A 56,958-nucleotide genomic window follows, 5' to 3' on the forward strand; every position below is an offset into this window, starting at 1 on the left:
GGTTTTGCGATAACGACATGCGTAAAAACAAAGACCTAAAGCGCAAGGAGCGAATCTGAAAGATTGCGACACGCTTTAGGCATGGAGGTTTATGTGGACTGCTTGTACGGCTCGTCAAGACGTCCTGGCCGGCAATGCGAGAAACAGCATATTGCCGGTTGAAATTCGATGTGCAAAAGCTGGAATGCCGTCTTCGCAACGGCTCCTGCATAATTCCTTGAATCGGAATCGATTTATGGACAAAATTATGCAGCAATTCAAAGTGTTGCAGCGTCTTTTGCCGCTCTCGAAAGACGCGCGGCGCTGTAAGAAGGGGTGTCGAATGGATTTGCTGAGTGCCACGGATTGGCTGCGTCACAGGCCGGGTTATACATATCCGCTGGCCATTGCCTTCGTTGGCCTGACGTTTCTTCTGAGGCTTGCCGCCAGCGACACTCTCTCCGGGTTTCCCTTCCTGAGCTTCCTTCCGGCGATATTGCTCGCCAGTTTCATAGGCGGCGCCGGGCCGGGCTTTGTCGCGACCTTGCTCGCCGGTTTCATTGTCCAGCAGTTTTTCGTCGAGCCGCACAATGTTTTCTGGCCGGCCAGCGCCGGCCAATGGGTCGGCCTTTCCACCTATCTCATCAATGCCGTGATTATCGTCGGCCTGATGGAGATGATCATCATCGCCCATGGCAGGCAGAGCCGCCTTCGCAGCGAGCTCAACAGCTTCAACACGCGCCTCGAACAAACAGTTGTCCAGCGCACTGCCGAGCTCAGGCACGAGATGGAAGAGAACGCCGCTGCTCAGGCCCAGGTCCGCCAGTTGCAAAAGATGGAGACGATCGGCCAGCTGACCGGCGGCGTCGCCCATGATTTCAACAATATGCTGGCAATCATCATCGGCAATCTCGATCTCGCCCAGCGGCGCCTGACCGGCAGCGAGGATCCCCGTCTGCTATATTCCATCCAGAACGCCAGAGATGGTGCGCAGAGAGCGGCGGTGCTGACCGCGCGTCTTCTTGCCTTCTCGCGCCAGCAGCCGCTCGCCCCGGAGGTGATCGACCTCAACAAGCTGGTCGGCGGCATGTCGGAGCTGCTACGGCGCACGCTCGGCGAGCACATCCGGATCGAGACTGTGCTTGCCGGCGGCCTCTGGCCGAGCTTTGCCGATTTGAGCCAGCTCGAGAACGCCATCCTGAACCTTGCCGTCAATGCCCGCGATGCCATGCCGGGCGGCGGAAATCTGACGATCGAGACCGCCAATACCGAACTCGACGAGCGATATTCGCGCATGCATTCTGAGGTCGAGGCAGGCCAATATGTGATGATCAGTATCACCGACACCGGCACCGGCATGTCGCCGGAGGTAATCGAACGCGCCTTCGACCCGTTCTATACGACCAAGGGACCCGGCAAAGGCACCGGTCTCGGCCTCAGCCAAGTCTACGGCTACATCAAGCAGAGCGGCGGTCACATCAAGATCTATTCAGAGATCGACAGGGGCACGACGTTGAAGATCTATCTTCCCCGTCATGTCGGCGCGACGGACGCCCGGTTGAACGTCGCCGGCGCCCAGCCGCTTCCTCAAGGCAGCGTCAAAGATACGATCCTGGTGGTGGAGGACGATGAGAACGTCCGCACGATGACCGCCGAAAGCCTGCATGAACTCGGTTACACCGTGTTGCAGGCGGCTAGCGGCATGGAGGCGCTTATGCTTCTGGAGCAGAATGCAGCAGTCGACCTGATCTTTACCGATATCGTCATGCCGCAGATGAGCGGACGCCAGCTTGCCGATATCGTCCAGGAAAAATGGCCGGCGATCCGTATCCTCTATACGACGGGCTACACCCGCAACGCCATCGTCCATAATGGTGTGCTCGATCACGGCGTTTCCCTGCTCGCCAAGCCCTTTAGCCTGGAGCAGCTCGCCCACAAGATCCGCGAACTTCTGAACGTATCGGCCAGGATGGAAGATGAGAGGACGTGAAGCCGAAATACGGCCGCACGTCCATAGTTCAAGATCGGGTTATTCCAGGACCTGGATTATGCGATGCGTCTTCGGCTCGACGATCACGCGTCGCTCATTGACGACGGTATAGCCGTAGCCGTCGATATCAGGCACGGTGTGCACTTCGACGGTATCGGGCAGCGTTGCGCCGACCGCGATATCGCCGTCATAGACGACGGAAGGTGTGTTTTGCTCTATCACATAGGTACGCACCTCTCCGGGCAATACGACGGAGCCGGTCGGTGCGGGATCGGTGACGATGACGGTGCTCTGCGCGAAGGCGGCGGAGCTGATGGTCAGCGTGGCGGCCGCAGCCAGCACGGTCTTGCGCATGGGATTTCTCCTTTTCCTACCTGAGACATCAAGGCAACGCTGGCCATGCGGCATAGTTCCCCGTGGGCTTTCGCCACAGCAGAAGACAGGCGCAATGAGAGCAATTAAGTTGTTACTAAATTAATTTCTGCATCATACGGTTGAGCTCTCCGAATAACGTTCAGCGCGAGTTCGCCCGGTGACATCAGGGGCCGGTTCTTTACTCTTCGTTAACCATACTGGCGGTTTATGTCAGACAAACGGCCAGCTGGTCGTTGATTCGAAGGTCCGTCGCGTTTCGGTTTGCGAATGGATATCTGAAAAGACGATTGCGGCGGCTCGAAATATGCGCTTGCGGAAGACTATATCGCTGATGGCAGCAGTCGGCACGATGGCCGGCTGCACGTCGACAGGCGGTGTGCGCCAGCCTTCCGGGCCGGAAACCGTGGCGCCCGAAAAGGCGCTGGTCTTGCCGCCGCCCGGCGGCCCGTCGGTCGTCAGCGTTGTCGAGCGCAAACGTGGTAACGGCGTCGAACAGACGATCTCTCTGTTTACTTCGTCCTCCGTGCCCGGTCAGAATTTCCTGAAGGTCCAGTTCTTCGGCGCTTCCGGGGCCAATCCCGGCACCGGCAACGTGGGCTTCAGCATGATCAACCAGAGCGGCATTGCCCGCGAAGTGGCCCGTTCGGCCCCCGGCGTGCTGATGGCGACGTCGGCGACCTTTCTGCAGAATGCCTATGGCCCCTTCGGTTATGCCTCTGGCCGCAGCCGTGCAGGCGACACCTGCGTCTATGCCTGGCAACAGATCCGCTCGAGCACTGCTGCCAATACCCAGGCGCGCAATTTCGGCATGATCCAGCTGCGCCTGCGCCTTTGCGATGCGGGTGCAAGCGAGCGCCAGCTGCTCGGCATCGTCTATGGCTATACCGTCACCGGCACCTTCGACGGCGAGGTCTGGAACCCTTACGGCAATCCGCCGCCCGCCGATGGCGCGCTCGGGCGCACCGGCGCACCGATCTATCCCGACGAGGGCGGTTATCGCGCCAGCCCGATGCCGATTGGCTACGAGCCGGCGCCTGCCATTGTCAGCCGGCCGCGGGCCGCTGCCGTTCGCAGCGCCTCAACCGCGCAACCAGCTCAAGATGTGGCATCGGTGCCGGCGCCTATCGGCCCGCGCGTGCCGCTGCCGGGTGAGGCGCCCCAGACGAGCGCAAGGCCGGCTGCGGCCGCTGCGCCAATCGAACAATCGGTAAGGGCGATCGGCGTCACAGTGCCTTCGCCGGACTGCATAGGCGACGCGGCCATGACGGCCGCCTGCCGGAGATAGAGCATGATGCCGAAAAGTGTGAGCGGTTTTCGGACGACGTCATGCTCTAACTCTTTAATTTAGAACAGGATGATTTTACGCCGACCCGGCCTAAAATCATCCTGTTCTAGTGGGCATGCCCGCGGGCGCCAGATGGTGCCCCGGTTAGGCAATTTCGAAGGAACGTCGATGCGCAAAGCCCGCAGTGTCGTCATATGGGCCGTGGTTTCGCTCTGCATGATCGTGCTGATCACGCTGCCGGTCAACCTGCAGACCCAGCTCATCACCAGCATCACCGTCGTGACAGTCATGGCGCTGATCAAGGTGCTGAAGGGCGAGGGGACGTGGCGCCTAGTGGCGCTCGCCTTTGGCACGTCGATCGTGCTGCGCTATGTTTACTGGCGCACCACCAATACGCTGCCGCCTCTGAATCAGCTGGGAAATTTCATTCCCGGCCTGCTGCTCTATCTTGCCGAAATGTATAGCGTCGCGATGCTGGCGCTCAGCCTGTTCATCGTTGCCACACCTTTGCCGTCGCGCCCCTCGCGTGCCGCCAAGAATGAGCGTTTCCCTCATGTCGACGTCTTCGTACCATCCTATAACGAGGATGCCGGACTGTTGGGAAACACGCTGGCCGCCGCCAAGGCCATGGATTATCCGGCTGAGAAGTTGCATGTCTGGCTGCTCGACGACGGCGGCACCCTGCAAAAGCGCAATTCCGGCAAGCTGCTCGAAGCCCAGGCCGCCGCCGCCCGCCATATCGAGCTGAAGCAGCTCTGCGAGGATCTCGACGTCAGCTACCTCACGCGCGACCGCAACGAGCACGCCAAAGCCGGCAATCTCAACAACGGCATGAAACATTCGACCGGCGAACTCATCGCCGTCTTCGATGCGGACCACGCGCCGGCCCGCGATTTCCTGCTGGAGACCGTCGGTTACTTCGAAGACGATCCGAAGCTCTTCCTCGTCCAGACTCCGCACTTCTTCATCAATCCCGATCCGCTGGAGCGCAACCTGCGCACCTTCGACAAGATGCCGAGCGAGAACGAGATGTTCTACGGCATCATCCAGCGCGGCCTCGATAAATGGAACGCCGCGTTCTTCTGCGGCTCGGCCGCGGTTCTGAGCCGCAGGGCGCTCGAATCCCAGAACGGCTTTTCCGGCATCAGCATCACCGAGGATTGCGAGACGGCGCTGGCGCTGCATGGCAGCGGCTGGAACAGCATCTATGTCGACAAGCCGCTGATCGCCGGCCTGCAGCCAGCCACCTTCGCAAGCTTCATCGGTCAGCGCAGCCGCTGGGCCCAGGGCATGATGCAGATCCTGCGCTTTCGCTTTCCGCTTCTGAAGCGCGGCCTGACGATCCCGCAGCGCTTCTGCTACATGTCCTCCACGCTTTTCTGGCTTTTCCCATTCCCGCGCACGATCTTCCTGTTTGCGCCGCTCTTCTACCTGTTCTTCGATCTGGAAATCTTCACCGCTTCGGGCGGCGAGTTCCTTGCCTATACGCTGGCCTATATGCTGGTGAATCTGATGATGCAGAACTACCTCTACGGGTCGTTCCGCTGGCCCTGGATTTCCGAGCTCTACGAATATGTCCAGACTGTGCATCTGCTGCCGGCCGTCGTCTCCGTCATGCTCAATCCGAGGAAGCCGACCTTCAAGGTCACTGCCAAGGACGAATCGATCGCCGTCAGCCGTCTGTCGGAAATCAGCCGTCCGTTCTTCGTCATCTTTGCGGTGCAGATCGTCGCGCTCGTCATCACCATCTACAAGATCTATGCAGAGCCCTATAAGGCCGACGTCACGCTCGTCGTCGGCGGTTGGAATGTCATCAACCTGATCATGGCCGGCTGCGCGCTTGGCGTCGTGTCGGAGCGCGGCGAGCGAGCCTCGTCCCGTCGCGTCCGGGTCAACCGGCGCTGCGAATTCGGCGCCAACGGCAAGTGGTACACGGCTTCGATCGAGGACGTCTCCGTCCACGGCGCAAGGCTTCACATCTTCAACAAGCAGCTCGACGAGATGCTGGTCGGCGCCGTCGGCGAAATCCGCTTCCGGCCATATAGCGGCGCGGATCTGGAAACCCTGCCGCTCATCGTCCGCAATATCGAGCCGTCGGGCGACATCAGCAATGTCGGCTGTCAGTACGCGCCGAAAAGCGCGCTTGACCATCGCCTGATCGCAGACCTGATGTTTGCGAATTCCGACCAGTGGACCCAGTTTCAGGCCTCGCGCCGCCGCAATCCGGGCCTGATCCGCGGCACCATCTGGTTTCTCGGCATGTCGTTCTACCAGACGAGCCGCGGCCTCGTTTACTTCTTCCGCAGCATGCGGCCGGAGCGGGAGGCCCAGCAGCAGGCGGCAAAGGTCAACGCCGGATGAAAAGGATCGTCGCCGCCTCGCTTCTCCTGCTGAATGCCTCCGCCTTCGCCCAGGCGCAGACGGCCCCCTTCGACATGTCCGGCGAGCGGCCGCCCGGTGCGTCCGTTACCCCGAGATTGACGTCGCCCACGCCACCCGCAGCAGCCACTGCGCCGGTTCCCGTCACGCCTCCGGTTTCCGTCATACCCGCACCTGCAAGCCCGGCTGCTCCTGCACCTGCTCCCGTTCCTCCGCCGATCGCCGCCCAGCCACCGCAGTCGCCGCCGCCCGCGCCCCAGCCTGCCGCCACGGCAAATAGCGTTGCGCCGCTGCGTGCCGGCGACGTCCGTCGCTTCGTCGTGCCCTTTTCGAAACTCGGCCTCGGCGGTGAATACGACCGTCGGTCATGGTCGGTCTATCTGACGCCGGAGCAGGCGGCGGCCAAGGCAAGCTTCACCTTCGCCTACCAGAATTCGATCGTCGTCGCGCCCGAGGCCTCCGCGCTGACCGTCTATCTCAACAACCGCCCGATCGGTCAGCAGCGCGTCGGCTCGCCGGATGGCTCTTCGGCCGTCACCTTCGAGGTTCCGCCCGGTCTGCTGCAGCCGGGCGCCAACCTCGTCACCTTCGAAGCCAATCAGCGCCACCGCACCGATTGCAGCATCCAGTCCACTTATGAACTCTGGTCGAACATCGATCCGGCCGGAACCTATCTGAGCTTTGCCGGCAGGGATGCCGCCCAGCTACCGAGCGCCGATGCGATCCGCGCCATCGGCGTCGACGGCGCCGGCAAGACGGAGTTCGACATCGTCGTCCCGGCGCTGGAGCAGCCGGGAACCACCAAGCCGCTGCTGCGGCTGGCGCAGGGCCTGTCGGTGCTGAGCAGCATGCCGAACCAGATCTTTGCCTTCAACACCGCTTCGCTTCCGGTCGGCGGGCCTGGCAAGCTCAGCGTGCTCGTCGGCACCGCGGCGGAGCTGCGGCCGCTCTTTCCCGACCTGCCGCCTGGCGCCGAAAGTGCAGCACTCGCCGCTTTTGTCACCGATCCGCGCAGCGGCTCGCCGGTGCTTCTGATCAGCGGCCCCTCCTGGCAGGCGGTCTCGTCGGCGATCGATACCATCGTCTCGCCGACAGACAGGTCCTCGGAGGTTCGTCGCGACGTGCTGACCACTGAGCGCTGGAGCGCGCCGAACGCGCCGCTGGTGTTTTCCGACACGAATATCGCCCTGTCTCAGCTCGGTGTGAAGACCACCGAATTCTCCGGCCGGCGGTTGCGGACCAGCTTCAATATCGCCGTGCCGGCCGATTTTTATGCCAATGCCTATGGCGAGGCGAAGGTGCTGCTCGACGCCGCCTATACCGATAACGTGATGCCCGGCAGCCACATCGATATCTACGTCAACGACAACATCGCCTCCACCGTGCCGATCACCACGACATCAGGCGGCATTCTCCGTCATCTGCCGATCCGCGTGACGATGCGGCACTTCAAGCCAGGTCTCAATTCGGTGGCGATCGAGGCGATCCTGATGACCAAGGACGATGCGGCTTGCGCGCCGGGCTCGACCGCCGGCGCCACCCCGCGCTTTGCCCTGTTCGATACCTCCGAGCTGCAGATTCCGGATTTCGCCCGCGTCGGTCAGCGTCCGAATCTGGCCGCAATGGCTGGCACCGCCTATCCCTATGGCCGGGCCACGGAGCCGACGCCGCTCTTCATCGATCGCATCGATGCCGATACGCTTTCGGCCGCCGCCACGCTGCTTGGCCAGATGGCGATCACCGCCGGCCATCCGATCGCCGTCGAAACCGTCGCCTCGCCGAATACGATCGGCGATCGTGACGCAATCTTCATCGGCTCCATCTCGCAGATGCCGGCAACCGCGCTGACGCAGACCAATATCTCTGCGGCGAGCCAGGCCTCATGGCGTCCCGTGCCGGATACGCAGGCGGGTGTCGTCGATACCGGTACGGCTTTCGAGGAGTGGAATTCCAAGGTCAGCGGCGGTGTCTTGCGCAGCCGGATCACTGCCTTCCGTGAGTGGCTTTCGCGCAATTTCGATATCTCCCGCAGCTCGCTGCAATTCATCCCCGGCGCCGAGCAGATTTTCACGCCGGCCAACGCCGACACGCTCCTGGTCGCCCAAGGCTCCAGCCCCGCGGGAGCCGGCGCCTGGACCGTGGTGGCGGCGCCATCGGCAAAGGACCTGCGCGAAGGGCTCGAGGTTCTGACCGCGCAACTGAACTGGCCGCAGATATCGGGCCACATCACCACCTATTCGAGCAAGACAGGCAAGATCGAAACCGTGCCCGTCACCCGTTTCGATTTCGTGCCGTCCACCCCCTGGTCGATCGCCAATTACCGGCTGATCGCCGCCAACTGGCTGTCGACCAATATCCTCTCCTATGCCTTCCTGCTGGTCGTCTTCGTGCTGCTGATCGGGATCACCACCTCGAGCATGCTCAAAAAGCTGGGCCGGTCGAAATGAGGCGGTGGCGCGCAATCCTGCTTGCGGCAACGGTCGCGCTCGCCGCGGCGAGCCCGCCCGCCGTCGCCCAGCAGGCGATGATCAATGCCGGTGCATGGTCGGCCTACAAGGCGAAGTTTCTCGATGCGACCGGCCGCATCATCGATAACGGCAACGGCAATATCAGCCACAGCGAAGGGCAGGGTTATGGCATGCTGCTCGCCTATCTCGCAGCCAGCCCTGCGGATTTCGAACAGATCTGGTATTTTACCCGCACCGAGCTGCTGCTGCGCGACGATGGCCTTGCCGTCTGGAAATGGGATCCGAGCGTCAAGCCGCACGTCACCGACACCAACAACGCCTCGGATGGCGACATGCTGATCGCCTATGCGCTGGCGCTAGCCGGCACGGCGTGGAAACGTAACGACTATATCTTCGCCGCCTCCCGCATGGCGCAGGCGCTGCTTGCCGAAACCGTCGTGCACGCGTCCGGGCACACACTCCTGTTGCCAGGGAGTGAGGGTTTTGCCGCCACCGACCGCGAGGACGGTCCCGTCGTCAACCCGTCCTACTGGATTTACGAGGCGATCCCGGTGATGGCGGCGCTCGCGCCGTCGGATGCCTGGCAAAAACTGTCGGACGATGGCCTAACGCTGTTGAAGACGATGCAGTTCGGCCCGCGCAAGCTTCCCGCCGAATGGGTGAGTCTCAGCGGCCAGCCGCAGCCGGCGCAGGGTTTCGACGCCGAGTTTGCCTATAACGCCATCCGCATCCCGCTCTATCTCGCTCGTGGCGGCGTGACCGACAAGGCGCTGCTGACCCGCTTGCAACAAGGGATGTTGCAAGACGGCGTTCCCGCTACCATCGATCTGACCACCGGCCGACCGAAGGCTGTGTTGTCGGATCCCGGTTATCGAATTGTTAACGATGTTGTGGCCTGTGTAGTCGATGGGACCAAGTTGCCGGTCTCGGCCCTGCAATTCGCGCCCGCACTCTATTATCCGTCCACGCTTCAGCTGTTGGGGCTGGCCTATATTGGGGAGAAGCATCCGGAGTGTCTGTGAAGTCTTCTCTCGTGGCGGTTTCAGCGGCAGTCGTGGTGGCAACCCTCGTCACCGGGCTGAAAGATCGTGCCGCTCTGCAGGAAAAGTTCGGCCTCGGCTCTGCCGGCAAGCCGGCACCGGAGCTGATGATGATGGGCCGCATCAAGCCGGAGGTTCCTGCCGGCAATTCCGAATTCAATGTGCAGCTTGTCGCCGACAAGATCGAGGCGATTACTTCCCCGTCGCCGTCAGCCCCGGACACGTCGGATCCGGATGCCGTTGCACCGCAGCCGGCAGCATCGCAGCCTGCGGCACCTCAGACGGCTGCTCCGCCGGCTCAGACGGTCGCCCAGCCGGCACCAGTGACACCCCCAATCGTTTCCGCGCCGCCGGCTCCGCAACAGGCGGCCGCGCCGCCGCCGCCTGCCGTCGATGAAAGTGCGCTTCGTTATTTCGCCAGCCGCGGCGACAAGGTGCGTCTGCAGGCCGAGATCTCCCGCCTTCAGGCGCTCTACCCGAACTGGGTTCCTCCGGCCGATCCTCTCGCCGTGCCGCAGAATGGCGACAAGCAGCTCGAGGCCATGTGGCAGCTCTATTCCGATGGGCGCTATGCGGAGTTGCGCAAGGCCGTCGCCGACCGCCAGGCAGCCGATGCCGGATGGCAGCCGCCGGCCGATCTGCTCGACCGGCTTGATGTCGCCGAGGGCCGTGCCCGCCTCGTCAATGCGTCGGACCTCAAGCAATATGCGACTGTGGTCGATATCGCTGCTGCAACACCGAGCCTGCTCACCTGCAGCGAGGTCGATGTCCTCTGGCGCCTCGCCGAAGCCTTCATCCAGACGGAGAGGGCGCAGCGCGGCCAGGACGCCTACGCTTATATCCTGAAGAACTGCACCAATCCGGCCGAGCGTCAGGCGACGGTCGAGAAGGCCTCGACGCTGCTTGCCTACCAGCCGATGCAGGCGCTGCTCGCGCTGGAGAGGCCTGCTGCCGACGGGAGCAAGGAATTCGACGCGATCCGCGACAACCTCGCCCGACGCTTCATGGCCGAGGGCGATGACGATCCAAATCTCGCCATCGCGCCCGATTATATCGCCCGCCTCGAAAAGCTCGCCGAGACGGAGGGGCTTGCCTCAGATGCGCTGCTGCTCGGCTGGTACCAGCTTCGCCGCAACAATGATGCGGATGCCGAGAAATGGTTCCGTGCCGCTCGAGCCGAGCAAGATTCGCCGGCCGCTTCGCAGGGGCTGGCGCTGGCGCTGATCGCCCGCAAGGCGCCTGAGGAAGCCGAGGACGTGATGTTCCGCTGGCGCGCCGATTCCGATGATGCGACCGCTACCTATCTCGCCGCCACCGCCAACCTGATGGCGTTGCAGCCGCCGGCCGATCTGGCCGAAGATGTGCTGCACCGCATCGCTGCCGAGGTCATCGCCCGGAAATATGTGCCGACGGCGCAGCAGTTCGGCTGGTATGCCCGCTCCCTAAATCAGTTCCAGACCGCCACGCGCTGGTTCGAGACGGCGCTTGCCTGGAAACCCGATGACGAACCGTCCGCCTATGGCCTTGTCATCACTCGCGAGCAACTGAGCGACCGCAAGGGCGTGCTCGACCTCCAGCGCGCCTGGGCCGGCCGGTCGAGCCGGATCACCAATCTCGAAGACACGTCCTCCCTGACGCCGAACGCCGTCACGCCGCCGCCGGCCAAGGGCGCGCTTGCCGCACAGCAACCGGCTCAACCGACGCAGCGTCCCCAGACCGAGCCGCTTCCGGCCGAGCGCCGCGTCATCCTGCAGCCGGGGTCGGAAGTGGTCGTTCGCGCGGCGAGGCCGGCGATGGAGACGGCGCCCGTCCCGCGCGGCCCGCGCCAGACGCGCGGCTGCTCGACGACAATCGATGCCGGGCAGCTTAAGCCGGCCGACGCGCTGTCGCGCGGCTGGTGCCTGATGGATGTCAACCGGCCGATGGAGGCGATCTCGGCCTTCGAGGCGGCATTGCAGAGCCCGGCCCGCAAGGTCCGTGAAGATGCAGCCTATGGCCAGAGCCTTGCTTATCTCCGCGCCGGCCTTTCCGGCAATGCGGCTGTCGCGGCCACCAAGGCGCCGCAGAACCGCCAGCGCGCCGCCGAGCTTCAGGTGGCGATCCTCGCCGACCGTGCGCTTGCAGCCTTCGACGCCGGGCGTTACCGCGAAACCCTCATCTATCTCGATCAGCGTGCCCAGCTGCAGCAAGAACGCATCGACCTGATGGTTCTGCGCGGCTACTGCTACCTCAATCTCAAAATGTACGGCGATGCGACCCGTATCTTCGAAGCCGCTGCCGCGACCGGCAGCCGCGACGCCGCCCGCGGTCTGGCCGACGTCCGTAACGTCACCCACCCAGACACCAACAACTGACGTTGACGCCGTTTCCGCTCTCCGCTAGTCGCTTGCGTAGCTTCTAAATACCACAGCGTCCCTGTGCGCGTCTTTAAACACGCGCGGCGCTGTGACACGCAAGGAAACGCCCCGTGCCCGCTCTCCATGACCTCCTCGACAGATCCTATGACGCCTTCCTTTTCGACATGGACGGAACGCTGCTGAATTCCATTGCGGTCGTCGAACGCGTCTGGAGTGAATGGGCAAGACGCCACGGCTTCGAGCCGGAGGTCTTCTTGAAGACGATCCACGGCATCCGCGCCTCCGATGTGATCCGCGGGCTCGGCCTGCCCGGCGTCGATCCTGCCCATGAGGCGGATCTGCTGCTCGCCGAGGAAATGGAGGATGTCTCCGGCATCGTTGAGATCCCCGGCGCCGTCCGCTTCCTCTCCGCCATCGCTGAGGGCCGATGGGCAATCGTCACTTCGGCGCCGATCGAGCTCGCAAGGCGCCGCATGGAAGCCGCCGGCATCCCGATGCCGAAGGTCATCGTCAGCGGTCAGGAGGTCAAATCCGGCAAGCCCAGCCCCGAAGGTTATCTGCTCGGCGCAAGCCGCCTCGGCGTCGAGCCGAAAAAATGCCTGGTCTTCGAAGATGCCGTCGCCGGCATTCTCGCCGGCGAAGCCGCCGGCGCCGACGTTACCGTCATCACCGAAACCCACGCCACACCCTTCGAAACACCGCATTTTTCGATCGCCAACTACCTGACATGGCAGCCCCGCCAGACCGCCGAAGGCCGGCTGAAGCTCGCGGCGATCTGACCATTCGCGCAAACCGCTCCCTTTTTGTTGGAGGCAAGGTTTTTCCGCTTGCATTGCACGCGCTGAAAAACTAAACGAAGCAAGCCGTTTCGGCAGGTCGGGGCGTAGCGCAGCCCGGTAGCGCACTTGACTGGGGGTCAAGGGGTCGCTGGTTCGAGTCCAGTCGCCCCGACCATTTATCCCCTTGAAATCTCAGTCAGCATGTCACCTTCTTCGTCCCGTTGGCGGCGGAAAACGGAACGACGCATCGGTGGCAATGCTGAAACGGCAGCCGAACGTCCCGAAAGAAAATGTCATTGGTAGGCCTTCGACCGCCTTCAGTGCGGTTTCTGAGCGATCGCGATCATCGATTTCGCCAGGAGCGGAATCCTCCCGACATATTCGAAGTCGACATCTTCGAAGCCTGTTTCGACGAGCAGCGTGCTGAGCGTTTCGGGAGACCAGAATTTGATATGACCATGGTCCTTCAGAGGCATAAAATGGTCGTCCATCTTTCCGCTCACGGCTAGGGCCAGATTTTTCCAGTAGCCGTGGAAGGGCGTCGATACGACCGCAATGCCACCAGGCTTCACCAGGTCGTAAATGGTCGTTGAGAAGGCCTTGGGATCATAGACATGTTCCACCACTTCAAGACTTATCACCGCATCGAAGGTCCCATACCGGCTGGAAAGATCCTCGTAACCGGAGCCGATTTCCAGCGGAAGATCGGGGTGGGCCGTTCTCGCTTTCGCGATGCCGTCCTTCGAGGGATCGACACCGACAACGTCATAGCCTTTTTCCGCAAGCACGGCTGCAGCACCGCCGGTGCCGCAACCGAGGTCGAAGACTGCCGTTTCGTTTGCCTCCTGGAAACTGTTCTTGAGAACATCGACAACGGCCGGCAAAATATAGGAATGGGCGGTCGCCGGCTTGGCGTGTACATAGGTAGTCGCGTCCAGTTCGATAGACATTTTACCTCCTGAAAATCTGAAGATGTGAGCCGCCACTGCAATGGTAGGGCGGACTTTGACGGGAGTGTGGTGTCGCTGTGGTATTAAGGTGATTAACGCCGAAGGCGTTTGCGGCCGCTAAGGTTTTAACGGCGGCTAAGGGAGCGCCCGCCGTTTGGCTGTACCGACTGCGCGCGACATCCTCCAGCCCGCCCGACGCTCGCCCCATTGCAGATCCCGAAGTTGATTGACAGGGTGCCCTGAAGATGTTGAAAACGGGCCGCGTTCAGGTTTGCCGCATTCTCGTGGTTCAAAGGGCCGCTGCATCGGCTCCAGCCGTTTCGACCATTTAAACTAAATAACGCGATGAAATACCCTTTGAAGGTGTATCGCAAATAAATCTTTTAGTTCTTTTTGGTACTCCCTCAGTTGGGAGAGGTGGTATTTGTTGCATTTTGTTAAGGTTATACCCAGTTTGGAAGTTAACAACCCAATTTTGAATTGAAAAAAACCTGAAGCCTCTTCGCATTCTCGCGAATATGTGTAGATTAACACTGTCCCTGTCACAGATAGCCTAGTCGAGCGCATGACGGATATGAAGCACAATCTAACTTGCAGGCAGAGCCTCGCCAGCGCGTTCCAGTCTCTGTCGGACGAGGCCGTCAAAGCCGGCTGGTCGGAAGGCGATGTCGCCCTTGCGCTTGCTGAACTTGCCGAGGAGCGGGTAATCGAAATTACCGCCAGGGTGATCATGGAGGGCTCCATCCATCCCCAGTTGGTCGCCGCCGGCGGCCGTAGCGGCTAGCGGTCTTACACCAGCAATCCTGCCGTTTTCAATGCCGTGATGAAGGAAGCCTGTGCTGCGCGTGGGCTGCGCAGTCCGTCGAGCGCATCCAGGCAGTGCTGGCGCGCAACGCGATAATCGCGCCCACGCTTGCTCGGCCACCGCTTCAGATATTCGACGGCCTCCCAGACGGTGGAAACGATCAGGCTGCTGTTTGGAGAAACGACTCGGACGGGGGAGGGAAAGCGTTTTTCGCTCACGTCTGCACTCACTGATTCCTGCTACCAAACGCGGCCAAAACGCGGGGGATAAAATTTTGTTCCACAAGAATTTGCGCAGTTGCTAAAGTTCAGGCCCTCGCGCATAATGACTTTATGACGGTTGCGGAGGGCGGCCGGCGATGCAAGCGTGGATGCGTTTGCCCTCGGAGGATTGCGGCATGATGTTACGGTCATCAATTCATCCGCATGATTTGCCGTTATTCTCGGAAGATCTCGATCTGCTTTCGCAAGTGCTCGGCAAGGTCTGCGACGAACGCGGCCTCGTCAAAACGACGCCGGAGGCCGAGCGGATCGGTGCGGTCATCATCCAGCTCTACAGGCAGGGCGTGAAGGACGGCGGCAAACTCGCCGATCTTGCAAAAACCTATCTCTGAAGATCAGTTCTGCTCGATCGAGACGCCGTTCTTGCCGATGCTCATCTCGATGCCTTGCGGCTTGTTTTCCTCGTGGACGATGTAGGCGCCGAGGCCGATAACGGCGACGACAAGAACACCGATGATGACGTAGAGACCATTGCTGCGGTTCAAAAGACTTGCCCCCGATATGTTATGGGACAGCGAAACGCCCGGGCGACCGATTGGTTCCGTCAGTCGTCGTTGGCGGCGTTGAGGTTTTCCGGCCGGATGCCGTCATCGCTGGAGGTGCGTGCCCGCAACCGGATGCCGGGGCCGCCTTCATCCTGATTGCCGCTCGACAGGAAGATAATGCCGTTCGCCTCGAGCGTGCTGCGCACATCGAACAGGGCGTGCGGCTCACCCGCGAATTCACCGTTTTCCAGCGCCGTCACGGTCTCGACCGGCAGGCCGCTGGCGGCGGCGAGCTCTTCGATGCTCATTCCGATCATGGCGCGGGCGCCGCGTATCTGCGTTGCTGTTATCATGGTGGAAAACCTAGCGCATTTCCAGCGCTTCTCAAGTGGCGGCGTTACACGTCGGGCGGTTTCGCTCCCTAAGGCACGCGCTCTTCAAACTTCCCTCAATTTTACACCAAATAGATCGTCATACATGCGCTCGACCGCGATCCCCATTCCTCCCATCAGGGCGGCCCGGTTCCCAAAGCGACTGATCTCGATGCGCGGCGGATAAGGCGTACAACGCGGCAAGAAACCGCGGATGGCGTTTACGAGTTCCGGTCTCGCGCCGATGCTGCCGCCGGTGATCACCAGTTCAGGATCGAGAGCCGCTCCGATTGCAGCAATAGCGACTGCGACGAGCCTTGCCGTCTCTTCGATAGCAGCCGCGGCGCTTGTTTCTCCTGCATTAAATGCGGCGAAGAGATCGGCCACGGTGGAGGCGTTGCGCCCGCCGAAACCGACGTAGCGGCGCAACATCGCGACGCTGCCGACCGCACTCTCAAAGGTTCCAAGCGTAAATCCGCCAGGATCAAAAGCGTCTCCGCCGATCGGAAGATAGGCGATTTCGCCGGCCGCCCCACGCGCACCGCGCAACAGCGTTCCGTTGGCGATGATGCCCATGCCGACGCCGGTTCCGAGAGCAACGAAAGCAAAATTGCTGGTTTCGATACCGTGTCCCCGCCATCTCTCCCCTTGCGCGGCTAGGTTGACGTCATTTTCAACGATCACCGGTATCCCCATTCTGTCGCTGAAGACTTGCCGCAGATTTATGGCATCGATGCCGGGGATGCTTGGCGCTACGTTGATATGTCCAGTGGCCGGATCGAGCACACCGGGACTGCCCAGAACGACGAGGCGGAGTTTGTCGGCAGTCGTCCCCGCCGCAAACGCGAGTTCTACGATAAGATCGCTGAACTGATTGACGAGATGCATTCCGCCGCGCGGGTCGGTGGGTATTTTGGTTTCAGCAACCACGTTCCCTAACAGATCGCAAATAGCCGCAGCAATCTTGGTGCTCCCTAGATCGATAGAGACCGCCAGTCCTGCCCTGGCATTGATTTCATAGGTGATCGCATTCCGGCCCGGGCGACCATCAGTCTGCCCGACTGGTTTCAGCCATCCGTCATCCTCAAGGTCGCGCACGACATCGGAAATCGTCTGCTTCGACAAGCCGGTCAGCTTGGCAATATCGGCGCGAGAGATCGACCCGTTCGCGAACACGGTTCGGATGACGGCATTGGTTGAAATTTTTCGTGCGATCGGAGTCTGTGCGACAGAAGATGTCATTGCCATCCGGCTAGCTCAATTAGTTCGGAGCGCATACTTAATGGGGCGATTTTGAGTTCACAACTACCGCGACTAACTGGAATTCAATACATCGAAGACGGCAGTTTGTCTATGTCCTTGACAAATAGGAGGCCAGCTGTAGGCTTGGGATCAACGTGCGTTAAAAATGCGCGATGAAATAAAGAGGGTCGAGTAGAAGTATGCGCCATACGTATCGTCTGGTTAGCCGTGCGCCCGTCAAGATCGCTCGAAGAAGAATGAGGCTGGGCTTATCTGGCTATTTCCTTTTTCGCGTGCCGCCGACTTCGTAAACCCGGCTTCCGAGGATTTTCTCATGATGAAGCCCTCGACTGATGGACAGCTTTTCGCAGAGCAGCCTGTTTTACCGCCGATAGTATCACGCCTTCAGGCGGACGTTTATCCAGAGGGATACGCTGATCTCGCCAGGTGGGGAGCGGGTAGCTTCGGGCGTGTGAGATTTTCTCCAATCAAGGGTGCTTACACCCATGAGACAGGGCCTTTCCATGGCTCGGAGAAGCCAGGAAATGCTTCAACCCAATCCCTCATCGATCCGCATTGCGAATGCGACGGAGCCATCCTGCTCGAATTCGGAAAAGCCGAGGTGGCGGTAGAAACCCCTGGCGCGTTCGTTGTTTGGGTCGACACCGAGATGCACGGCTCCGACCCCGTGATGTCGAAGCGCCTGAAGCTCCGTGCCGATCATCCTGCGCCCCCAACCGCTGGCCTGGCGTCCGGGAAGGATGTTGATGTGAAGATGCGCCGGGTACTGGTCTTGAAGCCACGCGGTTCCGCTGCGCGGATTTTGAATTCGTTCCATCACGTCGGCGTCGCGCGGATGGGTGGGTGCCCGTCCCGCAATCTGCTGGCGGACGAACGGCCACCAGTTCGCCTGCAAGTCTCTGTCGAACCTGCGGGTGTCCGGTACCCCTACGACATAGCCGACCGGCCGACTGTCCTGAACGAGAACAAAGGCAAAGTCCGTGGCGAATTTGAGGTAGGGTACCGACCAGATGTAGCCGGGCAGATGCGGGTCGCTATAAAGCGCGCTGGCATCCTCACCGCCGTTCGCGGTTTTCAGGCAGATGTCGAAAAAGGCATCGATATCCGCTTCAATCGCGGGGCGGATGAAGCAGCTGGTGTCCATCACTTTGCCACCTCCTGCGTGGCGCTTTGTCATTTTGGGTCGCGAGAGGAGCGGATGCATTGACGATTACCTCAGATTCGCCAGCCAGGCAAAGCTCTGGGGGAAGAAAACGTTCGGCCGCTGCTTGGCGCAAGGCCTGAACGGGGAGTGGAAAATAAACCAGATGAGGTGGAGCAGATGAAAAGAACCGTGAAATCGATCAGCATACTGCCAGCATACGGATTGAGAGCAGCTGTCGCGCTTGCTGGCGCGGCGCTTTTGAGTTTTGGCCTTTCGACAGCCGCGCGCGCTGACGAGCTGGCTGTGTGGGATGACCAAACCTATGAAGGCCAGAGTGCTGTTATAGAGCAGCTCAACAAGGAGTTCGAAGCTGCCCATCCCGGCGTTACGATCAAACGCACCGCCCGCACCTTTGATGACATGAAGTTGACGCTGAAGCTTGCGGTTTCGGCAGGTGATGGCCCTGTCATCACGAAGGTCAACCAAGGTGCCGGTGACATGGGGGCGATGGTCAAGGAAGGATTGCTCCTGCCGGTCGACGACTACATCAAACAATATGGTTGGGATAAGCTCCAGTCGGATTCCGTGCTCGCTCGAGACCGCTGGGAGGATGGAAAATTTGGGGTCGGTAAGACCTACGGCATATCCGGCCTCGGCGAGATCGTTGGCCTATTCTACAATAAAAAGATCCTCGCCGATGCAGGAGTAGCGCTGCCGCAAACCTTCGAGGAGCTTCTCGCCGATCTCGACAAGCTGAAGGAAAAGGGCGTCCCGCCCTTCATGATGGGCTCGGCAAAACAGCATCTGGCCCTGCACATGATCGGCGCCATCGATCAAGCGCATATCGACGCCAGCAATCGTGCCGAGCTTGACGATCTGATTTACGGCCGGGGCGGCTCCTGGAACACCAAGGGGAACATCGAATCCGCCAAACTCGTGCAGCAATGGGCACAGGGCGGTTATTTTTTCCCCGGTTACGAAGGTATCTCGGGTGACGACGCCGTCCAGCTTTTCATTTCCGGGCAGGGCGCGTTCCTTATCTCCGGGACCTGGTATTTCGGTGACATGCAACACAATCCGGATATCGGCTTTATGGCCATTCCCGCCCCGAAGGGTGTTTCCAAACCCATGAGCGTCGGGGGTGTGGATCTTGCCTGGGCGATAACGAGCCTTGCCAAAACCAAGCCGACACAGGACCTGGCCGGCGCATATATCGATTATATGGTCTCGGAAAAGGCTGCTGAAACCTGGGCCAATGCTGGCTATCTTCCGGCAACTTCGCTCGCGGCTGACGCAAAGCCAAAGCTCACGCCGCTCCTCACTTCCGGCATCGAAATGTGGAAGACACTCAACGCCAACGACGCTCTCGGCCATTACCCCGATTGGTCGAGCCCAACGATGCTGAAGACAATAGACGACAACACGCCGCTTCTTCTGTCCGGCAATATCACGCCCGAAGCCTTTGTCGATGCTATGGACAAGGATTATCAGGCGTACCTGAAGGACAAGAAATAAAGACTGCCAGCGCAGGTCACGGCCGTCCCCGGCGGTCGTGGCCTCAGTCTCGTCGATCCAAATAAATGAGCACTGTGATCGGCTTGCTGCGCGATGACCACAGCTTTGGCTTTATGGAGTAATGGATGAAACGCTCCGCACTTGACGGCTCGCAACAGACCAATTTTATCTATTTATTGCCGGGATTGCTGTTCTACGCGGCTTTTGTCTTTGGACCGATCGTTGCGGCTTTGGGTTTGAGTCTGACCAGCTGGGACGGCTTGAGCATGCCCAAGTGGGTTGGTTTGGGCAATTACGCCGATCTCTTTTCTGACAGTCGTTTTTATATTGCCTTGCGTAACAATGCCGAGCTTATGATCTTCTACTGTGTCCTGCCGCTCGTGCTCGGCATAACTCTTGCTGCCTGCGTCTGGAATCTGAAGCAGCGCGAACAACTCGCCCTGCGCACCTTCTTGTTCCTGCCTTATATCATGCCGACCGCCGTGTTGGGCATCATCTGGGCATGGCTCTACAATCCCGCATTTGGCCCGTTCAATCAGTTTCTCAGAGCAGTGGGGCTGGGCGCCCTTGCGCTCCCATGGCTGGGAGATTTCAATTTCGTGCTTCCCGCGGTCGGGATCGTTGCCACTTGGTATTTCTTCGGTTTTTGCATGGTCATCTTCCTGACCGGGATTCAACGCATCGACCCGTCTCTTTTCGACGCTGCCAAGGTCGATGGCGCTTCGGGGCGAAAAACCTTTTTCTGGATAACCCTGCCGCTTCTCTTGCCTGAAATAAGGGTGGTTTTGCTGCTGACGGTCATCGCGTCGATCAAAAGCTTCGACCTGATTTTTACGATGACCAGGGGCGGACCCGCCAACGCGACGCTCGTGCCGAACATCTACATGTATCAGCTCGGCTTCGAGCTTAATCGGTTCGGCGCTGCGGCGGCCATCGCCATTGTCGGCGCGATACTCACATTCGTCATCAACTACGCAATTCACCGGCTGGTGGGCTCGCAGAATAAAGGACGGACTTAATGAGCCGTTGGTCTAATATCCCCGCCGGTACGCTATTCCTTCGCATTGTGCTCTGGCTTCTTGCTTTCGTAACGATCACGCCGTTCCTGCTCCTGCTTCTGACCTCAATAAAGAGCAAGGCTGACGTTCTGCAGGGTGCATTCGCGTTGCCAGCATATCCGCATTTCGAAAATTACGTCGATGCCTGGAATGCCGGACATTTCAATATCTACTTCTGGAATTCGATCATCGTTGTCATACCCGTCGTTGCTGCAAGCGTCTTTTTAGGCCTGCTGACCGGTTTTGCCTTCGCCTACCTGTCTTTTCCGTTCCGGCGCACGCTGTTCGCTATCCTGACGCTCGGCATGATGGTGCCGGCGGAAGCCTTCATCATCCCGCTTTATTATGAAATGCGGTATCTCGGACTGATCAATACCTATGCGGCTCTGATTGTGCCGCAGATCGCGATGTCGATACCATTCTCGACGATCTTCCTCGCCAGCGCGATGCAGCAACTGCCGGAAGAAGTTCTCGAAGCGGCGGTTCTCGATGGCGCCGGACGCTTCTATATCCTGCGCAAGATCGTTATCCCGCTCATGGTGCCGGCAATGTCGACTCTGGCGCTGTTTCTGTTCATATGGACCTGGAACGAGTTTCTCATTCCGTTCATTCTGGTCAATGACGACGCTTATCGGACGCTGCCCCTCGGCATGCTGTTTTTCCAAGGGCGTTATACCGTCAATACGCCGGTTCTGACCGCCGGCGCGGTGATCGTCATTTTCCCGCTCATCGTGACTTATCTGGTTTTCCAGCGGCGGTTCATTGCCGGCCTGACGGCAGGAGCGACGAAATAGACAGCCGATGCGATCGGCGGCAAAGTCTCACGCGGCTCCCCTCACGCCTCGCTCACGCTTGTGGCGCACTTCCAGCGCCGCGCAGCCCCAGACCGTGCCAAGCAGCAGATAGACATGGCGCCAGTGGTCGATATCGATGACGTTGCCGATTGTCGCATGGCCGAGAACCGAGATCCAGGCGATCATCAGGAAGGGCTGCCACGGCCGGTCGAGCAGCAAGTTTCGGAAGCCGAGAGCCAGCGTCCAGACAAGCATGCCGACATAGCTGACGAAGCCGAGCCAGCCATAGGTGGTCAGCGATTTCAGCCAGATATTGTGCTCGTCCTCGGGAAACATCGTGCCGAACACCAGCGGACCGATGCCGAAGGGGCGCTCCATCATCATGGTGAAGCCGATCCGATGGCGCTCGAAACGGCCAAGATGTTCGCCGTCATATTGCTGCACCAGCTGGGCACGCGCCGAAAACAGTTCGGCGACCTTCGGGATCTGCAGTGCCACCAGCAGCGAGGCGATCAACATGATGATCGCCGCCAGCGACAGGACCAGGACTCGCAGGCGAAAGGCGCCGCTGCGCTCCTTTAGCAGCATGATGAAGATCAGCAGCGCCACGCCAAGCGCGAAGAGCCCCCAGGCGGCACGGGAGAAGGAGAGGAAGATGCCGAGCGCAAGCACGAGCAGGGCGGCGGCCTTCAGCGGAGATTTCTTCAGGTCGCCGGCCAGGATGCCGTGGATGAGATAGAGCGATGGCGGCACCAGGAAGGGGCCGAAGACGTTGGGGTCCTGGAAGGCGCCCTTGGCGCGGTCGTAGAGCGTGAAGATTTCCGCGCCTGGAAAGGCGTGGAAATAGCCGAGTATGCCGAGCGCGGAGGTCGCGACGGCGGCGAAGGTCCAGGCGTTGAAGATCAGCGGCAGTCGCTTGTGGCTGTCCTCGATGATCGCGGCGTAGAAGACCGCCGTCAGCGCCAGAAAGGTCGACACCGCGATATACATCGGTCCCGTCGCCAGGTCCTTCATCTGCGTGAGCGACAGCATGCCGCCGATATTGAAGGTAAGCAAAAGGGCGAGCAGCGGCGCCACGCCGCGCGAAATCCGGAGGCCCAGGATGAACCAGAGGCCGATCAGCCCCGCCATCCAGAGTTCATAGGGTGCCGGCTCGTCGATCACGAAACCGGAGAGGAACACACCGAAGGCGACGAAGGCCGAGCCGATCAGGCGCAGCGTCATCCGCTGCGGTTGGGCGACACGGCGATATGTCGCCTCGATCGCGCTCAATAGGCGTTTTCCGTGTTGAGCAGCCGGATCGGCGTCAGGAACAGGATCTTGAGATCGAACCAGAGCGACCAGTTCTCGATGTAATAGAGGTCGTAGGCGGTGCGGAACTTGATCTTCTCGTCATTGTCCACTTCGCCGCGCCAGCCGTTGATCTGCGCCCAGCCGGTGACGCCCGGCTTGACGCGATGGCGGGCGAAATAACCCTCGACGACATCGCCGAAGGCGCGGTCGCGTGCCTGAGCGAGAACGGCGTGCGGACGCGGGCCGACCAGCGAGAGATCGCCCCTCAGCACGTTGAAAAGCTGCGGCAGTTCATCGATCGAGGTCTTGCGGATGAAGCGGCCGACGCGGGTGACACGCGGATCGCCCTTGGTCACCGCTGCCTTGCCGGTGGGGTCGGCCATGTTGGTGTACATCGAGCGGAACTTGAAGACGTTGATGATTTCATTGTTGAAGCCGTGGCGCTTCTGCATGAAGAAGACCGGACCTTCGGAGGTCGCCTTGATGGCGATCGCGGTCGCGACCATGATCGGCCAGAGCAGCGCAAGTGCGACGATCGTGAAGAAGATGTCGAAGCCGCGCTTGGCGACGGAATCCCAGTCGCGGATCGGCTTCTTGAAAATATCGAGCATCGGCACCGAGCCGACATGCGAATAGGCGCGCGGCCGGAAGCGCAGCCGGTTGGCATGCGCGGCAAGGCGGATATCGACCGGCAGAACCCAGAGCTTCTTCAAAAGGTCGTAGATACGGGCCTCGGCTGACAGCGGCAGGGCGATGATCAGCATGTCGATGCGCGTCAGCCGCACGAATTCGACGAGTTCGGCGACGGTGCCGAGCTTCGGATAACCGGCGACCATGATCGGCGAGCGTTTCTCGCCGCGGTCGTCGAAGATACCGCAGATGCGGATGTCGTTATCGGCCTGCTGTTCGAGGACGCGGATCAGATCCTTGGCCGGCTCGCCGCCGCCGACGATGACGGCACGGCGTTCCATGATGCCGTTGCGCGCCCAGTTGCGGATGCCGTAGGCGACGAGGAAGCGCTCGGCCGCGAGGAAGAGAGCGCCCGCAGCGAACCAGACGATATAGGCATCGACCATCGCCGATGTCGTGCCGCGAAGAAGTGCGAACAGGCCGGTGATGAGGACAAACGCGATCGTCCAGGCAACGAGGATGCGCGGTATCAGCCGCACCTTGGAGCGAAGTGCCGGAATTGTGTAAGTATCGGCAAGCTGCAGGCTGATGACGGTCAAGGCCGAGGCAATCGCCGCCATGCCCGCCCGCATCAACGGTGAATCGCCGCCGTCGCCGGGGCTGAAATAATAGGTGATCAGAGCTATCGCAAAGAGCGCCAGGAATTCGAGCAGCCGCAATTGCCCGATGATGATCGTTGGCGAACGGGTTCCGTCACGGAACTGTTCGGCGATCTGCCGGGCATAGGGGTTGATCTCAGTCGGATCGGAAGGTTTCTGCTGACCCGCTTCGCCGCGCACCTCGACGTCGGAAACCTGCTTGCGCAGTGCGTCCACGTCGAATTGATCGCCTTTTTCCAGCTTGTTCATGGGGTTTCATCGCTCGTTGTTACCCAAGCGAAATAGCAGAAAGCCCCTAAGAAACATTTACGAGGCGACGGGCAATACTTGGCCGGCAGCGGGATTGACGAGCTCTTGGTACAATTTCAGGACATCACGCGCCATGACGGCGGAGGAAAACACCGCCTTTACCGCCTCGGGCTTCGGCATCGTCCTGGCGTGCCAGTCGGGTGTGCTCAGCGTTTCTGCCATGACGCGGGCGAGATCGTCGGAATTACCGGGCTCCACCAGTGCTGCGCTTTCGGCGCCGAGCACCTCTGGAATGCCGCCGACACGGCTTGCGATGATCGTCTTGCCGGCGCCGAGCCCCTCGAGCACGATATAGGGCATGGCTTCGGCGCGCGAGGGAACGACGAGGTTCTGAGCCATGGAGAAGGCTTCATGGACCCGCATTGCCGGCAGCATGCCGATGCGTTTGCCAAGGCCGCGTTCGACCATCATCTCACGGTAGCGGTCGCGATCCGGCCCGTCGCCGATCATCAGCGCCGACAGTGGCCTGCCGAGCAGCCGTTCGGTCTTGGCGAAGGCATCGACAAACAGATCGGGACCCTTGAGGTCCCGCAGCATTCCCACATAGATGAAATGCACGGCATCCGAGCGGGTCGGGATCGGTTCGAAATCGCGCTCGCCAATGCCGTTGTAGATCAGTCTCGTCTTCGTCCGCGGCTTACCCACCTTGCGCGCATAGATGTCGCGCTCATATTCGCAGATGAAGACCAGCGCATCGGTGAAATATTCCTGCAGGCGCTCCATCCGGAGGACGAACTGTCCACTGAGCGAGGAGCGCGAATAATGCAGGCTTCCGCCATGCGCGGTATAGAGGCGGGCTACGCGATACCTGTTCACCCGCAACGCTGAGCCGGCAAGTCGCGCGAGCACACCGCCCTTGGCGCCGTGTCCGTGCAGCACATCCGGCCGCAAACTTTTGATTTTCTTGTATGTATCCCACATCGTCGCAATATCGGACGGGCTGATCGAGCGCCGGATCGGCACGCGCGTCAGGCCGAGCGAGAGATAGGGACGGATATCGTCGAACAGGCTGTCCTCGTAATCGCCGCCGGTCGAGCTGTCGCAGAGGATGCCGATTTCATGGCCGGCCTTGCTGTGCTCCTCGACGAGATCACGGACGTGGCGGAAAATTCCACCGATCGGCGACCTGAAGCAATGGAGGATACGGAGCGGTTGCTGTTTTGCCATCGCTCAGAAAAGCCGTTCGCGAACGTAGATCGTGTCACCTGCGATGATCGGCCCTGATATATTGATGCGGCCGGTCAGCACCTGTCCGTTGATCTTGCGGGTGACATCGACCATGCGCTGGTTGGCGCGGCTGGTGAAGCCGCCGGCAATCGCGATGGCATTCTGCACCGTCATGCCGGGAACATAGGCGTACTGGCCGGGCTGGCCGACTTCACCCATGATGAAGACCGAACGGTAGCGATCGACATCGATGGTGACGTCGGGATCGCGAAGATAGCCCTGCTGCAGTTTCTGGGCGATCTGGCCTGAGAGTTGCTGCAGGGTTCGGCCACGGGCGGGGACCTGGCCGATGAGCGGGAAGGCGACATAGCCGGCCTGGTCCACAGTATAGGTGTTGGTCAGGCTCTGCTGGTCGAAAACGGTGATGCGCAGTCGATCGCCGCTGTCCAGCGTATAAGGCTGAATGGTCGCCTCGTTGAAGGCCTTCGGCGCCGGCTTGTACGTCGTGCAGCCGCCCAATGCTGCCGTCATGGCTGCAAGGCTCAGGGCCAAAAGGATCTTGGGCTGGACGACAGACATCCGCTTGTGCTCACAAAAATGAACTCGATGCAGTCGTTATCAATCCGTTAGGGTTAATGCCCGGTAAAGGGCATTGGCAATTTCTGGGTTTCCTTCATCTGTCATCGCTTAATACTCGGCAAGCTCACCATTAACCGTTGAGTTACCATGGTCGTTTACGCTTGCGGCACCTTTGTTGTGGAGTAAGAGCATGTCCGGCGTAGCTCGTGATCAGGATGTGGACATCGACCTCGGCCAGTTGGTCCGTGCGGTCTGGACGCGCCGTCTGCGGATTTTGACAATCACCCTCGTGGGGGCGGGCGTTGCCTTTGCCTGCGCCAAGATCATGTCGCCGCAATATCGCAGCGAAACACGCATCCTCATCGAACCCCGTGCTCCGGCCTTCGCCAGCACACAGCAGATCAATGACGCCAGCGCCGGTCCGCTGATGGACGAACTGAACATCGCCAGCCAGGTGCAGCTTCTGCAATCGGCCGATCTCCTCAAGAAGGTGATCAACGATCTGAAGCTCTATAACCTCCCGGAATTCGACGATGCCGCCAGCGGTTCGGCGATGAGCAGTATTCTGGTGAAGCTGCATCTGAAGAAGAACCCGCTGGAAAATCCGCCGGAAGAGCGCGTCATCGACGCCTTTGTCGAACGCCTGCAGGTCTATCAGGTCCCGGGTTCACGCGTCATCGGCATCAATTTCACTTCCAAGGACCCGAAGCTCGCCGCCGCCATCCCGAACGCCATGGCGAATGTCTATCTTTCGACCCAGAGCGGCGCCAAGCTCGATTCCAACTCCGAGGCGACCCGCTGGCTGGAGCCGGAGATCGAAGGTCTGCGCGGAAAGGTTAGCGAAGCCGAGAAGAAGGTCGCCGAATACCGCACCTCGCACGGGCTGCTGCAGACGAACGGCACGACCACTTTTCCGGCCCAGCAACTGAACGATATCTCCGCCGAGCTGACCCGCGTGCGGGGCGACAAGGCCAATGCCGAAGCGCGGGCGCAGGCGGTGCGCAATGCGCTGTCTTCGGGCGAAGCTTCCGATACGCTGCCTGACATCATGTCCTCCCAGGCGATCCAGCGGCTGAAGGGGACGGAATCCGGCCTGCAGTCGCAGATCTCCGATCTGCAGACCAGCCTTCTCAACAATCATCCGCGGCTGAAAAGCCTGCGCGCCCAGCTCTCCGATATCCGCACCCAGATCCGCCAGGAGACGCAGAAGATCCTGGCGAGCATCGAGAACGAGTCGAAGGTCGCGGATCTCCGCGCGAGCGAACTCGAACGGCAGTCGGAAACGGTGCAGGCCACCAGCGCCCGCGCCGGTGAGGACGAGGTCGGTCTCAACGCGCTGGAGCGTGAGGCAAACGCCCAGCGCCAGCTGCTCGAAACCTATCTTGTGCGCTATCGCGAGGCCGCCTCCCGCGCCGACAGCAATTCGAGCCCAGCCGATGCCCGGATCGTTTCTAGGGCCGTTGAGCCGGTCGATCCCTATTTCCCGAAGGTGGTGCCGATCGTCGTCGTCGCTGCCGTCGCGACGCTGATCATGAGCGCCATCGTCATCATGCTGACCGAACTCTTCAGTGGCCGGGCACTCCGCCCCACAGATGCGGCTTCAGAGACAATCGAGGCAGAAGCAGTCGTTGAGGAGAAACATGTGCCGCAGGCCGCTCCGATCGCCGCTGCCGCCGGAAGGCCCGTTCAGCCGAGCATGCTCGCCGTCGTCGCGGACGAAGAGGATACGATCGAGGACGTGAAGATTGCCGAGGAGGTGCCAAAGGACGAGCCGGAAGATGACAACGAATTCTCCGTCGCCTCAGTTGCAGACTATCTCACCGGCAGCCGCGCGCCGCTGGCAATCGCCATATCTCCGACTGGTGACAATGGCTCGGCGGCGACGGTCTCGCTGACCCGCATGCTCGCCGACGCCGGCCGCCGCGTCATCCTGATCGACATGACCGGTTCCGGCTACCCCACCGAACTGATGGCCGAGGACCAGGCTGCCCTCGGCGTCACCGATCTGCTTTGCGGTGAGGCAGCCTTCGGCGACACGATCCACGGCGACCGCTTTTCCGACGCCCATCTCATCCCTCAAGGCCAGAGTGACGTGCGCCGCGCCATGCGCGGTGTCGACCGGCTGTCGTTGCTGCTCGATGCGCTCGCCGCCGCTTACGACCTCGTGGTGGTCGAATGCGGTTCGGCCGATGTCGCCGGCGTCTCGCGGCTGACGCGCAGCCGGGACGTCGAGATCATCCTCTCGCTGCCTGAGGTCGAGGAGACCATTTTCGTTGCGCTGATGACGGAATTCCAGGCTGCCGGCTATGAGCGCGTCGTGCTGATGTCGGGCGGCGAAGGGGCCGAACAGACACTCGGCCGGGCTGCTTGAACGATTAGCCGATCCGTGCCCGGATGCCTTGGGCGAATTTATAGAGCTTCGGGCGCGCCTTGATGTGCGCCTTGCCGCGGGTGACGATCCGGTGTGCGGCGCCGGCGATCACACCGAACGGCGATACCGGCAGCACCACGTCGTAATGCGCGGTCTCGACCGGCGCCCAGGAACGCTTGTAGGTCTGGTCGCCGAGGCCGAAATCGAACAGCGCGACACCCTTGCCATGCAGTCCCGAAATGGTCTGCCAATAGAGGAATTCGCCGGGGCTCGTATCCGGCGCGAGCTCTTCATCGATCGCGCCGAACTGGCAGATGATGTGGTCGCCCTTGCGCGAAATCCCTGAAATCGCTGCGATCTTACCCTCATGCTCGCCCTTGAGCCGGAGCATATGCATCTGCAACCCGAAATACTGTCTGGTGTCATCCAGCTTGTCGATGAGGCCGTGCAGGAAGGCTTGCGTTTCCCTGTCGGCGAAGACGTCGGGCAGGCCAAGGCTGGCGAAGCGGGCGCTCTTCAGGCAGAAGAAAATATCGAGCAGGCGGTGCTGTTCTTCCGATGTCTCGGGAATGAGGTATTCGAACCCGCCGGCCGCCTCGAGACGTTTCGATTGAACACGGAATTTCTTGCGCCGGTTCTTGGCGTTGAGCTGCTTCAGCGTTTCCTCGAACGTGGGAAGGAACGGCAGCTGATAGGCATGATTCTGGTTCTGCACCATTGGCAGCCCGGCGAGCGGGCTCTCGCGCCCACGCCATTCCAGCGGAATGTTCTGCAGCAGCAGCAGATCGGCGCGGCCCTTTAGCGCCTGCTGGAGCCGGCCGGCGAATTCATGGGGGGCGATGGTCCTGCCGGCTTCGGCAAAGCTCTCTGCGAATAGGCCGGTATTGATATTGCTGTGATCGGCGGCGATGAATTTCGCCGTCTTGAGCCCGCGAGACTTGACGATCTCGACCGGCAGAATGAAGGCGGTCTGACCCGCATGAGTGCCTTTGAGGATCGCAAGCGGTCGCTGGAAGGCGCTCGCCCAAGCGGCGCACCAGTCGTAGCTCTGATGCAGGGACTGGAGATTGTCGCGCTCCAGCGCCCGCCACTCATCCTCCAGCGGCTGCATCGTATCGAAGACTTCGATGTCGATTTCAGCCATGGCGAGTTTCATGCTCAGCTGGCGCAGGCGCGAAATGGCCGTATCGGCCAGCGCCACGTCGTCGGACGGCTGTTCATGGACATCGAGCTTTTGCGTCTGCACGGTTTTCTCCGGTCAAGAATGCTGAACGGGAAGGTAGGTATGCCAGACGTATATTTGGTTTAACCGCACGCGGTGGGGGAGGTTTTCCGCCGATCACGGTTATTCGGCCGTTAATGGCCTAAAGCATGTCGCGCAAAAGTGTGCCGCGGTTTTGCGACAACGACATGCGTAAAAACAAAGACCTAAAGCGCGACAAGCGAACCTGAAAGATCGCGAGGCGCTTTAGCGCAGCGGCGGGCCGGCCATCCATTTGATGATCACCATCGCCGGCAACACCCAAAGCAGGCCGGTGAGCAGGAAATAGAGCAGATGTCCCCACCAGGGCGCGTTGCCAAGCGTCGCCACCGCGATCGTATTGGCCACCAGCGCATAAACGAGCACGAGCACGATGATGAGGATCGTGCCGATGAATTTGCGGAGGCGGACGGGCATCGGCTATCTCTTGCAATGGAGGGGCGAACCGGCGCGACGGCATGCCGCAAAGGTTCGGGGCTTGTTTTGCATGAGCCGGTGGGGCAAATCAACTGCCGGATAGAAGGAGACATCATGGCCGTCGCAAACCTGACCACGGAACAGGCGATCCTGAGCGAAATGCGCAAGCAGAATCGTGACCGCCGCGCCTTGCGCTTCTGGCTCGGTTTCGTGCTTTTGGCGCTCTTCTGTCTCGTCCTCGTCGGCGGCGCCACGCGGCTGACCAATTCCGGCCTGTCGATCACTGAATGGAAGCCGATCCACGGCGTCATCCCGCCGCTGTCGGCTGCCGAATGGGAGGAGGAATTCCGCCTCTACCAGCGCATCCCCGAATTTCAGCAACTGAACAACTCCATGACCGTCGATGAGTTCAAAGGCATCTTCTGGTGGGAATGGGCGCACCGGCTGATCGCCCGCGGCATCGGCGTGATCTTCGCGCTGCCGCTCATCTATTTCTGGCTGACCGGGCGGATCGAGAAGCGTCTGCGCTGGCCGCTTGTCGGCATTCTGGCGCTCGGCGGCCTGCAGGGTTTTATCGGCTGGTGGATGGTGTCCTCCGGCCTTTCCGTCCGCACCGACGTCAGCCAGTACCGGCTGGCGACGCATCTCGTCATGGCTTGCCTGATCTTTGCCGGCTGCATGTGGATCATGCGCGGTCTCTCCAGACATTCCGATGATCCGGCGCCGGCAAGAAGTTCACGCGGTTTTGCTGCTGCGATCGCCATTTTCGCGCTGTTTCAGATCTATCTCGGCGCGCTGGTGGCGGGGCTCGACGCCGGTTTTTCCTACAATACCTGGCCGCTGATGGACGGCGCCGTCATCCCCTCCGATCTGCTGATCCAGCATCCCTTCTGGATCAATGCCTTCGAGAACCCGAAGACGGTGCAGTTCATCCATCGCATCGGCGCCTATACGCTCTTCGCATTAACGCTGGTCAACATGGTGATCGCCCTTCGCGCAGCACCTTGGACCACTCATGCACGCCGCGCCATCGTGCTTTTCGCGCTGGTGACGCTGCAGGCGGCAATCGGCATCGCCACGCTGCTGATGCAGGTGCCGCTTCACTGGGGCCTGCTGCATCAGGCCGGTGCACTGGTTGTTTTCGGCTTCGCCGTCGCCAACTGGCGCGGCTTTTACGGCGAATATCCGCATGGGACGATGATCGCGGAACGCGATTGAGGCGAGTGGCCTTAGCTCGGGATCTACCGCAGTACGCTGTCGAGCAGCGGCATGCCGATGATCGCTGCGGCGGCGATCAGGACGTAGCAGGCGATGCGGAAGGTCCGTTCTTCGGCAAGCCCGAACAGTTTGGAGCCGCCATAGAGCCCGACCGCATAACTCGGCAGAATGACGGCGGTGAGCGCGAAGACGGCAGGCACGAACAGTCCGCCGAAATAATAGCTGATGGCGCTGAAGACGGACGAAATCGAGAAATAGAGCACCACATTCGCCCGGACGCGGGTGAAATTACTCTTGCCGCCGAGCCAATAGGCGACAACCGGCGGCCCGCCGAGCTGCGCAGCGCCGCTGAAAAGCCCGGCAATCAGCCCGACGCCGCTGGTGAGCGGTGCGGACGCCTCCCCGTGATAGCGCCATCCCGATACCAGCAGCGCAAGCAGGCAGATGGCGATGATCGTAATACTCCAGCGTAAGAGCAGCGGATCGAGCAACGTCAGGATCGCCGTACCGGCCGGGATGCCGAGCGCAGCACCTGCCGCCATGACGAAAACCTCGGGTCGGTTGGCGCCGCGCCAGGCCGGCGGGATCATCCCGAGTGACGCAATGCCGTCGATGACGAGCAGAATCGGTGAGATCAGCTTCGGGCCGACGATCGCGCCGCCGAGCGGAACGAAGATCAGCGCGGCGCCAAAGCCAGAAAAGCCGCGGGCAAGCCCGGCGATGAAAGCAAAGGCCATCAGCGCATAGATGCCATGGTCGGGCAGGGCAGCGGTAAACCATGCGTGCACGCCATCGACCAGCGCATCGAGCGTCATGACATCAGGCTCCGTGGTTCGGGAATGGCGGGCAAGGAAGGTCCGCTCTCATAGCCCAATCGTCGCCGATGATCGAGCCGAAAGCGATGCTGCGGCCGCCGAAGGTGGCGGCCGCGAGAAAGATCGTGATGTAGACATCGGCGCAAGGCTCGAGCGGCGTCCACGTCGATGCCGTCGTCTGCGCCTTACGAGGCGAGCATCAGGTCCATATTCTGGACGGCGGCGCCCGACGCGCCCTTGCCGAGATTGTCGAGCAGCGCCACGAGGTTCACCTGCGAAGCGCCTGCGGTGCCGAAGACGAAGAGCTTCATCGTGTCCTTGCCTTCGAGCTCGATGGCATTGACGCGGGGCAGGGCTTTGCTTTCGGCCAGCGGCACGACACTGACGATATCCTGGCCGGCATAATGGGCAACGAGGGCCGCATAGATGCTCTCCATCGTCGTGCCCTCGGCGAGATCGTCGAGATGCAGCGGCACCTGCACGATCATGCCTTGAGCAAACTTGCCGACGGACGGCGAGAAGATCGGCGCGCGATCGAGCAGGCCGTGCACGGTCATTTCGGGCACGTGTTTGTGGGTGAGCGGCAGGCCGTAGAGGAAATGCGGCGCGGTGATCGCATCCGGGTGATCCGGGTTTTCCATCTGCGCAATCATCTGCTTGCCGCCGCCGGTATAGCCGGAGACCGCGTTGACCGTGATCGGATAGCCGTCCGGCAGAATGCCGGCGGCACGCAGCGGCCGGATGAGGCCGATCGCTCCGGTGGGATAGCAGCCGGGATTGGCGACGAAACGGGCGGCCCTGATCCTGTCGGCCTGCGCACCGTCCATTTCGGCAAAACCATAGGCCCAGCCGGGATTGACGCGGAAGGCGGTCGAGGTGTCGATGACGCGCACATTGTTGTTGGCCGAAACCATCTGCACCGCTTCCTTCGACGCATCGTCGGGCAGGCAGAGGATGGCGATATCGGCGCTGTTCAGCATGTCCTCGCGCATGGCGGCGTTGCGCCGCTCGGCTTCGGGTATGGACAGAAGCTCGACATCGCGGCGGCCGGCCATGCGCGTGCGGATCTGCAGACCCGTCGTGCCGTGTTCGCCGTCGATGAAGATTTTCGGTGCCATGTTAAACCTGCGCTTTCAATGGGTTCTGAAGGTTTCCGGATTCAGTTTGAGGATGATAGGTCAGCCTTGTGACACAGCGATGGCGCGTCGCTCGGCATGGAGCCCCAGCATATACATCGCCACCGTTGCCCCCGCAATGGCGGTGATATCGGCATGATCGTAGGGCGGCGATACCTCGACGACGTCGGCGCCGCGAATATCGAGCTGGTGCAGACGCTGCAGCACCGAGAGGATCTTGGCGCTCGACGGTCCGCCTGAAACCGGCGTGCCGGTGCCCGGCGCAAAGGCCGGATCGAGGCAATCGATATCGAAGGTGAGATAGGCTGGTGCCCCGCGCGTATGGGAGATGATCGCCGAGGCGATATCGCTGGCGCTCATCTCCTCGAGCTGATGACCGTAGAGAATATTGACGCCGCAATCCTCAGGCGCATGGGTGCGGATGCCGATCTGAATGGAGCGGTCTGGATCGATGATGCCTTCGCGGGCGGCCCGCGCCACGAAAGAACCGTGGTCGATACGGCGTTCCTCGTCGAACCAGGTATCCTGGTGCGCGTCGAACTGCACGAGCGCGAGAGGACCATGTTTTGCCACATGCGCTTTCAGCAGCGGCCAGGTGACGTAATGATCGCCGCCAAGCGTCAGCAGGAAGGCGCCGCTGTCGAGAATGACATTCGCCTGGCGTTCGATAGCGGCTGGGGTGTCTTGATGATTGCCATAATCGAGCAGGCAATCGCCGTAGTCGATCACCGCCATCTCGGCGAAGAGGTCGCGGTTGAAGGGATATTGCGCATCATTGTCGAAGATCGCCGAGGCGCGCCGGATCGCCTGTGGCCCGAAACGTGTACCCGGCCTGTTCGAGGTCGCGGCATCGAAGGGAATGCCCCAGACGGCGGCGTCGACGCCGGCGAGCTCCTTGGTGAAGCGGCGGCGCATGAAAGATAGTGCGCCGGCGAAGGTCGGATCGCTGGCGGCGGAGGTGAGGCTGGTCGCCGTGAAGGCGTGGTCAATCGATCTGTTCGCCAAGGGGGCTCCTTTGTCAGTCTTGAAAGGTCAAGGCGCCGACAACGGGTAGGCGACCGAGCCGCGAATTACAAGCGATCGAGGATGGAGTGGCGGGCAAAATCACGTCGCGGTGCGGCGCCTTGGCAATGACGTACACGAGCGCAAACAAAAAGGCCGGGTTGCCCCGGCCTTCGTAAATTCCGTCTGTCCGAAGCGATTAACGCTTGGAGAACTGGAACGAGCGGCGGGCCTTTGCCTTGCCGTACTTCTTGCGTTCGACGACGCGGCTGTCGCGGGTCAGGAAGCCGCCCTTCTTCAACACCGCACGCAGGCCCGGTTCGAAGTAGGTGAGCGCCTTGGACACGCCATGGCGAACGGCACCGGCCTGGCCGGAGAGGCCGCCGCCGGCAACGGTTGCGACGATGTCGAACTGGCCGTCACGGGCAGCCGCGACGATCGGCTGGCGCAGGATCATCTGCAGCACCGGACGTGCGAAATATTCCGCGAATTCCTTGCCGTTGACGGTGATCTTGCCGGAGCCCGGCTTGACCCAGACGCGGGCGACGGCGTTCTTGCGCTTGCCGGTCGCGTAGGAGCGGCCGAGCGAATCGACCTTGCGGACGTGGGCCGGAGCAGCAGCTTCGGAAACCGTGCCGAGATCCTTCAGGGAGGAGAGGTCAGCCATATCAGGCGCTCCTTACGTTCTTTTTGTTGAGCGCGGCAACGTCGAGGGCGACCGGCTGCTGGGCTTCATGGGGATGGTTGGAGCCGGCGTAAACGCGCAGGTTCTTCATCTGGCGACGGCCGAGCGGGCCACGCGGAACCATGCGTTCGACGGCCTTTTCGAGGACGCGCTCCGGGAAGCGGCCTTCGATGATCTGGCGTGCGCTGCGTTCCTTGATGCCGCCGGCATAACCGGTGTGCCAGTAGTAAACCTTGTCGGAATACTTCTTGCCGGTGAAAACGACCTTTTCGGCATTGATGACGATGACGTTGTCGCCGTCGTCAACGTGAGGCGTGAAGGTTGCCTTGTGCTTGCCGCGCAGGCGCATAGCGATGATGGAAGCGAGACGGCCAACGACCAGCCCTTCGGCGTCGATGATCACCCACTTCTTCTCCACCTCTGCAGGCTTCTGGGAGAAGGTAGCCATAGTGAATACTCTCTTTTTGGGACCCTTGGCCCGAGGGCTTGAAGGGCGTTTCTTGTTGCTTGGATTGGCAGGCTCGAGGCATGCCAAAAAGAAAGCAGCCCGGATAGGCTGCGTTCTGGCGCGGTGTATAAAGGGAATACGACATGGGGTCAATATCGACTTTCCCGATGTTTTGAAAAAATCAATAGTAAAAACAATCACTTAGATATAAGGTATTATAGTACCCCATATTTGTTGGCTCCCAGGCTGCTGCCCCTGACGTTTTTCACGTCGCCTCTGCCGGTTTGAAATAGCGTCCGACGGTCGAAAGCAGCTCTCAACCTTTGAACGCGCGCAGGCATTTCATCATTTCGCGAAGGCCGCGCGTCAGATGTTTGTCCCGGCGCAGCACCATGCCGAGGCGGCGCGTCAGCCGCGGGTTCAGCGATGATGTCGTTACGAGGCCGGCGCGGTCGCGTTTCAGCGCCAAGCCCGGCAGGATCGACCAGCCAAGTCCTACAGCCACCAGCTCCTTGATCGCCTCGATACTGCCGAACTCCATCGCAGGCCGGATCCTGATATCCGGTGCAGCCAGCCACGCGTCGATTGCGCGCCTGGTATTGCCGCCCTCATAAAGCAGCAGCGTCCTGTCGCGCATGAAGGCGGCGTCCGGTCCGCCTTCGGGCATCAGGCTGCCCGCGGGGGCGACGGCCAGCAATTCCTCCTCGTAGAACGGCTCGATCTCGAAGTTGCGTCCCGATGCCGGCAGGGCGACGACAGCGATGTCGAGGCTGTTGGCCTCCAGATCGCGCAGAATGTCATCGGCATCGCCGATGCGCACGGTGATTTCGAGGCCGGGCATGGATTTTCTGGCGACGGCGATGGCGCGCGGAAGCAGATGGATCGACGCCGTGCCGCCGCTGCCGATGCGCACGCGGCCGCTGGCGCCATCCCGGTACAGCATCATCGCTTCTTCCGCGGCGGCCGATTCCTGGAGCAGGCGCCTTGCATAGACGAGCAGGTCGAGGCCTGCCGCGGTCGGCTGCGCCCGCCGCCCGACGCGCTCGATCAGCCGGACGCCGAGCCGCTGTTCGAGCCCCTTCACCTGCAGGCTGACGGCCGGTTGCGTCAGGCCTTCTTTGTCGGCGGCAGCTGTAAAGCTTCCGAGATCGGCGACGTTGACGAAGGTGGCAAGCTGATCGAGGTGGAGAGGCATACAAAAGAAATCCTTATGCATATTATAATATCCATAAGCTTCATTCGCGGCATCTTCCAGCGCATCTTTCATTCGTTCAACAAAGGAAGAAGCGATGGCCCTGGAATTAAGCGAAATCTTCGAAACACCTCGCGATATCGTTCGGTCGAGACTTCGCCGGATAGCGCGATGGAGCCGGCGGCTGCTGCTGACGGTCGAACATCACCTCGAAAAGCGCCGCAGCCGTCGCACGCTTTCGGAACTCACCGACGACGAGCTTTGCGATGTCGGTCTGACCCGGGCGCAGGCAAGCGCCGAGACATCGAAGTCCTGGTTCTGGTCCTGAGGGCAGCGGCCTCTGCCGGGAGTACGGATCCTGCTCGAAATTTCCGGCGCCTTGTGGCAAAACGTCTGCCTGGAATCGAGCGCAGGGAGCAGCATCATGGCCGAAATCGTATCCTTCCGGAAGGACACAGGAGCGGAAGAGGGCGGCTTGCTGACCCGCTCGCTGCGCGATGGCGTGCTGCGGCTCGTGCTCAACAACCCACCGGCCAATGTGCTTTCGATCGCGCTTCTCGAAGCGCTGCTGGAAGAGCTCGAGACGGCCGGGACGGAGCCGGATGTGCGCGTCGTCGTCCTCGCCTCGACCGGCAATGTCTTCTCCGCCGGGCATGATCTCAAGGAACTCACGACCCATCGCACCGATGAAGATCAGGGTGCCGGTTTCTTCGAAAAGACCTTTCGGCTCGCTGCCGCTCTGATGCTGAAGATCGCGCATCTGCCGAAGCCTGTCATCGCCGAGATCGACGGGCTTGCAACGGCTGCGGGCTGCCAGCTCGTTGCTTCCTGCGATCTGGCGATCTGCACGGACAGTTCGACATTCTGCACCCCGGGCGTCAATATCGGCCTGTTCTGTTCGACGCCGATGGTGGCTGTTTCCCGTGCCGCCCACCGCAAGCAGGCAATGGAGATGCTGCTGACCGGTGAGACGATCGATGCCTCGACCGCCAAGGATTTTGGCCTCGTCAACCGTATCGTGCCGAAGCAGTATCTGGCGCAGGTGGTTTCCAAATATGCGGCTGTGATCACCAGCAAGTCGCCGCTGACGCTGAAGATCGGCAAGGAAGCCTTCAACCGGCAGCTCGAACTGCCGGTGGAGGCAGCATATGATTATACCGTCAGGGTGATGGTCGAGAACATGCTGACTGAGGATGCGCGGGAAGGGATCGGCGCCTTCCTCGGCAAGCGCAAACCGGAATGGAAGGGTTAGAGCCTTTCCTGGTCAGATTGCAGCATTCTGCCGGAGCAGGGTTTCGTCAGGGCAGAGGCGATTGGCGACGGGCATACCTCTCGGTACGTCCGAGCCGATCGCCTCTGCCCTGGCGCAAAGATGCCGGGCCCTTCGGGTTGGCTGAAACGGGCCGGCTGATCGACCGGCCGGCTTGGCCGTAGAGCTTGGCTACGACGCGCGCCGGCCGGTCGACCATCCGACTCCGTTTGAGCCAACAGAATGCTGCAATCTGACCACGAAAGGCTCTAGCGATCACGCCAGTCTCAGAAGCAGCCCGCCGATTGCGATGACAACGCCGGCGACGTATCGCCAGATGCTGGCTTTTTCCTTGAAGACGGTGATCGAGATCACCAGCGCAAACAAGATTGCGGTTTCACGCAAGGCTGCGACGGTCGCGACCGGGGCTTTTGTCATCGCCCAGAGCGCCAGCCCATAGGAAGCGATCGAGCCGGCGCCGCCAATAAGGCCGCGCCACCAGTTGTGGCGAACGTGACGCACGACTGCGAAAGCGCCGCGCTGGGACGCTGCCCAGGAAAACAGCAGCACCGGCGGCAGCAGCGACATCCACAAAGTATAAGAAATCGCATTGCCGGAGATGCGCGCGCCGATTCCGTCGACATAGGTGTAGCTGGCGATGACGCAGGCATTGGCAAGCGAGAGGATTACGGCACGGCTGCTGCCACGCCGCGCCTCCAGGGCGAGTGTCAGCACGCCGGCGCAGATCGTCATCGTTCCGGCAAGAGCGCCGGTGGAGAGGTTCTCTTTGAGAACGAAACCGCTTGTCGCCGCGATCAGCAGCGGTGCGCAGCCACGCATCAGCGGATAGACGAGGCCGATATCGCCGGCCCGGTAGGCGGCGGCGACCAGCTGAAAATAGGCAAACTGCAGGATGGCCGAGGCGCCGATGAATGGCCAGGCCGAGGCGTGCGGCAATGGCAGGAATGGCAGGAACGGCAGTGCCGAAACAGCGCCGCCAGCCGAGATCAGCGCCGCATCGAGGGACTTATCGCTCCCCGCCTTGATGATGGCGTTCCATGTCGCGTGCAGCAGTGCGCCGAAGAGAACGAGCAGGATGACGTCGAGAGGCAAGGGAGTAATCCGTAAAGGATGGGAGGAAGCGGAACACGCCTCGCCTTCGGCGTCTCAAATTCCTGAAAGGACAACTGGGATTTGCACGAAAATGCGCGGCGGCGGTCGCTTATGAGTTCATATGTCGAATAGCATCCTTTCGGGATGTGAACAATGGCGACCCATTCGAGCAATTTTTACGTGCGCGCGACATGCGTTCAATCCAGGCGATGCTTTCAACTATGAGATGTCTCTAATGGATGGAGGAACAAATAGGGGTGTTAGCACGAACAAAAAAAGAAAATATCTGTAGGAATGACGGAGCTGATTATTCTATGCTGCTGAAATATAGATATTATTCTATAGCTTTGACATAGCGGAAAATTAAAGCTTCTGATTGTGCATTATTCAGGAAATCGCAGTGCACAATTGGGCCAGAACTTTTCGCAAACGCGAAAGACGTACAGTTTCGGCGGCGGTCGCGACGGCGAAAACATCAAAGCTGATGATGCGGAACGAAGAGCATCCCGTCAAGGTTGTCGATGCTCTGGCATTTCAGCACCTGGCAGCGCGGATTGTCTTTTGAGGGAATATACGTCCATTCCGCATAATCGGTCGCGTCGCAATAATTGCTGTTGCGGACATAGCGATCGTAAAGCGGTAAGCCGCGGGGAGACTTGTAGCGGAAGATGACGGCGCCCTGATTGTGGATGGCGGCGCGCACGCTGGCACAGCTCATGCTGAGCGGATTGTAGCGCGAGATCGCCGACACCGGCGATGCGGCGAGAACGAGCATGAGGGCAAGAGCGATTTTTTTCATCGAATCATCCTCAGGGAGTATCCAATTCATATATACGGAAAAGACACGCAGCCGGTTTCACGGAAACGCAAAAAAACATGCCGGCCGTGCCGAAGGGCTTTCGGGAGTGGAGAAGCGGACATGAATCACGACGCCTACACGGATGACTACCTTGCCGGCATCCTGCATTCGGTAAAGACCATCGCGCTGACCGGCGCCTCGCCCAATCCGGCCCGGCCGAGCAACGGCGTCATGGGCTATCTGCTGTCGCGCGGCTACGAGGTCATTCCCGTCAATCCGGGGCAGGCGGGAAAACAGATTCAGGGCCGTACCGTTTATGCCCGGCTCGCCGACATCCCGGTGCCGATCGACATGGTCGACGTCTTTCGCGCTTCCGAATATCTGGACGGGGTCGTCGAGGAGGCGCTGGCGCTGAGGCCGCTGCCGAAAATCATCTGGTCTCAACTTGGTGTGCGCGACGATGCGGCTGCGGCAAAGGCGGAGGCCGCCGGCATCCAGGTGGTGATGAATCGCTGCCCGGCGATCGAGTATCCCCGTCTTATTGCCTGAGTTGCGGTCCGCGGAGACGGATTTTCCACGGAACGCCCATGGGTTGAAACGGATCGCGATTAACTTTCGCAAGCGACAGGCTATGATCCTGCACGTCAACAATAACGGGAGGACGACATGGCCAAGAACGATCCGGGATTCAACACGTTGGCAATCCATGCAGGTGCGCAGCCCGACCCGGCGACCGGGGCGCGGGTAACGCCGATCTACCAGACGACCGCTTTCGTCTTCAATGATTCCGATCATGCCGCCGCCCTCTTCGGTCTGCAGGCCTTCGGCAACATCTATACCCGCATCATGAACCCGACGCAGGCGGTGCTCGAGGAGCGCGTCGCAGCGCTCGAGGGCGGCACTGCGGCCCTTGCCGTCGCCTCCGGCCATGCGGCGCAGGTAATCGTCTTCCACAATATCATGCGTCCTGGCGAGAATTTCATCGCTGCCCGCCAGCTCTACGGCGGCTCGATCAACCAGTTCGGCCATGCCTTCGAGAATTTCGGCTGGCAGGTGCGCTGGGCCGATGCCGCCGATCCGGAAAGCTTCGAAAGCCAGATCGACGACAAGACGCGCGGCATCTTCATCGAAAGCCTGGCCAATCCCGGCGGCACTTTCGTCGATATCGCCGCCATCGCCGACGTCGCTCATCGCCACGGTCTGCCGCTGATCGTCGACAACACGATGGCAACACCCTATTTCATCCGTCCGATCGAGCATGGCGCCGACATCGTCGTGCATTCACTGACGAAGTTTCTCGGCGGCCATGGCAATTCTATGGGCGGCCTCATCGTCGACGGCGGCACCTTCGACTGGTCGAAATCCGGCAATTACCCGATGCTGTCGAGCCCGCGGCCGGAATATAACGGCATGGTCCTGCACGCGACTTTCGGCAATTTCGCCTTCGCGATCGCTGCCCGTGTGCTCGGCCTGCGCGATCTCGGGCCGGCGATCTCGCCCTTCAATGCTTTCCTGATCCTGACCGGCATCGAGACGCTGCCGCTTCGGATGCAGCGCCACAGCGACAATGCGATCGCCGTCGCGAAATGGCTGAAGGCGCACAGCAAGATTGCCTGGGTGAATTATGCCGGCCTCGACGACGACCCGAACCACGTCCTGCAGCAGCGCTACTCGCCGAAGGGCGCCGGCTCCGTCTTCACCTTCGGCGTCAAGGGCGGTTATGAGGCGGGCAAGACACTGGTCGAGGGGCTGGAGCTCTTCTCCCATCTTGCCAATATCGGCGACACCCGTTCGCTCGTCATCCATCCGGCCTCGACGACGCACCGGCAGTTGACCGACGAGCAGAGGATCGCTGCCGGCGCAGGCCCTGACGTCGTGCGCCTCTCCGTCGGCATCGAGGACGTCAAGGACATCATCGCCGATCTCGAACAGGCGCTCTCGAAGATCTGAGATCAGAAGGATCCATGATGACCACGGCAAATTTCATCACCTTAAGCATCGACGGCGTTGAACCCGAGTTCGGCGCCCCCGAGCCCGGCCGAATCATCTCCGGCGATCCGCATTTCCGCACCTGGAACCTGGAGAAGAGAGAAGGCGGCCTCTATTCCGGCATCTGGGAGGCGACACCGGGCAAGTGGCGGATCGTCTACGAGGAATGGGAATATTTCAGTCTGCTGGCCGGTCATTCGATCGTGACGGAGGAGGGCGGTGAGCCGGTTCATCTGAAAGCGGGCGACCGGATGATCCTCAGACCCGGCTTCAAGGGAACGTGGGAAGTCGTTGAAACGACTCGCAAGGACTATGTGATCAAGGTTTGAGCGGGCCAGCAGACTGACGCTGATAATGGCGGGCCTGTCCCGATTTGCGGCGATGATGGCCCGTCTTTTCGGCAATGGTTGCGCCTCTTTTCCGGATAGCACGCTTTTAACCAATCCCATTAATCGGGCCTACATCGTCGAATGCTATATCTTATCCGCAGCGCATTGCGGACATGATGTCTCCTGCCGTCCCACAGACATGGCCTTGCAATTAATCTTTCCGGAATTTGCATGTCGTCGAATCTTGCAGGTAGGCACGTTCGGACCCAGACGTCTTCCATCATCGCGACAACCGTCTGCTTCCTTGTCGTCGCCCTCGTACTGACCGGCCTGATGGCACATGTCGTCGTCACGATGACCCGGTCGACGAACGAGATCGATGATGCCAGGGCCAGTCGCGCCGCCCACGCGGCAATCGGTGCATTTGTCGCTCGCCTCGGCGCGACAACGACTGATAATGCCGTATGGGACGATGCTTATACCGCGATCTCATCTCCCACCGCCGCGGATTGGGCCTATGAGAATTGGGGAAAAACCAGCGAGGATTACGCGCTTTATGACGGCGCGATCGTGACCGGCCCTGACCGGTCTTCGATTGTCTCGGCCTATGCCAAAGGCAAGCCCTTCCAGCCGGGCACGTTTTTTGGGGAAGCTTTTTATCAGCAGATCAATGCGGCTGCAGCTCCGGCGAAGGCGCCGGTGGTCAATTTCATCAAGACCGAAAGCGGTATAGCGCTGATCGCCTCGCAGGCGATCCAGCCGTTCGAGGCAGCTGCCGAGGTTCCGAAGTTCAGCGTGCTGAGTTTCTACAAGGAGTTTACGTCGGAGGTTCTCGACACGCTCTCCAACGAACATGAACTCGAGGGGCTGAGCCTCGAGACGACGCCCAAACCGGAATCCCTGAACACGCCGATCACCGACATGAAGGGAGCCGTCATCGGCTATCTCGTTTGGCCCAGCAAAGCGCCCGGAAGCGCCGTGTTTCATCAGGTCTACCCTTATCTTGCAGCTTCTACCGTCATCCTTTCGCTATTCTTGATCGGCGTTCTGTTGGTTGGCGCATCCGAGGCGCGGCGCCTGCGCCAACTGGCGCAAACAGCTCGCTTCGAAGCGAGCCATGACAGCTTGAGTGGCTTGTTGAACAGACAGGGGCTTCTCCGTCTGCTGGAGGATCTGGAGAGCCCGGATCCTTCGTCGCCGCGGCTTTACTTGGTTGACCTCGACGGCTTCAAGGCGGTCAACGATGCTTGGGGGCATGCGGTTGGCGATGATTTGATCCGGATCGTCTCGAACGCGCTGATGACCAGTCATCCCGAAGTCCTGGCCGCGGCACGGCTGGGAGGCGACGAATTCGCGCTGGTGCACGTTGGATCCACAGCATGCGAAGAGATCGAAGAGGCGATTCTGGCGCTGTTTGCCGAGCCCTTCAAAATTGACGGGCGAACGATCGAAGTTGGCGCAAGCATCGGAGCTGCGGCGCGCGATGGAGACATATCGCCTCTGGAGCTTCTTCGCAGAGCCGACATGGCGCTCTATCGTGCCAAGGCAAATGGCAAAGGTCAGGCGGTTGAATACGACCCCGAACTGGACCGGGAACGCATACGGATCGCCGAGCTGGAAGGCCTCTTGAAAAACGCCATCGGCAGCGGCGCAATCGAAGCCGTTTTCCAGCCTCTCGTCTCTGCTTCGACCGGTGCTGTCACCGGTCTTGAAGCACTGGCGCGCTGGAAAACTGCAACGGGAAACATCAGCCCGGAAATATTCATCCCTCTTGCTGAAAGATGCGGCCTCATCGATGCCCTTGGCACCCATATGCTGAGAACGTCGATCGGGCATGCCAAGAGCTGGCCCGGTCTGACTTTGTCGGTGAACGTTTCGCCGATCCAGCTCTGCAATCCGGAATTTGCTGCCCAGGTGATCGCGATCCTGCAGGAGTTGGATTTCGATCCAAACCGCCTGACCCTGGAAATCACCGAAGGCGTTCTGATGACAAATCCGGATCAGGCCCGTCGGTCGATAGACCAGCTCAAGCGCGTCGGCATAAAGTTTGCTCTTGATGATTTTGGCTGCGGCTACGCTAGCATCGGTGCATTGCGGCAATTTGGGTTTGATCGCATGAAGATCGACCGCTCGCTCGTGTCCGCTCTCGATGAAACCGCAAATGGCGCCGATATTCTTCGGGCAACCATCTCCCTGGCGACTGCTCTGCAGATTCCCGTGACCGCGGAAGGTATTGAGAATAGCCGTCAGGCGGCGATCTTGCGAGACGCCGGCTGCGACCAGCTTCAAGGCTATATGCTCGGAAAACCCATGTCGGCATGCGACATATCCAGCAGGCTGCGAGAAGAGTCGGCCGCGTGATCTCGTAAAGGCCATCGCATGAATTCGGCATCGGGCCTGAGCGGCCCGGCATTTCTAAATCCTGAAAACGACATTTCCAGGCATCGCTGCGGCAATCCACCACAGCCTGCGTCAATCTATCCCAATGTTTTTGCTAAGGCTTTGTTAAATCCGCGATTCAACGAAAAGGCTGCAACTGCAGCATTTGCGGCACGGCCCCGCGTTCGGTTGCAACCGTCAAATTCCGTCATCAAACTGTAATAAAACGCGCCTAGCCCGCCTGCTGTGACGGGAATTTCAGCGCCCCAGACAATGGACACCCCCTCCATGGCGCTGGTCTCGTTGTTTTTCAAATCCACTAGGGAAGCGCTCATATGCTCACCAAGAAACTTCTTTCGGCCTGCCTCGGCGCAGGTTTGGTTGCCGCTCTGGCGGTTTCGGCGTCCGCCGCCGATATCACCGGCGCCGGCTCCACCTTCGTTTATCCCGTCCTGTCTAAGTGGTCTGCGGACTACAACAAGCAGACCGGCGACAAGCTGAACTACCAGTCGATCGGTTCGGGCGGCGGCATCGCCCAGATCAAGGCTGCAACGGTTGACTTCGGCGCGTCCGACGCCCCGATGAAGCCGGAAGACCTGACGACGGGCGGCTTCGGTCAGTTCCCGCTCGTCGTCGGCGGCATCGTGCCCGTCATCAACGTCAAAGGCATCAAGTCCGGCGAACTGAAGCTCACGGGCAAGGTTCTTGCCGACATCTATCTCGGCAATGTCACCAAGTGGAACGACAAGGCCATCGCCGATCTGAATCCCGGCCTGAAACTGCCCGACAGCCAGATCGCCGTCGTCCATCGTTCGGACGGTTCGGGCACCTCCTTTAACTGGACCAACTACTTCTCCAAGGTCAACGAAGACTGGAAGAGCAAGGTCGGTGAAGGGACCGCCGTCAACTGGCCGGTCGGCATCGGCGGCAAGGGCAATGAAGGCGTCGCCGCTTACGTCACCCGCGTCAAGGATTCGATCGGCTACGTCGAATACGCCTACGCTCTGCAGAACAAACTGCCCTATGTTCTGATCCAGAACGCCGCAGGCCAGTATCCGAAGCCGAATGCGGAAAGCTTCTCGGCTGCCGCCGCCAGCGCCGAATGGACCAAGGCTCAGGACTTCTACCTGATCATGACCAATGCTCCAGGCGAAAAGGCCTGGCCGGTGACCGCCACGACCTGGGCGATCATGTACAAGGAGCCGAAGGATGCGGCGCGCTCCAAGGCAGCCTTCGCCTTCTTCAAGTGGGCGCTCGAAAACGGCCAGAAGGAAGCCTCTGCCCTCGATTACGTTCCGCTTCCGCAAACCCTGGTGAAGCAGATCGAAGACTATTGGACAGCCTCCTTCAAGGGCTGATCCTGACGAAACTGCGGTCGGGGCGGGAAGCTTGGCTTTCCGCCCATAATGCCTTTGACACCCCTCAAAGCAGCAGAGCGTACGGATATGAGCGAAGCAACGGCATCGCTGCCCGCCACAGCAGCGGGCGTGAAGCGCCGCGACGGCGCGGCAGGCGATCGTATTTTTTACTGGATTGTTTTGGGCTGCGGCCTGTTTGTTTTGGTCGCCCTGTTCGCAGCGGCGTTCTCCATGGTCTGGGACGGGTTTCTCGCCTTCCGGACCTTCGGCTTTGGCTTCCTGACTGGCATGGAATGGGATCCGGTTGCCCAGCGGTTCTCGGGACTGGTACCGATTTACGGCACGCTGGTCACCTCGGCGCTCGCCATGATCATCGGCGTTCCCGTGAGCCTCGGTATCGCCGTTTTCATTACCGAAGTTGCGCCGCGCTCCATTCGCGGCCCGATCGGCGGTGCCATCGAGCTTCTCGCCAGTATCCCCAGCATCATTTACGGCATGTGGGGTCTCTTCACTTTTGCTCCCTTCATGTCGGACTACGTCCAGCCGGTGTTAATCGACTGGCTAGGCCCGATCCCGGTAATCGGCGCATTGTTCTCCGGTGCTCCGCTCGGCATCGGAATGCTGACATCAGGCATCGTGCTGGCGATCATGATCATCCCCTTCGTCTCCTCGGTCATGCGCGACGTCTTCCTGGTCGTCCCGGCACAGCTGAAGGAATCGGCCTATGCGCTTGGTTCGACCAAGTGGGAAGTGGTGCGCGACATCGTCATCCCGCACACCCGCACCGCTGTCGTCGGCGGCATCTTCCTTGGCCTCGGCCGCGCGCTCGGAGAGACCATGGCGGTCACCTTCGTGCTCGGCAACACCCATAACATCGCGGTGTCGCTGATGGAGCCCGGCACGTCGATCGCTGCGACGCTCGCCAACGAATTTGCCGAAGCTTCGGATGACCTCTACAGGTCGTCGCTCTCGGCGCTCGGTCTCATCCTCTTCGTTGTCACCTTCATCGTTCTGGCGGTCGCCAAGCTCATGCTGGTGCGTATGGCAAGACAGAGGGGAGAGTAATTATGGCCACTCATTCGGGTTCCCTCTACCGTCGTCGCCAGATCGGCAGCATGATCGCGCTGTCGCTCTGCGGCATCGCAACAGTAGTCGGCCTGGTCTTTCTGGTTTGGATACTCTGGACGACGCTGATACACGGCTTGTCCGCGCTCAGCCTCAGTCTCGTCACGGAGATGACGCCGCCGCCCGGCGAAGATGGCGGCGGTCTCGCCAACGCCTTCATGGGCAGCCTTCTGATGGTCGTTCTGGCTGTTATCATCGGCACACCGATCGGCGTGCTTGCCGGCACCTTCCTGTCGGAGTTCAGCCGCGGCAAGAAGATCGGAGAGGCAATCCGCTTCGCCAACGATATCCTGCTTTCGGCGCCGTCGATCATCATCGGCTTGTTTGTCTATGAACTGGTCGTCCGCCCGACGTCACGCTTCTCCGGCTTTGCCGGTGGCATCGCGCTCGCCTTCATCTTCTTGCCGGTCGTGGTGCGCACGACCGACGAGATGTTGCGGCTGGTTCCTGACGTCATGCGTGAGGCAGCCCTTTCGCTCGGCATCCCGCGCTGGAAGGTAACGGTCAACATACTCTACCGCGCCGCCTCCACAGGCATCCTGACCGGTATCCTCCTTGCGATCGCCCGCATTTCGGGCGAAACCGCGCCACTCCTTTTTACGGCTCTGAACAACCAGTATTGGAGCTTGGACATGTCGCAGCCGATGGCGAATATTCCCGTCGTCATCTTCCAGTTCGCCATGAGCCCCTATGAGCAATGGCAGAATCTCGCCTGGGCCGGCGCCTTCGTCATGACGGCGATCGTGCTTCTCCTCAGCGTGGGCTCCCGCGCCATCCTCAACCGCAGGAATGCGAAATGATGCTTGAGAACAAAGCCTTCGAACCTCGCTTGGCCCACCCGGCCATAACAGTCGACAAGATGGCGCTGACCGGCGTCAACTTCTACTACGGCGATGCCCACGCGATCCGCGACGTCACCCTGAGCTTTCCCGAGCGTCAGGTCTCGGCCCTCATCGGCCCGTCCGGCTGCGGCAAGTCCACGCTGCTGCGCATCCTCAACCGCATCTACATGCTCTACCCGAAGATGCGCGCCACCGGCTCGGTCACGCTCGATGGCCAGAACATCCTCGACCCCGGCTACTCGATGAACGAACTGCGCGCCCGCGTCGGCATGGTCTTCCAGAAGCCGGTGCCGTTCCCGATGTCGATCTACGACAATATCGCCTACGGAATCCGCCACTACGAGCGCATCTCCAGGGCCGAGATGGATGTCCGCGTCGAGCAGGCGTTGCGCTCGGCAGCGCTCTGGGAAGAGGTCAAGGACAAGCTGAAGGGCAGTGGGCTCGGCCTCTCCGGCGGTCAGCAGCAGCGTCTCTGCATCGCGCGTGCCGTGGCGCTTCGCCCCGAGGTGCTTCTCCTCGACGAGCCGACCTCCGCCCTCGATCCGATCTCGACTGCCAAGGTGGAAGAGCTGGTCGCCCAGTTGAAGACGGAGTTCACCATCGTCATCGTCACCCACAACATGCAGCAGGCAAGCCGCATCTCTGATAACACCGCCTTCATGTATCTGGGCGAGTTGATCGAATACGGCCCGACCGCCGAGATCTTCCAGTCGCCGAAGGTCAAGCGCACGGAAGACTACATCACCGGCCGTTACGGCTGATCCGCGAAGAGTGGATCACCATTGCAGCTCCAGCCTGTCCAGCCCGTGGAAATGGTAGACATCCTTGACCAGAGGTGTCTTTGCCAGCCTCAGGCCGGCCAGCCGTTCGAACAGGATCGGCAGCACGACGTTGAGCTCCAGCCGCGCCAGCGGCGCGCCGATGCAGAAATGGATGCCGGCGCCGAAGGAGAGGTTCGCTGCCTCGTTGCGGTCGGGCTTGAAGGTGAGGGGATCGGTGAATTTTGCCGGGTCGAGATTGGCGGCGGCGAGGATGAGGCTCACCTTGTCGCCGCGCTTGAAGGAGACGCCGTCGATTTCGACGGGCTCCAGCGCCCAGCGCTGGAAGATATGCACAGGCGCGCAGATGCGCAGGGTTTCCTCGACAGTGCGCTCGGTCGTGGCCTCGTCCTTGAAGAGTTCTGCCGGATCGCGGCCGCTGTCGAGGATCATGCGGACGGAATTGCCGATCTGATGCACGGTCGCCTCGTGGCCGGCATTGAGCAGTACGATCGTCGTCGAAACGAGCTCTTCCTCGGTCAGATACTGACCCTTGTGCTCGGTATGGATCATGTGGGTGAGTAGGTCGTCGCGTGGGGTCGCGCGGCGTTCGGCGATTACCGTCTTGACGTAGTCGGAAAATTCCTTCGACGCCTGTTCGGCTTCCTCTTCCTGCGCGCGGGTGCGGCCGAACATGTACATGCGGACATAGGCGTGCGACCATTCAAGCAGTTGCGGCCCCATTTCCTCGGGGATGCCGATCATGCGGGCGATCATCGTCACCGGGATGATGTCGGCAAAGGCTGAGAGCAGCTCGACCTCGTTCTTCTCCGCAAAGCCGTCGATCAGCCGGTTGGCGAGTTCGGCAAGCTCCGGCTTCATCTTTTCGACATGGCGGGAGACGAAGGCGCGGTTGACGAGGGTGCGCAACCGCGTGTGTTCAGGCGGTTCAAGTTCGAGCAGGGAATAGCGTTCCGAGAGATCGAAACTGGCAAGATGCGGCATCGGCTCGCCAAGGCCGAGTTCCTCGCGGCTGGCGATATGCAGGATCTGCCGGCCGAAGCGTCGGTCGCGCAACAGTCCGTTCACGTGGTCGTAACCGGTGAAGAACCACTGCTTCTGCTCGCTCCAGTAGAAGGTCGGGCAATGGGCATGAAGTGCGGCATAGACGGCATTCGGGTCGCCGTAGAAGGCCGGGTTGCGGCTGTCCAGCGAGACATGACGGTTGGCGCGGTCGATCGAGAGGAAGGATGGGATCATCATGCCCCGAGCCTTATCGGATTTGCCGGACCTCGGAAAGATGTGGCGCGCGAGGGATCCCGGACTACCCGGCCCGTGACAGCGTGCCCATGCGTCGTAGCGCCTCGACCTGGTCGTCGACCGTCGGCACGAGTTCGCCGGCGGTGCTGCTCGGTGTGGCCGGTGCAGGGGTTGCGGCCTCCGCTTTGCCGAAGGTGACCGTGCAGTTGCGACCGGCGGCCTTCGCCGCATAGAGCGCCCGGTCGGCGGCCGAGATCAGCTTGTCGATATTGGCTTCGATCGAGGAGGCGAGCGCGATGCCGATGCTGACCGTGACCGGAACGATCGCTTCGCCGGTGCTGACGGGAAGACGGCAGAATTCGGTGCGGATCGCTTCGGCGATCGCCTCGGCTTCCGTCTGGTCCGCGACTGCGGCGAAGGCGGCGAATTCCTCACCGCCCATGCGGCCGAAGATGTTGTTTGGAATATACTGGCGGGCCATGCGCGCAAAGGCGGTCAGCACGGCATCGCCGGACTGGTGGCCGAAACGATCGTTGACGCGCTTGAAATGGTCGAGATCGAAGAGAATCACCGCGACCTGGCGCTGCTCGTTATGAGCTCTTTCCTGAATGCCGTCGAAATAGCCGAGCAGGCCGCGGCGGTTGAGCACGCCGGTCAGCGAATCGGTCAGGGTGAGGGCACGCAGGTGCCGTTCGGAACGCTCCATGATCAGCCGGCAGGTGAACGCGAAGGCGATGGTCAGCAGGAAGGCGCTGGCCATGGCGGAGGCGCCGCCGAGATTGGTCGCCTCGATATCGCTCGGCAGCGTCAGCGCCATCGTCACTGCCGAGCCGAAGCACAGGCAGCCCTGGAGGACGAACACGCCCATCAGCTTGATGCGGGTACGCTCGCGGCGCATGTCGCCGGCGGCGACCGCCATGGCAAGTGCCGTTGCACCCGTCGCCGAAGCAAGGTTGTAGAGCACCACGCGGTTTGAATAATCGCTGTTGACCCAGGGCAGGAAGACCCCGGCGAGCCAGATTGCCGGCGGCAGCAGTGCCCACCATTCGATCCGCTTGCGGTCGAGCGCCAGAAAACCCGCCACCCAGGCGCTCTGGCCGAGCAGGGCGATGGCATTGCCCGCTTCTATGGAAAGCACGTTGGGGATTTCGCCGCGCAGCGCGACCATCGCAAAGCCAATGCCGGTCAAGAGGAAGCCCAGGCCCCAATAGAGATAGGCCTCGTTCCTGACGTTGTGGCGCCAGGCGACGAACAGCACCAAAGCAAGCGTCATGGCCTCGGAACACCAGATGGCGAGACCTGTAGCGATATTGAACACGGCAGCAACCCCTTGTCTGTCGGTTCGCATCCTTGCCGAGGAAGCTCGCCACTTCCTTAATGCTGCTGCGCTGCGGCATTGTTTTAGGCCGATATCTGCCGGTAGGCTTTCCGTCGGGTAAACGTGTATAAGCACAGTCGAATGGAGTAAGCCTTCCTTCATCCTGTCATGGAGAAAAGCCGGGGGGGACCGCGCCAGGGTCTCGCCGTTAACAGGCGTTTGAGGGAAAGAGGCTACCAGGAGCCGAAGCTCCAATGCATGTCGCCCGGAAGTGTGCAGCGGTTCTGGGTAACGACATGTTCGAAAAGAAGGAGCTTAGCCGCCTTGCCCCGCCTTCTTAACGTTATCCTCATGCGTGTCTTGAAGAGGAGGCCCGGGACACTCTATGTAGGGGTAAGATATTTTTTCTTTGATTCCCGGCGCCGGCCGGCGAGACGTTGACAAAGGACGCACATGAGAAACCCAGTCGATACCGCAATGGCCCTCGTTCCGATGGTCGTGGAACAGACCAACCGCGGTGAACGCTCCTACGACATCTATTCCCGCCTGTTGAAGGAACGCATCATCTTCCTGACAGGTGCTGTCGAGGACCATATGGCGACGCTCGTCTGCGCCCAGCTGCTCTTCCTCGAGGCCGAAAACCCGAAGAAGGAAATCGCCCTCTACATCAATTCGCCCGGTGGCGTCGTCACCGCCGGCATGGCGATCTACGATACGATGCAGTTCATCAAGCCCGCGGTTTCGACGCTCTGCATTGGCCAGGCCGCGTCCATGGGCTCGCTGCTGCTGGCGGCCGGCCACAAGGACATGCGCTTTGCCACGCCGAATTCCCGCATCATGGTGCATCAGCCATCGGGCGGCTTCCAGGGCCAGGCTTCGGACATCGAGCGTCATGCCCGCGACATCCTCAAGATGAAGCGCCGCCTGAACGAGGTCTACGTCAAGCACACTGGCCGCACCTACGAGGAAGTTGAAAAAACGCTCGATCGTGACCATTTCATGGATGCGGACGAAGCCCAGAGCTGGGGCGTGATCGACAAGGTTCTGACGTCGCGCCTCGAAATGGAAGGCGAACAGGCCTAGTAATTAATAGGGATGGTGTTTTCCTCGCCACAGTTCTATCCCATTTGTGATTGAACAAGGGCTTTCATCCGGCGACGAAGACGCTAATAGTAGCTATTAATGCTATGTTGAATTTTTATGACATAGCATTCGGCATTCGAAGGGGAGTTCGTTGCCGCCGGGACCAGGACATGATTGGTTGGGCCCGGTTCGTAGCCCCTGAAGGCCTTCTCGGCAAAGGCTCCGGAAACGGAGTGCCGCCAGGAGCTGATAGAGTGGACCGCGATTTCGCCTTGAAATGCGGCGTGCTGGAAGGAAAGTGATATGAGCAAGGTCAGCGGCAGCAACGGCGGCGACTCCAAGAACACTCTTTATTGTTCGTTCTGCGGAAAGAGCCAGCACGAAGTCCGGAAACTGATTGCCGGACCGACCGTCTTCATCTGCGATGAATGCGTCGAATTGTGCATGGACATCATCCGCGAGGAGAACAAGTCCTCGATGGTCAAGTCCCGCGACGGCGTTCCGACGCCCCAGGACATCATCAAGGTCCTCGACGAATACGTCATCGGCCAGCGGCAGGCGAAGAAGATCCTGTCGGTTGCCGTTCACAACCATTACAAGCGCCTGGCGCACGCCTCCAAGAACGGCGAAGTCGAGCTGGCGAAGTCGAACATCATGCTCGTCGGCCCGACCGGCTGCGGCAAGACCTATCTTGCTCAGACGCTCGCCCGCATCATCGACGTTCCCTTCACCATGGCCGACGCGACGACGCTGACCGAGGCCGGTTATGTCGGCGAGGATGTCGAAAACATCATCCTGAAGCTGCTGCAGTCGGCCGACTACAACGTCGAGCGTGCGCAACGCGGCATCGTCTACATCGACGAAGTCGACAAGATTTCGCGCAAGTCCGACAACCCGTCTATCACCCGTGACGTCTCGGGCGAGGGCGTGCAGCAGGCGCTGCTGAAGATCATGGAAGGCACGGTCGCTTCCGTTCCGCCGCAGGGCGGACGCAAGCACCCGCAGCAGGAATTCCTGCAGGTCGACACGACGAACATCCTGTTCATCTGCGGCGGCGCTTTTGCCGGCCTCGACAAGATTATCTCTGCCCGTGGCGAGAAGACTTCGATCGGCTTTGGCGCTAGCGTCAAGTCGCAGGATGACCGCCGCGTCGGCGAGGTCCTGCGCGAACTGGAGCCGGAAGACCTGGTCAAGTTCGGCCTCATCCCTGAGTTCATCGGCCGTCTGCCGGTTCTGGCGACGCTCGAGGACCTCGATGAGGACGCGCTGATCCAGATCCTGTCCGAGCCGAAGAATGCGCTGATCAAGCAGTATCAGCGCCTGTTCGAGATGGAAGATGTGGAACTGAATTTCCACGAGGACGCTCTTCGCGAAATCGCCCGCAAGGCGATCGTGCGCAAGACCGGCGCTCGCGGCCTTCGCTCGATCATGGAGAAGATCCTGCTCGACACGATGTTCGAACTGCCGACGCTGGAAGGCGTGCGCGAGGTCGTCATCTCCGAGGAAGTGGTGCGCGGTTCGGCCCGTCCGCTTTACATCTATGCCGATCGCCAGGAAGAAAAGGCCAACGCTTCGGCGTGAGCTTGGGCTTTCGTGTGATTATTTTGGGGGCTTGCCATTGGCAGGCCCCTTTCTATTTGAAAAACCATGCGAAGCGCTGTTAGTATTTGCCGGTGGGAACCGAAATTGCCTTTGCCGATGTTGCGCAAGGGATCGTGCTTGGCAATGATGCAATGATCCGTAAGCCTGTTGCTGGCGTTTGCATTTTAGCCGAGTCGGAAGTGGTAAGCGCCGGTCCAGCCACGCGCTTCATAGTGTTGGCGTTCCGTTGTAATAAAGCTGTCACATCCGAGGGACGCGGGCGTTAGCGTGGCTTGAAAAGCGTAGTCAGAACCTCCACTTGTAGCAACAAGTGAGATTGCCGGCCGGTCCCAAGCGGCCGTGCAGAGAGCCCGGCAACGGGACGATGGAAAGGACATAAAATGACGAAGAAAACGTCTGTAGCGAGCAGCATTGCCTACCCTGTTCTGCCCCTGCGCGACATCGTGGTTTTCCCGCATATGATCGTGCCGCTGTTCGTCGGACGGGAAAAGTCGATCCGTGCGCTCGAAGAGGTCATGGGTTCCGACAAACAGATCATGCTGGTGACGCAGATCAACGCCAGCGACGACGATCCGGATCCTTCCGCGATCCACAATGTCGGCACCGTGGCGAACGTGCTGCAGCTCTTGAAGCTGCCCGACGGCACCGTGAAGGTTCTGGTCGAAGGCCGCGCCCGCGCCGAAATCGACACCTATACCAGCCGCGAGGATTTCTATGAGGCGCTCGGCCACGTGCTCGAGGAGCCGCATGACGATCCGGTCGAGCTGGAAGCCCTGTCGCGTTCGGTCGTCTCCGAATTCGAGAGCTACGTGAAGCTCAACAAGAAGATTTCGCCCGAAGTGGTCGGCGCCGCCAGCCAGATCGATGATTATTCCAAGCTCGCCGATACGGTCGCTTCGCATCTGTCGATCAAGATCACCGAGAAGCAGGAGATGCTGGAGACCACCAGCGTCAAGCAGCGCCTCGAAAAGGCCCTCGGCTTCATGGAAGGCGAGATCTCGGTCCTGCAGGTCGAAAAGCGCATCCGCTCGCGCGTCAAGCGCCAGATGGAGAAGACCCAGCGCGAATACTACCTCAATGAACAGATGAAGGCGATCCAGAAGGAACTCGGCGACGGCGAGGAAGGCCGCGACGAGATGAGCGAACTGGAAGAGCGCATCTCCAAGACCAAGCTGTCCAAGGAGGCCCGTGAAAAGGCCGATGCGGAGCTGAAGAAGCTGCGCCAGATGAGCCCGATGTCGGCGGAAGCCACCGTCGTGCGCAATTATCTGGACTGGCTGCTCGGCATTCCCTGGGGCAAGAAGTCGAAGATCAAGGCCGATCTCAACAATGCCGAGAAGATCCTCGAAGCCGATCACTTCGGTCTCGACAAGGTCAAGGAGCGCATCGTCGAATATCTGGCCGTGCAGGCCCGCGCGACCAAAATCAAGGGCCCGATCCTCTGCCTCGTCGGCCCTCCGGGCGTCGGCAAGACCTCGCTCGCCCAGTCGATCGCCAAGGCGACCGGCCGTGAGTATGTCCGTATGGCGCTTGGCGGCGTTCGTGACGAAGCCGAAATCCGCGGTCACCGCCGCACCTATATCGGCTCGATGCCCGGCAAGGTCATCCAGTCGATGAAGAAGGCGAAGAAGTCCAACCCGCTGTTCTTGCTCGATGAAATCGACAAGCTCGGCCAGGACTATCGCGGCGATCCGTCTTCGGCTCTGCTCGAAGTGCTCGATCCGGCGCAGAACATGACATTCATGGATCACTATCTGGAAGTCGAATACGACCTGTCGGATGTGATGTTCATCACGACGGCGAATACGCTGAACATTCCAGCGCCTCTCATGGACCGCATGGAGATCATCCGTATCGCCGGCTACACCGAGGATGAAAAGCGCGAAATCGCCAAGCGGCACCTGTTGCCGAAGGCCATCAGGGAACATGCGTTGCAGCCGGAAGAATTCTCGGTCAGCGACGACGCCCTGATGTCGATCAGCCAGCAGTACACCCGCGAAGCCGGCGTCCGCAACTTCGAACGCGAATTGATGAAACTCGCCCGCAAGGCGGTCACCGAGATCATCAAGGGCAAGACGAAGGCCGTTCACGTGACGGCTGCCAACATCTCCGACTATCTGGGCGTCCCGCGCTTCCGCCATGGCGAAGCAGAGGGCGAGGATCAGGTCGGCGTCGTGACCGGTCTTGCCTGGACGGAAGTCGGTGGCGAGCTGCTGACCATCGAAGGCGTGATGATGCCGGGCAAGGGCCGCATGACGGTCACCGGCAATCTGAAGGAAGTCATGAAGGAATCGATCTCGGCAGCGGCCTCCTATGTCCGCTCGCGCGCTGTCGACTTCGGCATCGAGCCGCCGCGCTTCGACAAGAGCGACATCCACGTGCACGTGCCGGAAGGCGCAACCCCGAAGGATGGTCCCTCGGCCGGCGTTGCCATGGCAACCGCGATCGTCTCGATCATGACCGGCATCCCTGTGGACAGGCATGTGGCCATGACCGGTGAAATCACCCTTCGTGGCCGTGTGCTGCCGATCGGCGGTCTCAAGGAAAAGCTGCTCGCAGCGCTTCGCGGCGGCATCAAGAAGGTGCTGATTCCAGAGGAAAACGCCAAGGACCTGGCGGAGATTCCGGATAACGTGAAGAACAACATGGAGATCATCCCGGTATCCCGCATGGGCGAGGTGATCAAGCATGCGCTGATCCGGCGGCCGGAGCCGATCGAATGGGATGGCACTGTGGAAACGCCGGTCATCACATCGGTCGAAGGCCTCGATGAGACAGGCGCAACCATAGCGCATTGAGTGGCCTTTGCCACATTTATGCCCAATTGGCCCAAAACACGGAAAAAGGCTGGCGGAAACGCCAGCCTTTTTTGTGAAAACGTCATGTAGACGCTTGCTTTTCCTTGATTTGCAGGGCTTTTGGGTTTTCGGCGGGCCTGATGAAACCTATTCTGCGCCTAGCTTACTTTTGAGTCGTTTCATACCATTTAGAAAGGGGTGGAAACATGAACAAGAATGAACTCGTGTCCGCAGTAGCCGAAAAGGCAGGACTGACGAAGTCTGACGCGGCTTCCGCTGTTGACGCGGTTTTCGACGTTGTCCAGGCTGAACTCAAGAACAAGGGCGACATTCGCCTTGCGGGTTTCGGCAGCTTCACCGTTTCTCATCGTGCCGCAACGAAGGGCCGTAACCCGTCGACGGGCGCTGAAGTCGACATTCCGGCTCGCAACGTGCCGAAATTCACGCCCGGCAAGG

At 60.6% G+C, this 56,958-nt stretch carries 52 protein-coding genes and 1 tRNA gene (1 of these 53 running past the window's edge); 29 read left to right on the forward strand and 24 right to left on the reverse strand.

Annotated features, from left to right (window positions below):
- Positions 1–322 precede the first annotated feature (322 nt).
- Positions 323–1,969, forward strand: coding sequence for an ATP-binding protein (locus RLCC275e_RS06475; RefSeq protein ID WP_033180375.1), 1,647 nt, complete (start codon positions 323–325; stop codon positions 1,967–1,969).
- A 39-nt stretch (positions 1,970–2,008) separates the two neighbouring features.
- Here RLCC275e_RS06475 and RLCC275e_RS06480 read toward each other — a convergent pair whose 3' ends face one another.
- Positions 2,009–2,323 carry a DUF1236 domain-containing protein gene (locus RLCC275e_RS06480; protein ID WP_003558359.1) on the reverse strand — a complete coding sequence of 105 codons (315 nt, stop codon included), beginning with the start codon at positions 2,321–2,323 and terminating at the stop codon, positions 2,009–2,011.
- Between the two features lie 325 nt (positions 2,324–2,648).
- On the opposite strand from RLCC275e_RS06480, the gene bcsN reads away from it, so the two are divergent.
- The 7 genes from bcsN (at position 2,649) to RLCC275e_RS06515 (ending at position 12,827) form a co-directional block, all read left to right on the forward strand.
- A complete protein-coding gene (gene bcsN / locus RLCC275e_RS06485) occupies positions 2,649–3,629 on the forward strand; it encodes a cellulose biosynthesis protein BcsN (protein WP_033180374.1) in 981 nt (326 codons plus the stop codon).
- Between the two features lie 168 nt (positions 3,630–3,797).
- Positions 3,798–5,990, forward strand: coding sequence for a UDP-forming cellulose synthase catalytic subunit (gene bcsA, locus RLCC275e_RS06490; RefSeq protein ID WP_033180373.1), 2,193 nt, complete (start codon positions 3,798–3,800; stop codon positions 5,988–5,990).
- A complete protein-coding gene (locus tag RLCC275e_RS06495; RefSeq protein ID WP_033180372.1) occupies positions 5,987–8,455 on the forward strand; it encodes a cellulose biosynthesis cyclic di-GMP-binding regulatory protein BcsB in 2,469 nt (822 codons plus the stop codon). The genes bcsA and RLCC275e_RS06495 overlap by 4 nt, the downstream gene beginning before the upstream one ends.
- Positions 8,452–9,498, forward strand: a complete 1,047-nt coding sequence (locus RLCC275e_RS06500) for a family 8 glycosyl hydrolase (protein WP_033180371.1) — start codon at positions 8,452–8,454, stop codon at positions 9,496–9,498. The genes RLCC275e_RS06495 and RLCC275e_RS06500 overlap by 4 nt, the downstream gene beginning before the upstream one ends.
- On the forward strand, positions 9,495–11,870 hold the full coding sequence (locus RLCC275e_RS06505; RefSeq protein ID WP_033180370.1) for a cellulose synthase: 2,376 nt from the start codon (positions 9,495–9,497) through the stop codon (positions 11,868–11,870). The genes RLCC275e_RS06500 and RLCC275e_RS06505 overlap by 4 nt, the downstream gene beginning before the upstream one ends.
- 113 nt (positions 11,871–11,983) lie before the next feature.
- A complete protein-coding gene (locus tag RLCC275e_RS06510) occupies positions 11,984–12,652 on the forward strand; it encodes an HAD family hydrolase (protein ID WP_033180369.1) in 669 nt (222 codons plus the stop codon).
- A gap of 98 nt (positions 12,653–12,750) precedes the next feature.
- Positions 12,751–12,827: transfer RNA gene (locus tag RLCC275e_RS06515), tRNA-Pro, on the forward strand.
- Between the two features lie 142 nt (positions 12,828–12,969).
- On the opposite strand, the gene RLCC275e_RS06520 is transcribed toward RLCC275e_RS06515, so the two are convergent.
- On the reverse strand, positions 12,970–13,602 hold the full coding sequence (locus tag RLCC275e_RS06520) for a class I SAM-dependent methyltransferase (RefSeq protein ID WP_033180368.1): 633 nt from the start codon (positions 13,600–13,602) through the stop codon (positions 12,970–12,972).
- Positions 13,603–14,167: 565 nt separating this feature from the next.
- Here RLCC275e_RS06520 and RLCC275e_RS06525 point away from each other — a divergent pair.
- The gene (locus tag RLCC275e_RS06525; protein WP_033180367.1) at positions 14,168–14,386 is read left to right on the forward strand and encodes a hypothetical protein; all 219 of its coding nucleotides are present in this window, start codon (positions 14,168–14,170) and stop codon (positions 14,384–14,386) included.
- 5 nt (positions 14,387–14,391) lie between these two features.
- Here RLCC275e_RS06525 and RLCC275e_RS06530 read toward each other — a convergent pair whose 3' ends face one another.
- Positions 14,392–14,625: a DUF982 domain-containing protein gene (locus RLCC275e_RS06530; protein WP_033180366.1), complete on the reverse strand. Its 234-nt coding sequence runs from the start codon at positions 14,623–14,625 to the stop codon at positions 14,392–14,394.
- 179 nt (positions 14,626–14,804) lie between these two features.
- On the opposite strand from RLCC275e_RS06530, the gene RLCC275e_RS06535 reads away from it, so the two are divergent.
- Positions 14,805–15,020, forward strand: a complete 216-nt coding sequence (locus tag RLCC275e_RS06535; protein WP_171816903.1) for a hypothetical protein — start codon at positions 14,805–14,807, stop codon at positions 15,018–15,020.
- A 3-nt stretch (positions 15,021–15,023) separates the two neighbouring features.
- Here RLCC275e_RS06535 and RLCC275e_RS06540 read toward each other — a convergent pair whose 3' ends face one another.
- The 4 genes from RLCC275e_RS06540 to RLCC275e_RS06555 all read right to left on the reverse strand — a co-directional run bounded on the left by RLCC275e_RS06540 (position 15,024) and on the right by RLCC275e_RS06555 (position 17,951).
- Positions 15,024–15,173: a hypothetical protein gene (locus RLCC275e_RS06540; RefSeq protein WP_003558382.1), complete on the reverse strand. Its 150-nt coding sequence runs from the start codon at positions 15,171–15,173 to the stop codon at positions 15,024–15,026.
- Positions 15,174–15,232: 59 nt separating this feature from the next.
- Complete coding sequence (locus tag RLCC275e_RS06545) at positions 15,233–15,526, reverse strand: helix-turn-helix domain-containing protein (protein ID WP_003558384.1); 294 nt, start codon at positions 15,524–15,526, stop codon at positions 15,233–15,235.
- A gap of 84 nt (positions 15,527–15,610) precedes the next feature.
- Complete coding sequence (locus tag RLCC275e_RS06550; RefSeq protein ID WP_033180365.1) at positions 15,611–16,792, reverse strand: ROK family transcriptional regulator; 1,182 nt, start codon at positions 16,790–16,792, stop codon at positions 15,611–15,613.
- Between the two features lie 544 nt (positions 16,793–17,336).
- Complete coding sequence (locus tag RLCC275e_RS06555) at positions 17,337–17,951, reverse strand: GNAT family N-acetyltransferase (protein WP_033180364.1); 615 nt, start codon at positions 17,949–17,951, stop codon at positions 17,337–17,339.
- A 177-nt stretch (positions 17,952–18,128) separates the two neighbouring features.
- On the opposite strand from RLCC275e_RS06555, the gene RLCC275e_RS06560 reads away from it, so the two are divergent.
- The 3 genes from RLCC275e_RS06560 (at position 18,129) to RLCC275e_RS06570 (ending at position 21,318) form a co-directional block, all read left to right on the forward strand.
- The gene (locus RLCC275e_RS06560; RefSeq protein WP_033180363.1) at positions 18,129–19,466 is read left to right on the forward strand and encodes an extracellular solute-binding protein; all 1,338 of its coding nucleotides are present in this window, start codon (positions 18,129–18,131) and stop codon (positions 19,464–19,466) included.
- Positions 19,467–19,591: 125 nt separating this feature from the next.
- Positions 19,592–20,485, forward strand: a complete 894-nt coding sequence (locus RLCC275e_RS06565; RefSeq protein WP_033180362.1) for a carbohydrate ABC transporter permease — start codon at positions 19,592–19,594, stop codon at positions 20,483–20,485.
- Positions 20,485–21,318 carry a carbohydrate ABC transporter permease gene (locus RLCC275e_RS06570; RefSeq protein ID WP_033180361.1) on the forward strand — a complete coding sequence of 278 codons (834 nt, stop codon included), beginning with the start codon at positions 20,485–20,487 and terminating at the stop codon, positions 21,316–21,318. The genes RLCC275e_RS06565 and RLCC275e_RS06570 overlap by 1 nt, the downstream gene beginning before the upstream one ends.
- Before the next feature lie 27 nt (positions 21,319–21,345).
- Here the strand turns inward: RLCC275e_RS06570 and RLCC275e_RS06575 are convergent, their stop codons facing one another.
- From RLCC275e_RS06575 to RLCC275e_RS06590, 4 genes are read right to left on the reverse strand one after another with little or no spacing between them, the layout of a single operon-like run.
- Positions 21,346–22,590 carry an O-antigen ligase family protein gene (locus RLCC275e_RS06575; RefSeq protein WP_033180360.1) on the reverse strand — a complete coding sequence of 415 codons (1,245 nt, stop codon included), beginning with the start codon at positions 22,588–22,590 and terminating at the stop codon, positions 21,346–21,348.
- Complete coding sequence (locus RLCC275e_RS06580; RefSeq protein ID WP_033180359.1) at positions 22,587–24,149, reverse strand: undecaprenyl-phosphate glucose phosphotransferase; 1,563 nt, start codon at positions 24,147–24,149, stop codon at positions 22,587–22,589. The genes RLCC275e_RS06575 and RLCC275e_RS06580 overlap by 4 nt, the downstream gene beginning before the upstream one ends.
- A gap of 57 nt (positions 24,150–24,206) precedes the next feature.
- Positions 24,207–25,376 carry a glycosyltransferase family 4 protein gene (locus RLCC275e_RS06585; protein WP_033180358.1) on the reverse strand — a complete coding sequence of 390 codons (1,170 nt, stop codon included), beginning with the start codon at positions 25,374–25,376 and terminating at the stop codon, positions 24,207–24,209.
- A 3-nt stretch (positions 25,377–25,379) separates the two neighbouring features.
- Positions 25,380–25,955, reverse strand: a complete 576-nt coding sequence (locus tag RLCC275e_RS06590; protein ID WP_012756926.1) for a polysaccharide biosynthesis/export family protein — start codon at positions 25,953–25,955, stop codon at positions 25,380–25,382.
- Positions 25,956–26,145: 190 nt separating this feature from the next.
- Here RLCC275e_RS06590 and RLCC275e_RS06595 point away from each other — a divergent pair, with 190 nt between their 5' ends.
- Entirely contained in the window at positions 26,146–28,326 is a 2,181-nt protein-coding gene (locus RLCC275e_RS06595; protein ID WP_033180357.1) for a GumC family protein, read from the forward strand.
- Positions 28,327–28,330: 4 nt separating this feature from the next.
- Here the strand turns inward: RLCC275e_RS06595 and RLCC275e_RS06600 are convergent, their stop codons facing one another.
- Positions 28,331–29,572 carry a GNAT family N-acetyltransferase gene (locus RLCC275e_RS06600; protein ID WP_033180356.1) on the reverse strand — a complete coding sequence of 414 codons (1,242 nt, stop codon included), beginning with the start codon at positions 29,570–29,572 and terminating at the stop codon, positions 28,331–28,333.
- A gap of 222 nt (positions 29,573–29,794) precedes the next feature.
- Positions 29,795–30,004, reverse strand: a complete 210-nt coding sequence (locus tag RLCC275e_RS06605; RefSeq protein WP_012756929.1) for a DUF2842 domain-containing protein — start codon at positions 30,002–30,004, stop codon at positions 29,795–29,797.
- A 114-nt stretch (positions 30,005–30,118) separates the two neighbouring features.
- Here RLCC275e_RS06605 and RLCC275e_RS06610 point away from each other — a divergent pair, with 114 nt between their 5' ends.
- Positions 30,119–31,222: a COX15/CtaA family protein gene (locus RLCC275e_RS06610; RefSeq protein ID WP_033180355.1), complete on the forward strand. Its 1,104-nt coding sequence runs from the start codon at positions 30,119–30,121 to the stop codon at positions 31,220–31,222.
- Positions 31,223–31,245: 23 nt separating this feature from the next.
- On the opposite strand, the gene RLCC275e_RS06615 is transcribed toward RLCC275e_RS06610, so the two are convergent.
- The 6 genes from RLCC275e_RS06615 to RLCC275e_RS06640 form a co-directional block, all read right to left on the reverse strand.
- Positions 31,246–32,037: a sulfite exporter TauE/SafE family protein gene (locus RLCC275e_RS06615; protein WP_003558410.1), complete on the reverse strand. Its 792-nt coding sequence runs from the start codon at positions 32,035–32,037 to the stop codon at positions 31,246–31,248.
- A gap of 185 nt (positions 32,038–32,222) precedes the next feature.
- Positions 32,223–33,155, reverse strand: a complete 933-nt coding sequence (argC, locus tag RLCC275e_RS06620; protein ID WP_033180354.1) for an N-acetyl-gamma-glutamyl-phosphate reductase — start codon at positions 33,153–33,155, stop codon at positions 32,223–32,225.
- Between the two features lie 60 nt (positions 33,156–33,215).
- Positions 33,216–34,178 (reverse strand): agmatinase, encoded by a 963-nt coding sequence (gene speB, locus RLCC275e_RS06625; RefSeq protein WP_033180353.1) that lies wholly within the window; start codon positions 34,176–34,178, stop codon positions 33,216–33,218.
- Between the two features lie 196 nt (positions 34,179–34,374).
- Positions 34,375–34,842: a 30S ribosomal protein S9 gene (gene rpsI, locus RLCC275e_RS06630; RefSeq protein ID WP_003558419.1), complete on the reverse strand. Its 468-nt coding sequence runs from the start codon at positions 34,840–34,842 to the stop codon at positions 34,375–34,377.
- A gap of 1 nt (position 34,843) precedes the next feature.
- Positions 34,844–35,308: a 50S ribosomal protein L13 gene (gene rplM / locus RLCC275e_RS06635; RefSeq protein ID WP_003558420.1), complete on the reverse strand. Its 465-nt coding sequence runs from the start codon at positions 35,306–35,308 to the stop codon at positions 34,844–34,846.
- A gap of 316 nt (positions 35,309–35,624) precedes the next feature.
- Positions 35,625–36,524, reverse strand: a complete 900-nt coding sequence (locus RLCC275e_RS06640; protein WP_171816902.1) for a LysR family transcriptional regulator — start codon at positions 36,522–36,524, stop codon at positions 35,625–35,627.
- Positions 36,525–36,597: 73 nt separating this feature from the next.
- Between RLCC275e_RS06640 and RLCC275e_RS06645 the strand changes: the two genes are divergently transcribed.
- On the forward strand, positions 36,598–36,828 hold the full coding sequence (locus tag RLCC275e_RS06645) for a DUF1127 domain-containing protein (RefSeq protein WP_033180352.1): 231 nt from the start codon (positions 36,598–36,600) through the stop codon (positions 36,826–36,828).
- A gap of 96 nt (positions 36,829–36,924) precedes the next feature.
- Entirely contained in the window at positions 36,925–37,752 is an 828-nt protein-coding gene (locus tag RLCC275e_RS06650) for an enoyl-CoA hydratase (protein ID WP_033180351.1), read from the forward strand.
- Between the two features lie 273 nt (positions 37,753–38,025).
- Here RLCC275e_RS06650 and RLCC275e_RS06655 read toward each other — a convergent pair whose 3' ends face one another.
- Both RLCC275e_RS06655 and RLCC275e_RS06660 read right to left on the reverse strand, forming a co-directional pair.
- A complete protein-coding gene (locus RLCC275e_RS06655; RefSeq protein WP_033180350.1) occupies positions 38,026–38,862 on the reverse strand; it encodes an EamA family transporter in 837 nt (278 codons plus the stop codon).
- Positions 38,863–39,337: 475 nt separating this feature from the next.
- Complete coding sequence (locus RLCC275e_RS06660; RefSeq protein WP_033180349.1) at positions 39,338–39,661, reverse strand: hypothetical protein; 324 nt, start codon at positions 39,659–39,661, stop codon at positions 39,338–39,340.
- 120 nt (positions 39,662–39,781) lie between these two features.
- On the opposite strand from RLCC275e_RS06660, the gene RLCC275e_RS06665 reads away from it, so the two are divergent.
- The 4 genes from RLCC275e_RS06665 (at position 39,782) to RLCC275e_RS06680 (ending at position 44,340) form a co-directional block, all read left to right on the forward strand.
- Positions 39,782–40,210: a CoA-binding protein gene (locus tag RLCC275e_RS06665; protein WP_033180348.1), complete on the forward strand. Its 429-nt coding sequence runs from the start codon at positions 39,782–39,784 to the stop codon at positions 40,208–40,210.
- A gap of 117 nt (positions 40,211–40,327) precedes the next feature.
- Positions 40,328–41,611, forward strand: a complete 1,284-nt coding sequence (locus RLCC275e_RS06670) for an O-acetylhomoserine aminocarboxypropyltransferase (RefSeq protein ID WP_003558427.1) — start codon at positions 40,328–40,330, stop codon at positions 41,609–41,611.
- 14 nt (positions 41,612–41,625) lie between these two features.
- Positions 41,626–41,979, forward strand: a complete 354-nt coding sequence (locus tag RLCC275e_RS06675; protein WP_033180347.1) for a cupin domain-containing protein — start codon at positions 41,626–41,628, stop codon at positions 41,977–41,979.
- A gap of 231 nt (positions 41,980–42,210) precedes the next feature.
- Positions 42,211–44,340, forward strand: coding sequence for a bifunctional diguanylate cyclase/phosphodiesterase (locus RLCC275e_RS06680; RefSeq protein WP_130739137.1), 2,130 nt, complete (start codon positions 42,211–42,213; stop codon positions 44,338–44,340).
- 116 nt (positions 44,341–44,456) lie between these two features.
- On the opposite strand, the gene RLCC275e_RS06685 is transcribed toward RLCC275e_RS06680, so the two are convergent.
- The gene (locus RLCC275e_RS06685; RefSeq protein WP_130707454.1) at positions 44,457–44,693 is read right to left on the reverse strand and encodes a hypothetical protein; all 237 of its coding nucleotides are present in this window, start codon (positions 44,691–44,693) and stop codon (positions 44,457–44,459) included.
- Here RLCC275e_RS06685 and pstS point away from each other — a divergent pair, their 5' ends adjacent.
- The 4 genes from pstS (at position 44,694) to pstB (ending at position 48,444) form a co-directional block, all read left to right on the forward strand.
- Positions 44,694–45,716: a phosphate ABC transporter substrate-binding protein PstS gene (gene pstS, locus RLCC275e_RS06690; RefSeq protein WP_033180346.1), complete on the forward strand. Its 1,023-nt coding sequence runs from the start codon at positions 44,694–44,696 to the stop codon at positions 45,714–45,716. It begins immediately after the preceding gene.
- 87 nt (positions 45,717–45,803) lie between these two features.
- Entirely contained in the window at positions 45,804–46,781 is a 978-nt protein-coding gene (gene pstC, locus RLCC275e_RS06695; protein ID WP_033180345.1) for a phosphate ABC transporter permease subunit PstC, read from the forward strand.
- A 2-nt stretch (positions 46,782–46,783) separates the two neighbouring features.
- On the forward strand, positions 46,784–47,641 hold the full coding sequence (gene pstA, locus RLCC275e_RS06700; protein WP_033180344.1) for a phosphate ABC transporter permease PstA: 858 nt from the start codon (positions 46,784–46,786) through the stop codon (positions 47,639–47,641).
- Positions 47,638–48,444: a phosphate ABC transporter ATP-binding protein PstB gene (pstB, locus tag RLCC275e_RS06705; RefSeq protein ID WP_082229725.1), complete on the forward strand. Its 807-nt coding sequence runs from the start codon at positions 47,638–47,640 to the stop codon at positions 48,442–48,444. The genes pstA and pstB overlap by 4 nt, the downstream gene beginning before the upstream one ends.
- A gap of 15 nt (positions 48,445–48,459) precedes the next feature.
- Here the strand turns inward: pstB and RLCC275e_RS06710 are convergent, their stop codons facing one another.
- Positions 48,460–49,704 carry a cytochrome P450 gene (locus tag RLCC275e_RS06710; protein WP_033180343.1) on the reverse strand — a complete coding sequence of 415 codons (1,245 nt, stop codon included), beginning with the start codon at positions 49,702–49,704 and terminating at the stop codon, positions 48,460–48,462.
- A gap of 61 nt (positions 49,705–49,765) precedes the next feature.
- Positions 49,766–51,181: a GGDEF domain-containing protein gene (locus RLCC275e_RS06715; protein WP_171816901.1), complete on the reverse strand. Its 1,416-nt coding sequence runs from the start codon at positions 51,179–51,181 to the stop codon at positions 49,766–49,768.
- Between the two features lie 291 nt (positions 51,182–51,472).
- Between RLCC275e_RS06715 and clpP the strand changes: the two genes are divergently transcribed.
- From clpP to hupB, 4 genes are all read left to right on the forward strand, one after another.
- The gene (gene clpP, locus RLCC275e_RS06720; RefSeq protein WP_003547334.1) at positions 51,473–52,102 is read left to right on the forward strand and encodes an ATP-dependent Clp endopeptidase proteolytic subunit ClpP; all 630 of its coding nucleotides are present in this window, start codon (positions 51,473–51,475) and stop codon (positions 52,100–52,102) included.
- 303 nt (positions 52,103–52,405) lie between these two features.
- Positions 52,406–53,683, forward strand: coding sequence for an ATP-dependent Clp protease ATP-binding subunit ClpX (clpX, locus tag RLCC275e_RS06725; RefSeq protein WP_003547337.1), 1,278 nt, complete (start codon positions 52,406–52,408; stop codon positions 53,681–53,683).
- Between the two features lie 401 nt (positions 53,684–54,084).
- Entirely contained in the window at positions 54,085–56,502 is a 2,418-nt protein-coding gene (gene lon / locus RLCC275e_RS06730) for an endopeptidase La (RefSeq protein ID WP_033180342.1), read from the forward strand.
- A 206-nt stretch (positions 56,503–56,708) separates the two neighbouring features.
- Positions 56,709–56,958, forward strand: the 5' portion of a protein-coding gene (gene hupB / locus RLCC275e_RS06735) for a DNA-binding protein HupB (RefSeq protein WP_003558438.1). It continues 26 nt past the right edge of the window; only the first 250 of its 276 coding nucleotides appear in the window; the start codon lies at positions 56,709–56,711; the stop codon falls past the right edge of the window.

The organism is Rhizobium brockwellii, assembly GCF_000769405.2.
Lineage (GTDB): Bacteria > Pseudomonadota > Alphaproteobacteria > Rhizobiales > Rhizobiaceae > Rhizobium > Rhizobium brockwellii.

Excerpts from the sequence above, each read along its gene's own strand:
- rplM (WP_003558420.1), bottom strand. The coding sequence starts at position 35,308 with ATGGCTACCTTCTCCCAGAAGCCTGCAGAGGTGGAGAAGAAGTGGGTG.
- RLCC275e_RS06645 (WP_033180352.1), top strand. The coding sequence starts at position 36,598 with ATGGCCCTGGAATTAAGCGAAATCTTCGAAACACCTCGCGATATCGTT.
- RLCC275e_RS06615 (WP_003558410.1), bottom strand. The coding sequence starts at position 32,037 with ATGACGCTCGATGCGCTGGTCGATGGCGTGCACGCATGGTTTACCGCT.
- RLCC275e_RS06545 (WP_003558384.1), bottom strand. The coding sequence starts at position 15,526 with ATGATAACAGCAACGCAGATACGCGGCGCCCGCGCCATGATCGGAATG.
- pstC (WP_033180345.1), top strand. The coding sequence starts at position 45,804 with ATGAGCGAAGCAACGGCATCGCTGCCCGCCACAGCAGCGGGCGTGAAG.
- RLCC275e_RS06565 (WP_033180362.1), top strand. The coding sequence starts at position 19,592 with ATGAAACGCTCCGCACTTGACGGCTCGCAACAGACCAATTTTATCTAT.
- RLCC275e_RS06650 (WP_033180351.1), top strand. The coding sequence starts at position 36,925 with ATGGCCGAAATCGTATCCTTCCGGAAGGACACAGGAGCGGAAGAGGGC.
- RLCC275e_RS06475 (WP_033180375.1), top strand. The coding sequence starts at position 323 with ATGGATTTGCTGAGTGCCACGGATTGGCTGCGTCACAGGCCGGGTTAT.
- RLCC275e_RS06610 (WP_033180355.1), top strand. The coding sequence starts at position 30,119 with ATGGCCGTCGCAAACCTGACCACGGAACAGGCGATCCTGAGCGAAATG.
- RLCC275e_RS06585 (WP_033180358.1), bottom strand. The coding sequence starts at position 25,376 with ATGGCAAAACAGCAACCGCTCCGTATCCTCCATTGCTTCAGGTCGCCG.
- bcsA (WP_033180373.1), top strand. The coding sequence starts at position 3,798 with ATGCGCAAAGCCCGCAGTGTCGTCATATGGGCCGTGGTTTCGCTCTGC.
- RLCC275e_RS06520 (WP_033180368.1), bottom strand. The coding sequence starts at position 13,602 with ATGTCTATCGAACTGGACGCGACTACCTATGTACACGCCAAGCCGGCG.
- clpX (WP_003547337.1), top strand. The coding sequence starts at position 52,406 with ATGAGCAAGGTCAGCGGCAGCAACGGCGGCGACTCCAAGAACACTCTT.
- RLCC275e_RS06715 (WP_171816901.1), bottom strand. The coding sequence starts at position 51,181 with ATGAAGGAAGGCTTACTCCATTCGACTGTGCTTATACACGTTTACCCG.
- RLCC275e_RS06660 (WP_033180349.1), bottom strand. The coding sequence starts at position 39,661 with ATGAAAAAAATCGCTCTTGCCCTCATGCTCGTTCTCGCCGCATCGCCG.
- pstB (WP_082229725.1), top strand. The coding sequence starts at position 47,638 with ATGATGCTTGAGAACAAAGCCTTCGAACCTCGCTTGGCCCACCCGGCC.
- argC (WP_033180354.1), bottom strand. The coding sequence starts at position 33,155 with ATGGCACCGAAAATCTTCATCGACGGCGAACACGGCACGACGGGTCTG.
- RLCC275e_RS06480 (WP_003558359.1), bottom strand. The coding sequence starts at position 2,323 with ATGCGCAAGACCGTGCTGGCTGCGGCCGCCACGCTGACCATCAGCTCC.
- RLCC275e_RS06670 (WP_003558427.1), top strand. The coding sequence starts at position 40,328 with ATGGCCAAGAACGATCCGGGATTCAACACGTTGGCAATCCATGCAGGT.
- RLCC275e_RS06640 (WP_171816902.1), bottom strand. The coding sequence starts at position 36,524 with ATGCATAAGGATTTCTTTTGTATGCCTCTCCACCTCGATCAGCTTGCC.
- RLCC275e_RS06580 (WP_033180359.1), bottom strand. The coding sequence starts at position 24,149 with ATGAACAAGCTGGAAAAAGGCGATCAATTCGACGTGGACGCACTGCGC.
- bcsN (WP_033180374.1), top strand. The coding sequence starts at position 2,649 with ATGCGCTTGCGGAAGACTATATCGCTGATGGCAGCAGTCGGCACGATG.
- RLCC275e_RS06595 (WP_033180357.1), top strand. The coding sequence starts at position 26,146 with ATGTCCGGCGTAGCTCGTGATCAGGATGTGGACATCGACCTCGGCCAG.
- RLCC275e_RS06570 (WP_033180361.1), top strand. The coding sequence starts at position 20,485 with ATGAGCCGTTGGTCTAATATCCCCGCCGGTACGCTATTCCTTCGCATT.
- pstS (WP_033180346.1), top strand. The coding sequence starts at position 44,694 with ATGCTCACCAAGAAACTTCTTTCGGCCTGCCTCGGCGCAGGTTTGGTT.
- clpP (WP_003547334.1), top strand. The coding sequence starts at position 51,473 with ATGAGAAACCCAGTCGATACCGCAATGGCCCTCGTTCCGATGGTCGTG.
- RLCC275e_RS06560 (WP_033180363.1), top strand. The coding sequence starts at position 18,129 with ATGAAAAGAACCGTGAAATCGATCAGCATACTGCCAGCATACGGATTG.
- RLCC275e_RS06590 (WP_012756926.1), bottom strand. The coding sequence starts at position 25,955 with ATGTCTGTCGTCCAGCCCAAGATCCTTTTGGCCCTGAGCCTTGCAGCC.
- RLCC275e_RS06680 (WP_130739137.1), top strand. The coding sequence starts at position 42,211 with ATGTCGTCGAATCTTGCAGGTAGGCACGTTCGGACCCAGACGTCTTCC.
- RLCC275e_RS06605 (WP_012756929.1), bottom strand. The coding sequence starts at position 30,004 with ATGCCCGTCCGCCTCCGCAAATTCATCGGCACGATCCTCATCATCGTG.
- RLCC275e_RS06675 (WP_033180347.1), top strand. The coding sequence starts at position 41,626 with ATGATGACCACGGCAAATTTCATCACCTTAAGCATCGACGGCGTTGAA.
- rpsI (WP_003558419.1), bottom strand. The coding sequence starts at position 34,842 with ATGGCTGACCTCTCCTCCCTGAAGGATCTCGGCACGGTTTCCGAAGCT.
- RLCC275e_RS06535 (WP_171816903.1), top strand. The coding sequence starts at position 14,805 with ATGATGTTACGGTCATCAATTCATCCGCATGATTTGCCGTTATTCTCG.
- RLCC275e_RS06555 (WP_033180364.1), bottom strand. The coding sequence starts at position 17,951 with ATGGACACCAGCTGCTTCATCCGCCCCGCGATTGAAGCGGATATCGAT.
- RLCC275e_RS06500 (WP_033180371.1), top strand. The coding sequence starts at position 8,452 with ATGAGGCGGTGGCGCGCAATCCTGCTTGCGGCAACGGTCGCGCTCGCC.
- RLCC275e_RS06710 (WP_033180343.1), bottom strand. The coding sequence starts at position 49,704 with ATGATGATCCCATCCTTCCTCTCGATCGACCGCGCCAACCGTCATGTC.
- lon (WP_033180342.1), top strand. The coding sequence starts at position 54,085 with ATGACGAAGAAAACGTCTGTAGCGAGCAGCATTGCCTACCCTGTTCTG.
- pstA (WP_033180344.1), top strand. The coding sequence starts at position 46,784 with ATGGCCACTCATTCGGGTTCCCTCTACCGTCGTCGCCAGATCGGCAGC.
- RLCC275e_RS06495 (WP_033180372.1), top strand. The coding sequence starts at position 5,987 with ATGAAAAGGATCGTCGCCGCCTCGCTTCTCCTGCTGAATGCCTCCGCC.
- RLCC275e_RS06685 (WP_130707454.1), bottom strand. The coding sequence starts at position 44,693 with ATGAGCGCTTCCCTAGTGGATTTGAAAAACAACGAGACCAGCGCCATG.
- RLCC275e_RS06550 (WP_033180365.1), bottom strand. The coding sequence starts at position 16,792 with ATGGCAATGACATCTTCTGTCGCACAGACTCCGATCGCACGAAAAATT.
- RLCC275e_RS06665 (WP_033180348.1), top strand. The coding sequence starts at position 39,782 with ATGAATCACGACGCCTACACGGATGACTACCTTGCCGGCATCCTGCAT.
- RLCC275e_RS06525 (WP_033180367.1), top strand. The coding sequence starts at position 14,168 with ATGACGGATATGAAGCACAATCTAACTTGCAGGCAGAGCCTCGCCAGC.